The organism is Waltera sp. (assembly GCF_046969025.1).
In the GTDB taxonomy this organism is placed as follows: Bacteria; Bacillota; Clostridia; order Lachnospirales; family Lachnospiraceae; genus Acetatifactor; species Acetatifactor acetigignens.
Window position 1 is genome coordinate 29,113 of sequence record NZ_JBKVQF010000001.1, and the last position, 57,671, is coordinate 86,783.

A 57,671-nucleotide genomic window follows, 5' to 3' on the forward strand; every position below is an offset into this window, starting at 1 on the left:
GCTTATGATGTCCGGGGACAGCTTCTGGAAGAGCGGCGGAACGGCGCTTCTGTTTCGTATGCCTATGACAAAGCCGGAAACAGAATCCGGAAGACGGATGTACAGGGAGAAATCCGTTATCTTTATAATGAGAAGAACCAGCTAATTGCAGAGGAAAGCCCTGTCGATAGAAAACAGTTTTCTTATGACCGTCAGGGCGGTATAATAGAGGAGAAAAATGCAGCCGGGATCCGCCTGTTCTCCTATAACAGCCGCCACCAGCAGACAAGGGTGGAAACCGAAACCGGCAGCGTGCAGGAGAACCGCTATGACGCGGAAGGACTGCGCTTTGAACTGCTGGAAAACGGCAGGAGGACCAGCTTTGTATACCACAATGGAGAGCTTCTGCAGGAGGAGGGAAGAGAAGAGCAGGGCACCAGTTATCATCTCGGGGCAGGGATGGAAGCGTTCCGCAGAGGACAGGAACTGTCCTACTACCACAGGGACGAACAGCTCAGTACGGCACTTGTTACTGATGGACATAGAAATGTTCAGAACAGCTACCAGTATGATGCCTTTGGCATGTCTCTTGGAACCACAGAGAAGCTGAATAACCGCATCCGCTATACGGGACAACAGTATGATGATGTAACGGGACAGTATTATTTGCGGGCGAGGTATTACAATCCTGTTGCTGGACGTTTCATGCAGGAAGACGTCTATCAGGGAGATGGACTGAATCTGTATGCGTACTGCGGGAACAATCCAGTGGTGTATTATGACCCGAGTGGATATTATACTGCATTAGGGAATCTTTTTACAGATAGTGTAATAGAAACAAAGGGAAATTCGACAGACTTAAAGATTGCTATTTTAAAAATGATAACAGGTGATGCTGACATTTCAGATGCTACTGTTGGCTCTCATCAAGCCCAGCACCTAATCCCTAATGAATTTAGGAATAATATAGCAGTTAGTGTGTCAGGATATCAGGTAGATCACGCATTAAATGGAATACTTGATATAAATAGGAATAGTTCGACTCCGGGGGCATTAGATAATTTTTTAAGAAACTATAATGTGTCAGCGGAGAATATGGAATTCTATATCTCAAATAAAACTCAGCATGGTTGGGCACCTGGAACTAGTTTTTATCATGGAGCATATAACGAATATGTAGGATCAAGATTAGCCCAACTGGATGAGAAATATCAGTTGTCTTTGATGTTGGAAACAAAAACACTGCCAGAAATAAGGGAACAATTAAGGCTATCAGGTCAACTGGAAATGTTGCAAGCAGATATAACGGGATTGAATAATGAGTTGAGACGAGCAAATCAAGAGGGTATTGATCTATATCTTACCCATCCCAATAATACAAATATTATTGATTATACTGAAGGAGGTACGCTTTCGCATGAGGATGCTATGAAAAAGTATAGAGAAGAAAATTTCGGAGAAAAGGAAAATAAAGAGAGCCTTAAAAGTAATGGCTGTGGAAACGGAAAGAAGGTATAAGTATGCTGAAACATTTGGATTTGTCACAATTTACATTAAATGAAAAAATGTATATAGAAAATGCAAATATACAGAATTGTAAAATATCTGAAATTCAAAACAGAATTTGTGTCATTAGTAAGTGCAATTTTTATAACGTTGTATTTGAGAACTCTTTTTATGAAGTGTATGCCACATTTAAAGAATGTAAATTCATAAAATGTATGTTTCGAGATACTTTTGAAGGGGAAGATTTGGAGTTGTTAGTAAAGGATAATATATTTATAGATTGTGTATTTGAAAATATCAGTTATAGATCTTTTCAAGTACAGTCTAATGTTACATACTCTAAATTTGTAAATTGTAATTTTTCAAATATTAAAATGGAAGGAGATTTATCCTTTATTGGATTGGAATTTCAAGGTGGAAAAATAGACAATTTTAATTTCTATGGGAATCAAATTATGCAGAATATTTTTTTGGATTTACAGATAAAAGATATGAACTTAAATTGTGCTTTTATAGAGAATAGGATGGAAAGAATTGACTTTAAAGGGACAAAAATAAGTGGATATTGTAGGGATAATATCTTTATTGAGTGCGAACCCAATGGGATAATGCCTTGAACAGAGCGATGCAAGCTGCTAAAGAAAGAATTAAACAATATGATGTACTAAAGAAAGGCAGAGGATGCCACATTAGTCGGAGGTAGTAATCCTCAAGTACAAGCAGCTGGTATGATAGAAATTCGTGGAATAAAGTGGATTTTATAGCTTTAAGTAAATAACTGGGCAAATTATGGATATGGGACAGCGACGGAAGAGAGACCCTCTATACTTATGACCAGGAACACAATCCGGTCAGGACGATGGAAAAGATCAAAGAGGGCAAATGGAAAGAAACGGCCCGGAAGTATGATTTCAGGGGAAGATGCATTCTGGAGCGGGATGCCCTCGGAAACGAAAGCCTTAAGGAATATGAAGCCAACCGGGCATACCCCAGCCGTGTCATTACGCCGAAGGGGGAGGAGACCGCCTACGGCTACGATACCGTAGGCCGCAGACTGTCCATCAGCAATACTTACGGCACGGTGGAGCTGGCTTACAATTCCAGAAACTTTGTCACCAGCCGCATCGACGGGGAAGGCTACACCACCCGCAGATTCTATGACCGCATGGGCAATCTGACCACTTACTATCCACCCGTGCAGTGGGAAAAGAAAGAGAGCGGCTATGAGTACCGCCACGATTTTCTGGAACGTGTGGTAGATACCATATCTCCCCTGCAGGAACATCACCGTGTATTCCGTAACTTTGACGGGGACATCACCAGTCGGATCCATCCGGTCAGTTATGCCCTGAAAGGCGATGAGGGAGAAGGAACCCGCTATGAGTACGATTCTGACGGGAACTGCATCCGTATCCTTTATCCGGACGGAGGCGTGGAGCGGAGATTCTATGATGCGGACGGCAACATGATCAAACAGGTACAGCCGGAATCTTATGATGCAGATTCGGATGACGGCAATGGCTACCGCTATGCCTATGACGCCTGCGGCCGGATGACAGAAGTACAGGATCCCGGGGGGAACATCCTGCACACCTACGAGTACAACGGGCACGGACAGATCCTCCGGGAAGTGGACGGCGAAGGAAAGGAGGTCCTCTATACCTATAATGATCTGGGCTGGAAGATCCGGGAACAGATAAAAGTGCAGGAGACCGATCCTGCGCTGTACCGTGTCATCGCCTATACCTATGACAGTCAGGGCAATAAGGTGGAGGAGGCCTACGGACAACAGGAAGTAGAACGGGACGGAGAGCCGGATGGCTGGCACCGGATCCATTTTTCCTACGATAAAAACAATCATCTGAATGTAGTGAAAGATGACTTTGGGGCAAAAATGCGCTACGATTATGACTGTCTGGGAAATGTAACGCTGGAAGAGCGTGTCATTGCGGACGGTGTTCATAGTGTTATTCATTATGCCTACAATAAAAACGGGTGGCTTGTTCAGCGGACGGAGGAAATCCAGGGCAACGGCCCGGTACAGGCCGCCGTTACAAGATATGCCTACGATGCCAACGGCAACCTGACAAAGATCACCACCCCGAAGGGCTCCGAGATCCACAGAAGCTACGATGCGGACGACCGCCTGACCGGGGAGAGAGTCCTTGACAGAAAGAACGGTATCGACAGACGGGTGCAGTATGCCTATGATGCGGCCGGAAATGTGCTGAAACAGGCCATTCTGGGAACGGACGGGGAATGTCTGGAGAGCAGCACCCGGTATGACCTGAAAGACCGGGCGACCCACAGAACCAATCCGGCAGGAGGGGTGACCCGCTATCTCTATGACCGGAATGACAGGCTGCGGAAAGAGATCAGTCCCTACGGCTACGAGCCGGAAAACGATGACGGGGCAGGCGCAGCCTACACCTATGACAGCCGCGGCAACCGCCTCCGCACCACCAATGCATTAGGTGAAGTGGTACAGGAGCTTTCCTACAACCTGCGGAATCAGCCGGTCATCCAAAAGGATACGTTTGGAAACCGGACAGAGCTTTCCTACGAATTGGATGGAAAGATCAAGGATGTCCGGCGTTCGGGGAACCATCAGCGCACCCTCCAACAGTATGAGTATAATGCCAGGGGGCAGATCACGGGAGTTGTGGACGGCAACCGGAATCCCATTTCCTATGACGTGGACAGCTGGGGACGCATCACAGGCATTGGCTTTGCGGACGGGGTGAAGGAAGGCTATGAATACACCCCCGCCGGGCAGGTCAGCAGGACTATAGACGGTAACGGTAATGCGGTGCAGTACCGCTACAACAGTCTCGGCAAGGTCAGCGAGAGAATTGACCAGCTGGGCGATACAGAGACCTTCCGGTATGACGAGGAGGGCAACCTGTCCCTGCACATCGACCGGGATGGAAGACAGCTACAGCGTGCCTGCAACGTATTCGGTCAGCCTGTGTATGAGAAGGCGTCCGATGCGGAAGGAAAGCACACCAACATCAGCACCTGGCACTATGACAGTCTGGGCCGGGTGACCCGTGCCGTCTGTGACGGGAAGTCCTATGAATACATCTACGATGCATATGGTAATCTGAAAGAGAAGCGTTCCAACGGGAAACGCTTAGTTTCCTATACCCATGACAGGGCAGGGCAGATCACGGAGATCATGGATCCCGCAGGAGTCAGCACCCGGTATGAGTACGATATCTTAGGACGCAGAAGCCGTATTTACAACAATGACGGACTGGAAGTGCGCTACGGCTACGATGCTTTGAACCGCATCCGCCATATCCGTTATGGCAATGGTGTGGAGACCGCCTATACCTACGATGGTGACGGTAACATCCGCACACTGGAAACCAAGGCAGGAGAAAATGTCCTGCTCTCCTTTGCATACCGGTATGACGGCAACGGAAACCGCACGGCGAAGGCAGGTACACAGGCAGCTCTGGGCGGCATCACTTCCGAAATCACCGCAGGGAATAATGCGCTGGATCTCTCCTATGCTTATGATGTCCGGGGACAGCTTCTGGAAGAGCGGCGGAACGGCGCTTCTGTTTGCTATGCCTATGACAAAGCCGGGAACAGAATCCGGAAGACGGATGCACAGGGAGAAATCCGTTATCTTTATAATGAGAAGAACCAGCTGGTCGAAGAGGAAAGCCCTGCCGATAGAAAACAGTTTTCTTATGACCGTCAGGGCGGTATAATAGAAGAAAAAAATCTTGCCGGAATCCGTCGGTTCTCCTATAACAGCCGCCACCAGCAGACAAGGGTGGAAACTGAAACTGGCAACGTGCAGGAGAACCGCTATGACGCGGAAGGCCTGCGCTTTGAACTGCTGGAAAACGGCAGGAGAACCAGCTTTGTATACCACGATGGAGAGCTTCTGCAGGAGGAGGGAAGAGAAGAGCAGGGCATCAGTTATCATCTCGGAGCAGGGATGGAAGCGTTCCGCAGAGGACAGGAACTGTCCTACTACCACAGAGACGAGCAGTTAAGTACGGCACTTGTTACTGATGGACATAGAAATGTTCAGAACAGCTACCAGTATGATGCCTTTGGCGTACCCCTTGAGACCACAGAGCAGCTGAATAACCGCATCCGCTATACGGGTCAGCAGTATGACGAACTGACAGAGCAGTATTACCTGCGGGCGAGGTATTATAATCCGGTTGCCGGGCGTTTCATGCAGGAAGACGTCTATCAGGGGGATGGACTGAATCTGTATGCGTACTGCGGGAATAACCCGGTGGTGTATGATGATCCGAGTGGGTATGCAAGTACGTCAATAGGTAAAGCTTGTCCACCACAGGGGAAAATTAGTGAAAGTGTTGATGAGAGTGGTACATCTTCTGTAGCTAAACCTAATCATGGACAGGGATTCTCATCTAAAGGATACAATCCGAAACCAGGAGAAAGAACTCGAGATCAGCGGCAGAGAGGAACTGAACCGTATCATCGACAAGATCCGGGGGATCGACAGCGTTATTGATATTGAGAGAACCACAGGTTAAGCCGTGGATGCCGGGAGATATGGCTGATCCGGGCAGAAAACAGAAAGTGAGTGTATTATGAGCAATATCCGTATCGGACATATGCTGTTGGGAATCTACCAGACCAACTGTTATTTTGTATATAGGGAAGGCAGTGATCAGGCGCTGGTATTCGATCCGGCGGATCACGGAGAGAAAATAGAGGAGGCACTGGAACAGAACGGACTGCACACGGCGGCTGTTTTTCTGACTCATGGGCATTTTGATCATATCAGCGGCTGTGAGGAACTGAAGGCGGCAGCGGATGCCTATGCCGGGGAGCATGGAGAGAACCCCGTGAAAATTTATGCCGGGGAGGCGGAGAAAAAGTTTCTTCTGGATACGAAAAACAATCTGTCGAAAGCGATGGGGAGTCCGGTCACTGTGATTGCAGATGTGTATCTGAAGGATGGGGAAGAACTGGATCTGGACGGCATCCGGATTCAGGTTCTGGCGACTCCCGGCCATACCGCAGGCGGTGTCAGCTATTATTTCCCGGAGGGAGGCTTCCTGATCTGTGGAGATACCCTGTTCCAGGAATCCGTGGGAAGAACGGATTTTCCTACCGGCAGTATGAGTACACTGGTGCGTTCGGTGAAGGAGAAGCTGTTTACTCTGCCGGAGGAGACGGTAGTCTATCCGGGACATGGAGACAGCACTACCATCGGGCATGAGAAGAAGTATAATCCATTCTGCGTATAACCTTCGGAGCCATGCAAATATCGTCAGATATTCGTTGAATGCCGGCATGTTATTCCGGGAAGCTGCGTAGCAGCGGTTTTGCGAATGGGGTTCTGAACAGTTATGTGCCTGTGTTTTTACGGATGCAGGCGTAGGAAAGGTACAGGTAGTAACGTGAAAATAGTGAAATTATCCCATCCCAATTATGAATACGATGTGCATTCTCTGGTGAAGGCCTTTTATGCCGAGGAGCAGGTCACAGTCATCACCCCGGAGACAAAGCCGGAAAAGCTGGCAGAGCTGGAACCGCAGGTCAGTCTGGAAATCGAACTGGGCGAGACCGGAGCAAAGATCCGTGTGGGAGAAGAGGATTTTCTGTGGTATGCGGCATCTGAGACAATCGCAGATGGTTATAAAAATGGTTTGAAACGTTTCCTGTACCGGACTTTAAGTAAGGTGACAGGGCAGGAACTTCCCTGGGGAAATCTCACGGGAATCCGTCCCACGAAGATTGCCTACGGTATGCTGGATGAGGGCAGAAGCGATGCAGAGATCCTGGACTTCATGGAGCAGAGCCATTACGTCAGCGAAGAGAAGGCACTCTTGGGAATCGATATTGCGAAGAGAGAGCGGGATCTGTTAAAAGAGATTCATTATGAGGGCGGCTACAGCCTGTACATCGGGATTCCGTTCTGCCCTACAACCTGTCTCTATTGTTCCTTTACCTCTTATCCGATCGCTGCATTCCGCAGGCAGGTGGACGCTTATGTGGACGCTGTGATCAAAGAGATGGATTATGTGGCGGAGAATTTTAAGGACAAGGTACTGGATACGGTCTATATCGGCGGTGGTACGCCTACCACGCTGGAACCGGAGCAGCTGGACCGCTTGATCACGGCATTAAAGTCCAAGTTTGATTTTTCCACCGTGAAGGAATTCACTGTGGAGGCCGGCCGGGCCGACAGCATCACCCGAGAGAAGCTGGAGGTACTGTATCGTCATCGGGTCAGCCGCATCTCCGTGAATCCCCAGACCATGAAGCAGGAGACCCTGGATATTATCGGCAGAAAAGCCAGCGTGGAACAAGTGCTTACGGCATATAAGCTGGCGAGAGAGGTCGGCTTCGACAATATCAATATGGATCTGATCCTGGGACTGCCGGGAGAACTGGAGGCGGATGTACAGCGCACCATCGAAAAGATCGTGGAGCTGGCCCCGGACAGCCTGACCGTTCATTCCCTGGCCATCAAACGTGCATCCCGTCTGAACCAGTGGATCCAGGAGAACGGCGTCTCCATGCTCCACAACACAGACGAGACCATGAAGATCGCGGCAGCGGGAGCTGAAAAGCTTGGAATGAAGCCGTATTATCTCTACCGACAGAAGAATATGTCCGGTAATTTCGAGAACACCGGCTACGCCCGTCCCGGCAAATACGGCCTGTACAACATCCTCATCATGGAGGAGAAACAGACCATCGTGGCTCTGGGTGCCGGTAGCATCACCAAGCGTGTCTTCCCCGACGGACGGATCGAAAGATGCGATAATGTCAAGGATGTAGGGCTTTATATCGAGAAAATCGATGAGATGATTGAACGGAAGAAGGAACTGTTCGCAGAGTGATAGTAATTCTCTTTGTGAGCGTTGCATCGGGACAGTCAGTGGAAATCTTGTTTGTATTTAAATCGCCGTTTTGGACGAAAAAAATACAAAAATGTGGAATTTTACCGTTTGAAAAGTCTCCATTTTCGCTATATAAGCAAAATAAGTAAATTCCGTACAAAAATTTCTGATTTGGGAAATTTTTTGTATGGAATTTGTCGTTTTTATGCTATTTACACCAAAACAACCTTGACTTTACAGGTGCAGACCAAGCTCTCTCGCAAGAGAGAGCTTTTGGGCAGAGCTTTTGGGACCTCAATAGTTTTTTGAAATTCCCGTGTGAGGGGGAAAGTTGATTACAAACAGAATAAATTACAGCAGTGAAAGTGACGATACAAATGCAGGAAGAGCAGAAATGTTCTTCCTGTTTTTTAACAGAACTTCAGCAGCTGGCGGGGAAAGGAGACAGTATGGCAAAGTTCTTAAATTATGAGGACCGGCTGGAGATAGAAAGCGGACTAAAGGAGCATATGACTTTCACAGAGCTTGGAGAGAAACTGGGAAGGGACAGGACTACCATCACAAAGGAGATCAGGAACTATTCCATCGAACAGGACACCGGTTATGGAAGTTACCCGCATAATACCTGCAAGTACAGAAAAGCATGTAAGAGGAAAAAAGTATGTGGGACAAATGACTGCAGGCATCCACTGGTAGCTGTCTGTAAACAGTGTGAACTCATATGCAACCGTTACTGCGAGCATTATGAAGAAGAAATATGTACCCATCGCTTTAAACCGCCATATGTATGCAACGGATGCAGTGAAGTAAAGAAGTGTACGCTGACAAAAACTGTTTACGATGCTCTGGGAGCCCAGAGGCGGGCAACGGATAAGATATCGGAATCCCGAAGCGGGATCCTTGCTACGGAAGGGGAAATCGCCAGACTCAATGAAATCCTGGTGCCGTTGGTAAAACAGGGGCAGTCTATCCATCAGATCTACCTGACACATAAGGATGAACTGATGTGCAGTGAAAAGACCCTCTACAACTACGTGGATGGATGCCTGTTTGATATCAGGAACATAGACCTGCCAAGAAAGGTAAAGTACCGTCCGAGATATAAAAAACCGGAGCTGAAAGTAGACCGTGGATGCCGTGTGGGAAGGAATTATCATGATTACGAAGTATATATGGAACAGCATCCGGACACAGCAGTGGTGCAGATGGATTCCGTGATCGGCAGCAAGGGAGGGAAAGTCCTGCTGACGATATATTTTGTAAATGTGTCACTGATGCTGGGGTTCCTGCGGGAAGCGAACACCTCAAAGTCAGTGATAGATATTTATGATGAACTGTACCACCGGCTGGGAGGGCAGGATTTTAGGAAGCTGTTTCCGGTCATCCTGACGGATAACGGAAGTGAGTTTTCCAATCCGAAGTGTATAGAGAACGGACCGGATGGAAAAGGATTTCAAAGGACGAGGATCTATTACTGCAATCCAAGTGCGCCGTACCAGAAAGCAGAGATCGAGGTGGGACATGAATTTATACGCAGGATCCTGCCGAAAGGAAGAAGCTTTGATGAACTGACGCAGGCAGACGTAGAGCTGATGATGAACCATATCAATTCCTACCGGAGAAAGAAACTGAACGGAAAAAGTCCGTATGAAGCGTTCAGCTTTTATTATGGAGAAGACCTGGCGGAGAGGCTTAGATGCCACGAGGTTGCAGCCAAAGACATCAACCTCACCGCAAGACTTCTCAAAAAGTAACCAGAAGACAGAATAAAGCACAGACCGCTGGCTGAAATAGGAACAGCAGAAGACGTGAATTATGGCTTGCAAAATTTGTAAGCCAAAACTGACGTCCGGTTTTTGTGCAAAAAAATACTCTGCCATAAGGTGATTATATCATAAAAGCAAGGAAAAAAACGGGAAAGTCATTACAAAAGTGGAAAGTCGGGTACAAAATTTGAAGGTCGCTTTCAAAATGTGAAACTCGTTTACAAAACGGGAAACTCGGGTGACTATTGAGCAGAGCTTTTGGGATGCTATATACCCGCTGATTTTTTCGTTACACAAAAATCGCATTTCGTTACATAGGATTGAATTTCAAAGGAAAAGTGGCGATATAAAAAAGGAAATGTTTGAATGGAATAAGATCCGGGGGAGTAGAAGACGAATGCTGAAAATAGCAATATGTGACGATGAACAGCCCATAAGAGAATACCTGAAAAGGCTGGTAGAGAAATGTACGGAGGGGGAAATCCGACTGTTTGCCGACGGCGGAGAACTGTTGGCGGATCCGACGGCGTTTGACCTGATCCTGTTAGATATTTCCCTGAACCGGGAGCAGAATGCGGCGGAACCGGACGGTATGGAGACGGCCAGAAAGATCCGGGAAAGGTCGGATGCACTGATTATCTTCGTGACGGCCTTACGTGAATATGTGTTTGAAGGCTATGATGTGGGGGCGTTTCATTATCTTTTGAAGCCTATCGATGAGCAGAAGTTCACAGAAGTCATGGACAGGGCAATCTGCCAGATCCGGAGTAAAAAGAATGTTGAACCGCTGGTTATAAAAGTAGGCGGCAACTATGTCAGGATTCCTGTGGATGATATCCTCTATGCCGAGAACCAGGCCAGAAAAATTATGCTGCACACCAAGTCAAAGAAGGAGCCCTACTGTTTCTATGAAAAAATGGAAGTGCTGGAGCAGAAGCTGGGAGATCGCTTTTTCCGCTCCCATCGGGGATTTCTTGTGAATCTGCAGGAGGTCGCCCGGTATGACAACAGCAACATAGAATTGAAAAACGGTGAGAGCGTATTTTTAGCAAAACAGAAATACAATGACTTTGTCACCGCATACATGAAGTATCTGAGAAAAGTGTAAGCGGTGATGCTTCAGAAAGGAATCAGCGGGTGATGCTCAGCGGGTGATGGGCCTGCTGATTTTTTGATGTTTCGTTACATGAAAAGATCGGTTCGTTACAAGACATATTAAGGGTGAAAGAAAAGCGGCGATATAGAAGACAGAGAGAAAAAATTGCAGATCAAAGGAGGTCGCAAAATGAGGATCACAACCCAAATGCTGGCAAATTCCGCAGCAAAAAGCGGGATTCCCATTCAGAGAACGTCGCTCTTGGACATTATCAATAACAAGTCATCCCAGAACCTGCTGGGAACCATCGGGAAGAGCATGAACACCACAAGTACCGGTGCCACGGACATTCTGAGGAAAAATAATTATGCAAAGCTGGAGGATCTGTCGGAGAAGTTGAGCCAATCTGCGTCAAAGCTTGCAGGCAGCGATAAGGATTCCATCTACGACAAGGCAAAAGAGAGCGGAGACACCACGGACATCCTGAGTGATGTGAACAAAATGGTGGAAGCGTACAATGCTACCATGAAGCAGCTTAAGACCACCGGCGGAATCATGAATGAATTTTACCAGCAACAGTTAAAAAACATTCCAGCGGGCAGTAAAGAATCACTGGAAAGTATAGGAATCAGTCAGGCAAAGGACGGAAGCCTGATCGTGGACGAGAAAGTATTCCGGAATGCGGATGCGGATACCTTACAGAAGGTACTGGGAGGAGAGAATGGCATCGCCCCCAAAATAGGATTTCTCGGTGAGCACATCAATAAGAATGCTTCCGAAAATGTGGTCAGCGCATCCAACCGGTATGGTTCCAATGGGGCAACCTATATGGAAGCTTTTGAGGCTAACAAGTATAATTTCTTTGGGTAAGATTGTGTTGTAAAAAAGGCATTGTATTTCAAAAAAATTGAGATACAGTGCCTTTTTGCATATCTGAAATGGAGACCGAATTCTGGCATTAACATTTCTGCATCAATTCTAAAACATTTCTACAAAACTTCCGGGATACATAATATACAGGATAGGAAAATCGAAGTATAATAAATAAAAAAGTATAGGATACCTCGGAAAGGGATAACAAATGAGAATATTAGAAATTATATTGCCGGTACTTGTCATGCTGGTTCTCGGTATGGCATGCAGAAAATTAAAGTTACTTACCAAAAGCGGAATAGATAATATGAAACTGCTGGAAACCAATATCATGCTTCCGGTGGCAATCTTTCATGCACTGGCCACAGCGGATTACAGTGTGGAGACCTGGAAACTGGTGGGGATTATGTTCGTTATGCTGGTGGTATCTTTCGGAGTAGGATTTCTGTTGAAGCCGCTTATGAACGGAGAATACCGCAAGTACCTGCCGTTTATGGTCAGTGTATATGAGGGTGGCCTCATGGCGTATCCTTTGTATACCAGCCTGTGCGGGCAGGAAAATCTCTCACAGATCGCAGTACTGGATATTGCAGGACTTTTGTTTGGATTCAGCATCTATATGGGGATGCTGGGACAGGTGGAAAACGGAGAGAAGATCAATGCAAAGAAACTATGTATGAGTGCATTCCACACACCGGCATTTATTGCAAGTGTGCTTGGAATCCTGGCAGGACTGTCCAAGGTGGTGATTTGCCTGATCGACAGTCCCTTCGGCGGTGCATATCTGGCGGTGGAAGGGATCCTTACCACATCCGTGACAGCAATCATCCTGATCGTTGTGGGATATAGCATGGAACTGACAAAGGAACTGATCCGGCCATGCCTGAAGACAATCCTGATGAGAGTTCTGCTACAGACACTTATGGCAATTGGAGTGCTGTGGGCAGTGCATTTGTGGATAGGAGATAACATGCTGTTGAATCTTGCCATCATTTCCTATATGTCGGCGCCGGCCACTTTCAGCATGCAGACTTTTCTGAAAAAGGAAGAGGGCAGTGCCTATGTATCAACAACCAATTCTATGTACTGTATGGTGTCGATTCTGGTATATATCATTCTGGCAGCAGTGGTTTATTAGAAGTGTGAAAAAGGCAAGCAGGATAATTACATATATCCCTAAAAGCAGGATTTGAGAATATCTGCAAATTCTTCGATATAATATCCGGAATTATCTTTTTTCCAGAAGGCACAATATGTTTTTTTGACAGGAACCTGGTTCCTTACAAGCGGTATCCTACTGTCCGGTCTGGTTGATGACAAGAATGCAGGGGGTATTTTTTAAATCTTCGGTTTCCAGGGAACTTAATTTACTGAGTGGATTTTTGGAGGAAAGTTCAATATAAATTTTACTTTCTGCCAGCACTTCATTATTATACGCATCCGAAAAAGCTCTTCTCTGGTTGTTGATGGCAAGATCAACAGCGTCATTTTTCCATAGCATGATACAATTCTTCATGACTTCCCACCATAATTTTTACTTCTATGGTAGGATATTAATAACTTAATCTCTTGATAAATAAGTGGTCGTTTACTATAGTAAAAAGTAATCGGTCACTTATTTTATTCTGAGGAAAGGAAAAACATTTATGATAAAACCTAACCCCGATTCCTGTCATCTCCTGTTGGACAGCAGGCTTGCGAACGAGGAAGTACAGAAAAATCCATACACTTACAATAGCATCAGAGAAGTTCTGTCGGATGGAGCACTAAACGCAGCAACTGTGGAACACCCGGTGACGGTCTACATTGCTCCCGGCATCTATTGGCTGGAGGATCCGCAGTCGGAGGTGGTGATCGTAAGGGAGGATCCGAAGGATCTTTACCCTTACGGATGCAAGGTAAACTGCGCAAATCTGAAATTGGTGGGGCTGTCGGAGAACCCGGAGGATGTGGTGATTGCCGCCAACCGAGGGAACGACCATGGAGCGAAGGGGAATTATACTCTGTTCCATTTTTCCGGGGAACAATTGGAGATGGAAAACCTGACTCTGGGGAATTATTGCTGTGTGGATCTGGATTATGCATTGGATCCTGCGCAGTCTGTGAAAAAGAGGACAGAAGCCATTACGCAGGCACAGCTGGCGGATACGAATGCCGATAAGTTCCATGCGAAGAATTGCCGGTTTGTCAGTCGTCTGAACCTGTATCCCGTATGTGGCGCGGGCAGAAGCCTGTATGAACATTGTCGTTTTGAACAGACGGACGATGCTCTGAATGGAAATGCAGTGTACCTGGACTGTGAGTTTGATTTTTACAGCGGAATGCCGATCTATCAGGCTTCCGGTACGGGAGCGGTATTCTTAAACTGTACATTTCATTGTAAATATCCACAGGATGGGGAGACTCACGCACAGTATTTTACAAAAGTCGGAGGACAGATCGCACTGATCGACAGCAGCTTCGCAGGTCTGCCGGACACCAAAGTTGCGGTCTTGTGGACGAAATATCCTTCCGTAGCATTGAAGTGCTATCAGGCGAATGTGACATATCCGGAAGGCCGGTTTACGCCTCCGGAGGTTGCGGATTCCCATACGGTGGACATTGACGAAAAGATGCTGGCAGAGGCCTACTATATCCGTAAGGATGGAGAAACGGTCTACAATGTCTATAATCTGCTGGGCGGGAAAGACGACTGGGACCCGTTGGGGAACGGAGAAGTGATCCGCTTTGCCGGAAAAACAGATATTCCTACACAGCTTCTGCTGGAGTCAGAGGCTTTTGAACTGGAAGCAGGCGGATCTTCCATAAATATAAAGGGAAAATGCCTGACCTTTGATGGGCGTGAGAGGAAGTGTGAGATACATTTTAAAATAGAAGGAGACAGTGCAGACTCCATAGAAATACAGCGTGTGTCGGAGGGGAGCTGTCTGCTGCAACTGAAAGACAGTAATATAGACCATGAGACGGAAGTAGTACTCACGGCGCAGACCAAAGAGGGATTGCAGACCGGTGCGTATGTCAGAATTCATCCCCGGAAAGTGGCGGCACCAAGGCTTACGGGCAATCCGGTGATCTGTCTTGAAGGCAAAATGCTGCGGCTGTCTTATGATTTTACGGAAGCGGAGAATGACTGCTCGGATATTATCTGGTATCGAAGCAGAAACATTCGGGGAGAGGATAAAATCGTGACGGCGATCTCCCAACCGGATCAGCCGGAGAAAGTTTATGCCCTCACCGGAGATGATGTGGGATATTATTTTTTCGCACAGATAAGACCCAGAACGAATCGCAGCGAATACGGGGAAGCAGTGCAGTGCTTTTATGAAAAAGCTATTTCGCCGGAAGATGTGGAAACAGACAGGATCTGGACAGATTTTCATAACCTTCCTCTTTACAGCCATGCCGGAAACGAAAAAGGTGTATGGAATTTTGATGCGAAGCGCCCGGCGGATACCTGTGATTTTGAAAAGTGGGACCGGGAAAAGACGCAGGTCTCCTGGCACTACGGTGCAACAGGGGACGGCAGTAAGGGCGAAGGGCTCTATCAGGGAATGCAGGGGGCCAGGATCCGCTATACGCCGACCACGGCACCGGAGATGGGAACGGAAACCAAACGGAATATGGAAGTCTTGTTGGAAGCCGATCCGGCAAAGTCTGCCGGACAGGGTTTTGGCAGCGCCGGACAGTATCTGGATGTCTGCATCAAGACGGACACGGACACTCTGGACGGTTATGGACTTCGGATCATCCGTACGGCGGCCCATTCCGATGCGGTATCCATGTACCTGATACAGTATGTGCGTGGACAGGCGCAGTGCATTTCCCGCGAGGTCGTGACAAACTGCTTTGTAACGGGATGCAGAATTTGGGTGCGGTATGAGAACGGAATATTATCGGCAAAAGCATGGACGGTTACGGAACCTACGGTGGTACAGCAGGAAAGGGGCTATGCCCGGGGAGTGGAGCTTACGGCAGAAGTAGGCAGAAGAGAAAATGCCGAAAACACCGGACTACTGATCTGGCACACCGGATCGTTGGGAACGGAGAACTGGAGAAATACCACGATGTTACATGGCGTAAGCATTCTTTATTTTTAAAAATTTCAGACAAAATGTGGTGAGAAAACACAGGAGGAAGGGCGGTAGGATTACCGGAGCTGCTTTTCAGGCGCATTCGGATGTGGATACTGTAATGAAATATAAGGAGACTGCAATTAAAGCTGGAAAGATGTCTGGAAATTTTTCTGGAAAAAGTTAAAATTTCCCGTTTCAAAGTGTAAGTATTTGATGTAAAATTAACCCTAGGGAGTCCTCTTTCTTTTTGTTTAGTATGGTTTTGTTGTGGTGACTTAATTTTACATCAAAAAGGAATAGGATTCCTTATATTTTGGGCACTTTTTGAAAATTGTTTATAATAGTATCTGAAAAAACAGGCAGTTGTGGATAAAACTGCGGAAACTCAAGAATGTCGAAGTGTTGTGGATCCTGATAAAATATGCTATGATATTTTTCAATTAGATCAACTTGCGGATGTTTCATCATGACCGTACGGGGATGGGTAACAGCAGGAAAAAGTTTTTTCAGAAAACGAGGAGGGTGCTGAAATGAAGAAGAAAATGGGGTATTTGCAGGTGATTTTAATGATCGGCTGCATTCCGATGCTTGCAACGATGGTTGCTCTGACTGTATATGCATCGGGCAAAATGAAAGATGAACTGGTCGACAGTACCTATCTGCGGCTGAAAGCATGTGCTACATCAGTGGAGCAGTATTTCACATGGGATATCCGTGAGGATATTCTGGAAAAGGATGATATCAGTTATCAGTTTATAGATTCTTTGCAGGATGAGCATATTGAACAGACGCTTTTCATGGAGGATGAGAGATTTATTACTTCCATTGTGGATCAGGATGGGAACAGGGCAGAAGGAACCAAGGCTGATCCACAGATATGGGAGACGGTCAGAGCCGGTAACGATTATGAAGCTGATGGAGTAGAGATTCAGGGAGAAGAATATTATGTCTATTATATGCCGGTATGTTCCGATGACGGAGAGATTCTGGGAATGGCTTTTGCCGGAGAACGGGAGAGCATAGTTCAGGATGCAATATCCGACATGTTAAGAAGTCTGGTTCTGCGCTCAGTATGTCTGAATGTTCTTTTTATTGCTGTCATGGTTTATCTGTCATTCAAAATACGAAAACCATTACTGACGACCGCAGAATATATTGACCAAATTGCCAATGGTAATCTGTCAGGCAATCTTGAAGTGAAATCTGTGATCCGTGAAGTGACCACTCTGATCCGGGCATCTGTCAGCATGAGGGATAAATTGAACAGTATTGTCACCGAGGTGGATGGACATGCTGCACAATTGGATAGCAGCATGGAATTATTAAATACATTGGCATCTGCAAGCAGTAAGGGAACCAACCAGATCAGACAGGCCGTGGACGAGCTGGCTGCAACCGCTACATCACTGGCAGAGAATGTACAGACTGTTAATTCCAGAATGTTGGAGATGGGGGACAATGTTAATGCGATCCATTCGGAGACAGTAACATTGAATGAGAATTCCAATAAAATGGATCGTGCCAATCGTAATGCTTCAGAATCCATGAATCTGGTGCTGGAAAGCTCGCATACCTCTTCGGACATTATTACTGAGATGATCGTACAGGTAAAGGCAACCAATGAGGCCATTGCATCCATTAGTAAAGCAGTGGAACTGATTTCTGATATTACCGCACAGACGAATCTATTGTCATTGAATGCTTCCATTGAAGCAGCGAGGGCAGGACAGGCAGGCAAAGGCTTCGCTGTGGTCGCTACAGAGATCAAACAGCTCGCCGAACAGAGCAGCCAGAGTGCGGATACGATCAAGAAAATTGCTGATGATATTCTCGAAAAATCTAATAAATCTGTAGAGTTAACTGAACGGATGCGTGCACTGGCAGAAAAAGAGCAGGCAGACATCGGAGGTGCCAAGAATGGTTTTGATGCTCTGAGCCAGATTATTGAGGCTAATGTTACGACAGCTGGAATTATTGCGGAAAAAACGAAGAATCTGGAGGAATTGAAACAGACTATTATAAATAGTATAACAGAACTGAGTGCGATCAGTGAAGAGAATGCAGCCAGCAACGAGGAAGTAACGGCAAACGTATCTGATATCGCAGAAGCAGTTAACAAAATTTCGGACGATACAGGAACAATTAAAAAGGTATCCACGGATCTAAAAGAGTTGATGCAGTATTTTAAGTAGTTTGAGATATTTGGAGACATTCGTGGACGGGTGCTGCTTTATGTGCTATTATACAGAATGTCATCAGAAAACAGTAATTGTAGGAAGTAACAGGGATTATAATGAAAAAAAGAATGTTTATGGCACTGGCGGTCGCTCTCACCGGAGTCAGTATGGTGGTGGCAGCAGGAAACGGAGAACTGAAAATACAGAGTGAAACCTCGGTACAGAAAGTACATGCGGCAGAAATACATCAGATCGGTGTCGAGCCGATCCCGGCTACCGGACAGATTACCATAGAGGATCTGCTGGCGGTACAGGGTGGCGAGACGGAAGATCCCAGAGCACTGGAAGGGGTGTCGGATCCGGAGGATGTTCCGGTAGACGAAGCTTCTGTAGAGGATACGAACGCAGATGAGTATGCATCGTTAGCGATCGCCAATGTGACGAATTACGTCAATGTCCGGACAGAACCGAACACGGACAGTACCGTAGTGGGCAAAATCTATGACGGAGCGGTGGCACAGATCCTGGATGTGGCAGGAGAGGATCAGGACTGGTTCCGGATCATCTCCGGTAATGTGGAGGGCTATATCAAGGCAGAGTTTTTTATTTACGGAGATGCAGCAGCTGAGGTTGTAGACAATTATGTGACCAGATATGCTGTGGTTATCGCAGACCGTCTGAATGTGAGACAGGATCCTGCCACAGATGCAAAAAGAATTGGTTACATTGACAATGGAGAAAAGGTAAAAATTCTGGAGAATGACGGAGACTGGCTGAAGGTACAGTACACCGACAGCAAGGAAGGCTATGTCTCTGCGGAATATGTTACGATCTCGGAAGAATTTATCTATGCGAAGACCATTGAAGAGGAACAGGCAGAGATTGCAGCACAGAAAGCACTGCAGGAGAGAGAGCAAAGTACGGAGCAGGAGACACCGGAGGTGATCACGAACATCACACTTCCCACTACAACCTATACCTCAAATGCGGAACTCAGACAGGGAATCATTGAGTATGCCATGCAGTATCTGGGCAACCGGTATGTACACGGTGGTTCCAGCCTGTCGGGAGGAACGGACTGCTCGGGATTTACCTGCTTTATCTATGCGGAGTTCGGATATTCTATCAGCCGTACACCGGGAGGACAGTATTCCGGTGCCGGACGCAGTATCAGTTCTGAAGAACTTCAGCCAGGAGATATTGTATGTTATAGTTCCAATGGAGGGAAGAGCTGTACCCATGTAGGACTGTATATCGGTGACGGACAGATCATCCATTCCGCCAATTCACGGAAAGGTGTCATTATCAGTGCTGTGGACTACAGTCCCATCATCGGTATGCGAAACGTTATTGATTAATAGAATCGGTTTTGAAATTATGGAGCGCCTGATCTTTGGTGAGTATGAAATCACCGAGGATCTCGTCGCTCCATTTTTGCAGGTCTTCCAGATGAAGGACCACACCGGCATAATTGCGGATGCCGTGGGAGGCCGCCAGCTCTTCGGTATATTCTTCCAGCAGATAGACATTTTCAAACCGTACCGGTCCGGAGGTGTACTGACAGACCAGCGGGATCACACCGGTGGTCTTCCGCTCGATGGAGACACCGTCCTCTGCAACGTGAAAAGTCAGCCAGGCCATACCCTCTAACATGCTGAGAGCATTTTTCTGGGTGGACACATAATTGCCCAGCGAATAATAGCACAGAGACTCATTGCCGTTTTCTGCGGTGATCCATTCCACAGGCTCTACCACATGGGGATGGGTTCCGATAATGACATCGGCACCGGCTTCTGTCATCTCCAGTGCCCATTTTTCCTGATAGCTTGAGATTTTGGAGGAATACTCAGTCCCCCAGTGAGGACAGACGATGACGATGTCTGCCAGTTCTTTTGCCCGGGAGATATCCTCTAAGACCTGCGGGTTCAGCGTGGTGAAGTCCATCTGTCCGTTTTTCTCATTTACGGCACACAGAAGATTCAGATGCCCCAGCAGATTTAAGGGGAGTGTCTCGGTATTGGCACCGTAGGTATAATTTAAGATGGCGAAAGTGACATCATCGATGGTAAGTAACGGAATGTCATCTGCCTGTGAAGCGTCTTCGTGAATACCGGTTACCAGTACCTCCGGGTGCTTGTTTTTCCAGAAATCCGCACAGTACAACAGGCCGTCCAGCTTCTGATCCGCGGTATGATTGGATGCATGCAGAACCACGTTGAATCCGGCATCCGCAATCGCATCCCCAACTTCGGTAGGAGAATTAAAATAGGGAAAACCGGAAAATCCCCGGGAATTGCCGCCCATGACAGTTTCCTGATTGATGATCCGAATGTCTGCCGCGTTTAAGAAGGGTGAAATCCCCTGAAACAGCATGGAGAAATCATAAGTTCCGTCCTCCTGTTTTCCACTGGCCACGATTCCCAGATGCATCAGGTTGTCCCCGACAGCCATGAGCGTAATGTCATGCTCCGGGAAGGGAGTGGGGGTCGGCTCCGGAGTAGGGACGGGAACCGGTATGGCAGAAGGCGGTGCAGGGGTCTGTGGAACGACAACAACATCGCTGCCTGCAGCAGTTTCTTCCAGAAAGTAATAGCCGCCCATGCTCGCCAGTAACAGTAACGGAACGAGAACCAACAGCAGATAGAAACGTGAAATCGGTTTTTTCATATATTATTCTTTTGTTCTCCTTTATTATCTCTTACGGAATTCCGGTTACAAGGTCTGTTTACAATCAAAAGTAACAATAGTATTATAGCATTGATTTTATTTTTTCGCAAAAAGCAAAAACAAATTACTGTTTTCCTATTGACATAGTATGAAATAGGAGATATAATCCTACCCATAAGTTGATTCGATACTTAAATGAGACATCGAAGAGGAGGAAAAGGATTATGAAGAAGTTTGAGTGGAAGAGCGTTTTGGCACTGGCATTAACAGGAGCATTGGCACTGGGGCTGACCGCATGCGGCAGCAGCGATAACGGCGCAGCAACTACCGGCAGCAACGATGCTGGAAGCAAGGCTGTATACCGCACTCTGGATGAGATCAAGGAGAGCGGTACGATCAATATCGGTGTATTCTCCGATAAGAATCCGTTCGGTTATGTGGATGAGAACGGCGAGTATCAGGGATATGATGTATATTATGCAAGAAGACTCGGTGAGGATCTGGGTGTCGATGTGAACTTCGTATCTACCGAGGCGGCCAACCGTATCGAGTATCTGCAGACCGGTAAGGTAGACGTGATCCTGGCTAACTTCACCGTAACTCCCGAGAGAGCAGAGGAAGTTGATTTCGCTGCTCCTTATATGAATGTAGCACTTGGCGTAGTATCCAAGGATGACAATGTAATCACCACTCTGGATAACTGGAATGCAGATGATTCTATTATTGTGATCTCCGGAACCACCGCAGAGACCTATCTGATTGCTAATTATCCGGACATTCCTTTACAGAAGTTCGATTCCTATGCAACCGCTAAGGAAGCTTTTGAAAACGGTACTTCCGTAGCATGGGCAAACGACAACACTGAGGTCATCGCATTTGCTCTGCAGAATGAAGGCTATACCGTAGGTATTCCTTCCCTGGGCAGCGCTGATACCATCGCTCCCGCAGTATCTAAGGGCAATACTACTCTGCTTGACTGGATCAACGATGAGATCGCAAGCCTTGGTGAAGAGAACTTCTTCCATGCAGATTACGAGGCAACTCTGGCAGATACCTATGGTCTGGATTACGAGGACAGCCTGGTAGTAGAAGGCGGCAAGGTAACCGCACAATAAGTACGGATCGGAATAGAATGATAGAGAGGGGACTGCGGGGCACGTATGTTGCCGCCGCAGTCTTTTCTTGCATCTGGCTACTTCTTTTGTTATAATCTAAAAAGTTGTGTGTAACTATTCAGAGCCGTGTAAATCATGTCAATATGTACGTCGAATGCTTGCATTCGTAAGAACATTTGATATGATTTATATGGCGAAGTAACTACCATGAGCAAATAACATGCAGGCATGTTATTCAAGAAAGCCTCGCAGAGGCGGCTTTGCGAATGGAGTTCTGAATAGTTACGATTGTCGAAAAGCTTCCTGAAAGGAAAGAAATACATGAACTGGGAATTTATAGGAAAATATCTGCCTATGTATGAAAAGGCAGCGTTGCTCACCGTGAAGATCGGTGTCATCGGAATCCTGTTTGCAATTCTGCTGGGACTGGTATGTGCGGCGATACAATATTATAAAGTACCGGTGCTTCGGTGGATCGTAGCGGTCTACGTGGAACTGAGCCGTAATACACCGCTTCTGGTACAGCTGTTTTTTATTTATTACGGATTTCCGAAGATTGGGATCCGGATGTCAGCAGAGGTCTGCGGTGTGGTAGGACTGGCATTTTTAGGTGGCAGTTATATGGCGGAGGCATTCCGCAGCGGTCTGGAGGCCGTGGAACCGATCCAGAATGAAAGTGCCATCAGCCTGGGAATGAACTCCGGACAGGTACTAAGATATGTGATCCTGCCACAGGCCATGTCTACCAGTATCCCGGCATTTGTGGCGAATATTATTTTCCTGTTGAAGGAGACCAGTGTATTCAGTGCCATCAGTCTGATGGATCTGATGTTTACGGCAAAGGATCTGATCGGCCTGTATTATAAGACTACCGAGAGCCTTTTCCTTCTGGTGGTATTTTATCTGTTGATCCTGCTGCCGGTATCGATCGTGGGATCTCTGGTGGAGAGGAGGATGCGTTATGCCGGATTTGGGGATTGATGTATTATTCAAAGGCACGAACATGCTCCGTCTGCTGCAGGGATTATGGGTAGCCATGAAGATCAGTATCGTATCTATTCTGATCAGTATGCCGTTAGGTATTCTGGTGGGAGCGTTGATGACGGTGAAGAACCGGTTCGTCAAAGCTATCTTCCGGGTCTATCTGGAATTCATCCGTATCATGCCGCAGCTGGTGCTTTTATTTATCGTATATTTCGGATCTACCAGAGCACTGGGCTGGAATCTGTCCGGAGAGGTGGCATCCGTCATCGTCTTCGTCCTGTGGGGCACCGCAGAGATGGGAGATCTGGTGCGTGGAGCGCTGATCAGTATTCCGAAGCATCAGTACGAAAGCAGTGAAGCACTGGGATTCAGTAAAATACAGACGTATCTGTATATCATTATTCCGCAGACTGTGCGGAGACTGATTCCGCTGTCCATCAACCTGATCACCCGTATGATCAAGACCACCAGCCTGGTGCTCATGATCGGCGTGGTGGAAATGCTGAAGGTGGCACAGCAGATCATTGAGGCCAATCGTATGAGCAGTCCCAATGCTGCGTTCGGAGTATTCCTTGTGGTATTTGTTCTGTATTTCTTCGCCTGCTGGCCCTTCAGTGTTCTGGCCAGAGTGCTGGAGAAAAAGTGGAATTAGAAATGGAACCGGAGTCGGAATGAGAATGGAGTGAAAACATGGCAGAGACATTGTTGAAGATAGAAAATCTGACAAAAGAATATGAAGGCCAGAAGATCCTGGACGGCATCAATCTGGAAGTAAAACAGGGAGATGTTCTGGTAGTGGTAGGTCCCAGCGGCTGTGGTAAGAGTACGCTGCTTCGGTGTATTAATGCACTGGAACCTATTCAGGGCGGTACGATAAAGCTGCAGGGCATGGATATCCGCAAGGGCAGTAAAAATATCACCACCCTGCGTCAGAAGATCGGTATGGTATTCCAGAGCTATGAACTGTTCCCGCATCTGACGGTACTGGACAATATTACGCTGGCACCGGTCAAGGTACAGAAGCGCGATAAGGCAGAGGCACAGAAGGAGGCCATGGAGCTTCTGGCGCGCGTGGGACTGGCAGATAAGGCAAAGAGTTATCCCAGACAGTTGTCCGGTGGACAGAAGCAGCGTGTAGCCATCGTCCGGGCATTGTGCATGCATCCGGAGATCCTGCTGTTCGATGAAGTGACCGCGGCACTGGATCCGGAGATGGTAAGAGAAGTGCTGGATGTTATGCTGGATCTGGCAAAACAGGGCAAGACCATGCTCATTGTCACCCATGAGATGCAGTTTGCAAAGGCGGTAGCGGACAAAGTTATTTTCATCGACCAGGGTAAGATCGTGGAGGAGGCCGCTCCCGATAAATTTTTCGAACATCCGGAGACAGAGAGAGCAAAACAGTTCCTGAATGTATTCACCTTCGAACATGTGGAACATCATACAAAACAGGCATAGGGATCGCATAAATACAGGAAAAAGATAATGAAGAGAGTTTTCATTATCTTTTTTTTGTGCTATACTCATTATGGATTTTTGCGTTTTATTTCAAATGATTTACAATATGTGACCAAAGGAGAATGGGAAAGGTGAAGAAAAAACCTTATATCAGATATGTGATTCTGGGGATTCTGGCTACATTGATGGTGGGTTGTATCATCCGTATTGCCATGCCCAACCGGGAATGGAACTATACCGGAAGCTATACTTTTGCGGAAGGGGAATCTTATACAGAAGAGCCGGTATTTGAGCATATTTCGCTGGGGACAGGAGTATACCGGGTGGAGCTGTCCTACGAATGCACCGGGGATGCCATCGCGGTCTGCAATGTGAAAGACGGCACTGTGTATCAGGGAGGCCTGTTGTGCAACGGCGAGCATCTGTACAGTGCACTGGGGTATACTTCCTATGATTTCTGGCTTTATGAGCCCACAGAAGAACTGACGGTGACAATCGATTATTCCGGACAGGAAAAGCTGACCACCGGGAATCTGCGGATCGTGGAGACGAATCTTCTGTGGACAAGATATCTTGTGATCCTTGCGGCAGCAGCACTGTTGGTTCTTGCGACCATGTGGCTGGAGCGTCGGGAGGCGGTAAAAGGCAGAAATGAGCAGAGACGTCAGATCCTGTTTGGAATCGGTGTGATCGCCTTTTTTGCCTCCATCCCCTATTTTTATGACGGCATGGTGTCCGGAGCGGATCTGACCTATCATTTGCACCGTATTGAAGGTGTAAAGGATGGACTTCTGACCGGACAGTTCCCGGTACGGCTGGAACCCAGATGGGTATTTGACCACGGATACGCCAATGGTATTTTCTATTGTAATCTGTTATTGTATTTTCCGGCACTTCTGCGCATGGCAGGCTTTACGATGACAGAAAGCTATGCTTTCTATTGCATAGGACTTAATATTGCTACGGCAGCGATAGCCTGGTACTGCTTTAGCGGAATATTCAAAGACCGGATCATAGGTCTGGTCTGCAGCGCATTGTATACTTTATCCATATTTAGATTTTTTAAACTGGTAATGGTAGGAGCTGTAGGAGAGGGAAGCGCCTATACGTTTCTGCCGCTGGTGGTATACGGAATTTATCTTGTCTTTGAAAAAGATGTGGAAGACAGAGAGTTTCATAAAAGCTGGATCATTTTGGGACTGGGATATGCCGGATTGATCCAGACCCATGTACTGACCTGTGAGATTACGGCATTGTTCACAGTGCTGTTCTGTCTGATTTATATCCGCAGAGTATTTGCATGGCAAAGATTTCGGCAGCTTGCGAGTGGAGCATTTTTTGCGCTGGGATTAAGCTTGTGGTATCTGGTACCGTTTGTTGACTATTATTTGACACAGGATGTCAGGATACGCCATGCATCGGCGAGAACTATCCAGGACAGAGGAACCATTTTTGCGCAAATATTACAGCAGTTCTGGTTCAGCAGAATTCCGAAATCCATGGAAGGCAAGGCAGGGGATTTACTGAATCCTATTGGGGTAGGATTGTTTCTGGTAATAGGAATGATGATTTTCTGGCTGCTGTTATTTTTGGGAGATTTGCAAAAACAAAAAGAGGCTGAGAAGAGCTTTGCGATAAAGGCAGCAGGATTCGGATGCCTTGCATTATGGATGTCCACAAATTCCTTTCCCTGGGATAACATTCAGAAAATTTCCGGCATTGCAGCGACACTGGTGAGCAGTCTGCAGTTCCCCAATCGTTTTCTGGGATGGGGTACGGTTCTGTTGGTGACGGTAACGGGATATGTGATTCGATATTTTCAGAACAACCGGAAAATCTTCTATCAGATGAGTCTGATCACGGCAGTAGTGTCTTTGTCTGCATCCTATCTGTTTATGATGGATTCGGGAGTACAGGAGAGGGACGTTACATTATATAATCAGGAAAGTATGGGATTTGGTTACATCTCCGGAGAAGAGTATCTGATCTATGGAACGGACAGCACAAAGCTGACTTTTGCAAGACCGGAAGCCAATGAGAATATTCAGATCGCAGACTATGAAAAGAGAGGTTTAAATATAAGCTTTTTCTGCAGGAATGATTCGGCCCGGGAGGAAATAGTAACACTTCCGGTTCTCATGTATAAGGGATATGCAGCCAGGGATGACAAAGGAGAAGTATTGGAGATCACAGACGACGGTGGACATATTTTGCAAGTGTGCATTCCTGGTGGATATGCCGGAACAGTCAGTGTGCGATTCGTGGAACCGTGGTATTGGAGAACGGCGGAACTGGTTACTTTGATCACAGTAGCGGGTATTGTGTTTTTCGGGATTCGGAAGAGGAGACAGAGATGAAAAAGAAATGGATTTTATTAGCGGAAGGGCTTCTCTTAGCGGTTCTGTTCGTGCTGTCTTTTGGGGGATCGGATATTGTATTCGAGGCAGATCATCAGCAATTGTATCGGGTGGAAGAAACAGGGGGGATCGTCAGCAAAGATTTTGCATTGAACCCGGGAGTATATCGCATCATAGTAGAGTCGGATATTGCAAATGGCGGAATCGGAAGCGGAATGGAGATCAGTCTGGAAGCGGAGGAGTCCACTTTTCGTGCGATCAGGGGCAACCGGGCAACTTTGTCTGCAGATACAGAGCATAAAAGGATTACCTATTATGTGGCAGATACGGTTGATGCAGCACATCTGCAGATACAGCCATTTTCGGAGGGAGGAAATGTTTCCTATGAGTTGAAAGTAGAGAAGACAACCGCCGGAAGAAGGATCCTTTTTGTAATAGTGCTGGTTCTTTTTGCCTGTCTGGATGGAATTGCGATATTCCGCAGAAAAGTATTGTGTAAAGAAGTGAGCGGACAGAAAAAATGGATCAACTGTGCAATGGTGGGAATCTGGATGATAGCCTGTATCCCCTTGCTGGTGGATTATCTTGTTCTGGGGACTGACAGTGTACAGTGCCTGAAAGAAACAGAGTATATGCTTGAGGGAGAATGGGGAAGGATTCCGGCAGCCCATTTACTATATTTATGGATTCCGGCAGGAATGCGGTGGATTGGATTTCCGGTCGCAACATCATATAAGATCATGATAGCATTTTTATCCGGAGCTGCACTTGCATTGCTTTATTTCCTGTTTTCCAAATGGGGAAAGGATGCGCGACTGGTGTTGGCGGCAGCAGCTTTTGGTATATGGAATCCTCTGGCGGTGAAGACTTTATATGTAATGGGAAATCCCGGAAAGTTTGTTGCCTGTGTGTTGGGATATGCAGTACTGGGCAGTGTGGTATGGATACTTCTTCAAAAAAGAAAAAGCCAGAACAAAATTTCCCCTTGGATCGTGTTTGCGGTACTGTTAATACTTGTTTTACAGGTGGTATATTATGAAAATACCATTATACTGCAATCGGATGTTCAGTACTGGTACAATGAAGAACCTTTCATGACAGGAGAATAACAGATGGAAAGTACTTTTATCATATTGACCCAGATTATTACCTTTGGAACCGCATGGAGTATGTTCCATTGCGTTTTAAAGAGAAAAAAGAAAGACTGGTTTTCACTGGTGGGGGCATTGGGGTATCTGTTGCTACCTTATCATGTATATGTGGTAACGGAAAGTGTGGATCGGTCACAGATTCTGATATGGATGGTGGTGCCGATCCTGACAGCGTCTCTGATAAAAATGTCGGATACGGAGAAAATGTTCTGGAAGACAGGCTACGGATTGACCGCAGTACTGGCCCTGGGGATTATCGGAAGACTGGATGGCGTAGCCGCGTTGACGCTTTTGTTCCTGATCTGCGTGGGTGGTATCTGCCGGAGACAATGGCAATATCCGGTGATCGGAATTCTGGGAGTTGCCATGGCATACCCAACCTATATGACGTGGAAACACTGGCTGTTCGACGGGGCCTTTGCGGAGAGCGGATTGGAATATACCAGCATCATGGAGCAGGGATACAGTATCGGCGGTCTGTTCAGTACTTATTTTTATAGGAACGGACACCCCGGAATGGGAATTCTGTTGCTTGGCTGTCTGTTGTTTTTGCTCTATCAAAGCTTTGTAAAAGGAAAAAAGATATGCGCCAAAAATGATCATATCTGGCTGGGAGCGGCGGCATTGCTCACTGTAATGTCTCTGCGGTATTTCCCGTGGGATTTTGTACAGAGAATGGGAAGCTGGGCACTGGGGCTGGTAACGCTGATCGGGACTCCGGCGGTGTTTTTCGGTTACGCCCAGATACTGTTGTGTGTGTGGAGCATTGAAAAATGCGGTGCAGTTTTACAGTTGACAGACAGAACAGCAAGGATGCGGGAAGGCACTGTCAAAAAGAATGGAGGAAAGTAGCATGGAAAGTAGGGAAGAAAAAGAATCCCAGGGAAAAATATTGTGGAAAATATTCCTGTCCACACTGTATCTGAGTGCATTCACGTTCGGGGGCGGTTATGTCATCGTTACGCTGATGAAGAAGAAATTCGTGGATGAATACCATTGGATCGGAGAAGACGAAATGCTGGATCTGGTGGCCATCGCCCAGTCTTCGCCCGGCGCAATCGCAGTCAACGGAGCCATCGTGGTGGGGTACAAGCTGGCCGGGATCCCGGGGGCACTGGTGGCAATCCTTGGAACGATCCTGCCGCCCTTTGTGATTATAGCGGCAATATCTGTCTGCTACAATGTGTTCCGCAGTAACTTCTTCGTGGCGCAGATGCTGTCTGGGATGCAGGCAGGAGTGGGAGCGGTGATCGCTTCCGTGACGTATGATATGGGTGCACCTATCGTAAAAGAAAAAGATCCTATGTCACTTGTCATTATGCTGGGAGCTTTTTTGGCAGCATGTATTCTGGAGATCAATGTGGTCTACATTGTGATCGTCTGCGGACTGATTGGTTTGGTCCGGACACTTCTTTCCAAAAGGAGGTCTGGAAAATGATCTATCTGCAATTATTTTTAAGTTTTCTGCAAATAGGAATGTTCAGCTTCGGCGGCGGTTATGCGGCCATGCCTCTGATCCAGGGACAAGTAGTCACGACTCACGGATGGCTGACCATGTCGGAATTCACGGATCTGATCACGATATCACAGATAACACCGGGCCCCATTGCAGTGAATTCCGCCACCTTCGTGGGACTGAAGATTGCCGGGATTCCCGGAGCTGTGGTGGCAACGGTCGGGTGTATTCTGCCGTCCTGCATTATTGTGACGATCCTGGCAAGACTATACCTGAAGTATCGTAATCTGGATCTGTTGCAGGGAGTATTAAAGTCTCTGCGTCCGGCAGTGGTGGCCATGATCGCATCAGCAGGGATCCTGATCCTGAAAAATGCGTTCTGGGGAAGCGGAGGGACGATTTCCCTGACGGGTACGGAGTGGAGCATGGTGGTGATCTTCGGAATCTGTGTGTTGCTGCTTCGGAAAACGAAACTGAATCCCATCTGGGTCATGGTACTGGCGGGTGTCATGAAGGTGGGAATCTCCGCAATGACAAATGTTTTGTAATGTAATAGGAAAATGAGGAAAGCGGATCTGCTTTTTGCGGATCCGTTTTTTTCTGCTCTAAAAATCGAAAAACTAATAGCCTCAAAATGTCCGCAGGGAAAATACACTTGTCTCTATATGAGAAATACTATATAATAGCACATAGTGTGTACAATGAAGTACATGTATACATCAGAAAAAAGGGAAAGAAGAGTGTAAGTATGAAAAAACTATTTGAAAAGTGGAACAGCATCAGCCTGATCCTGCGTATCGTATGTGGTCTGGTCATTGGTGTGATCCTGGGACTGGTCGTGCCGCAGGCAACCGGTATTGCCATTCTGGGAGATGTTTTTGTAGGTGCCCTGAAGGCCATTGCGCCTTTGTTGGTATTCTTCCTGCTGATCAGTGCCTTGTGTCATGCAGGGAAGAGCCATGGCGGCATCATTAAGACCGTTATTATTATGTACATGTTCAGTACCTTTCTGGCAGCGCTGGTAGCCGTGATCGCCAGCCGGTTATTCCCCGTGACACTGACACTGGCAGACGCAGCCACCGATATGGCAGCGCCGGACGGTATCGTGGAAGTACTGAAGACTCTGTTAATGAATATGGTAGCCAATCCGGTATCCTCTCTGTTAAATGCCAACTATATTGGTGTTCTGACCTGGGGTGTGATCATCGGTGTCGGTATGAGAGCAGCCAATGATACCACCAAGAAAGTACTGGATGACATTTCCAACGGTCTGTCCCAGGTAGTCAGCTGGATCATCAGTATGGCTCCCTTCGGAATCTTAGGTCTGGTATTCAGCTCCATTTCTTCCAACGGACTGGAGATATTCTCCGAATACGGAAAACTTCTGTTAGTACTGGTAGGTTCCATGCTGTTTATCTACTTTGTGACCAACCCGATCATCGTGTTCTGGTGTATCCGCAAGAACCCGTACCCGCTGATCTTCAAGTGCCTGAAGAAGAGTGCCATTACTGCGTTCTTCACCAGAAGCTCCGCAGCCAATATTCCTGTGAATATGAAGGCCTGTGAAGAGTGGGGAATGGATAAGGATACCTATTCCGTAACCATCCCGCTGGGAGCTACCATTAACATGGACGGTGCAGCCATCACCATTACCGTAATGACACTGGCAGCGGCAAATACTCTGGGGATTCACGTAGACTTCTTAAGCGGTATCGTGCTGAGTATTCTGGCAACCCTGGCAGCCTGCGGTGCATCCGGCGTGGCAGGAGGATCCCTGTTACTGATCCCTATGGCATGTTCGTTGTTTGGAATCTCCAACGACATTGCCATGCAGATCGTAGGTGTCGGCTTCATCATCGGTGTCATCCAGGATTCTGTGGAGACCGCACTGAATTCTTCCTCCGACCTGTTACTGTCCGCATCCGCAGAGTTCAGACAGTGGAGACTGGAAGGCAAAGAGATCAAATATTAAAAAATAGTCTGAAAATCATAACAGGCAGTCAGAAAGCTGTTATCCGATCGTGGGTAGCAGCTTTTCTGCAACTAAAAACTTTGGCGATTTGACGCGGTGATTTCTTGACATATTGTATGAGAAAAAGTACAATTAAGACAAAAGTACTCTACGGTACGCAAAACAAAATAAGGATAAAAGGGATGGTGCACTATGGGGAAAACGATCAAAAGGTAAATTACGATGCAGACGGTGATCTCACTGGTTCTGGCGATCCTGCTCTGTGAACTGCTCAGTGTGAGCACTTTACAGAACAATATGACGACACAGGCCAGAAATTTCGTGGAGGCACAGGCCGGAACCAATGCCAATGTAGTGAATGAATGGCTGGTAGAAGAGGGAAACATTGTGCACACGATCCGCAACGGTGTGGCATTTATGAACACGAAGGATACAGATCAGATCATGGATTATCTGGAAGTGAATCTGGCGAAGGATTATAAAAACGATGCCGGATATTATGCGGAAGTCAGCAGCAGTCTGGGGCAGAATGCTTCCGGTGTCAGCGAGTCCATTCATACTATCAATGGCATATTAGGTGACATCAACAGAGCGCAGGCGGAACTGGCGGATGCGGTGGCCGGAGTGAATAAGAACCTTCAGGAGATCACCTATTCCAGTGAAAATATGTCTACAGAGACCAAGGGCGTATTACAGAGCATCGGCAAACTTCAGCAGAATATGCGGCAGTTCCGTGTCTGAGTAAGTTTGGAGGGAAATTATGTGGCAGCCACAGGAAGACAATACGTATAATGATCTGCGGGAAAACTCCATCAGACAATGGCTGGAGGATATGAGCAGACATGAAGATGTAGCGGTCCGCGGAGGCGTGAAAGTCACCGTGGAATATCTGGAGGATCTGAAGAAGCAGATCCGTCAGTTAGAGGAAAAATGTGCATTGAAAGATGCCTATTTGAAGAAGATGAAAGAGAAGGCGGGACAGTGAGAGATCACTGTCCTGTTTTTCTATAGAAAAATGCTTGAATTTCTGGCAGAAGCGGGGCCCGGGAGGGTTGACAGTTATCGGGAAAAAAAGTATCATATAAAAGATATTGAGCTAAAATTGCGGGAAAGGCAATTTGCAGATATAAAATATACGAGCGGAAGGGTAGAAAACCATGGCACTTAGCAAGAAGCCCACAACGGGCATGAAAGATATCCTGCCGGAGGAGATGCAGATCCGCGATTATGTGATCAGCGTCATCAAGGATACCTACGGCAAATTCGGTTTTACTTCCATTGAGACTCCTTGTGTAGAAAATATTGCGAACTTAAGCAGTAAGCAGGGCGGTGACAATGAGAAGCTGATCTTCAAAATCTTAAAGCGCGGTGAGAAACTGAATGTAGCAGCTGCGACCACCGAGGAAGAGGTAGTCGACAGTGGGCTGCGTTATGACCTGACGGTACCGCTGGTACGTTATTATTCCAATAATGCGGCATCCCTGCCTTCTCCTTTTAAGGCATTGCAGATGGGCAATGTATGGAGAGCGGACAGACCTCAGAGAGGAAGATATCGTCAGTTTATGCAGTGTGATATCGATATCCTCGGTGAGCCGTCTAACTTAGCAGAGATCGAATTGATCCTTGCAACGACCACCACATTGGGTAAGCTGGGATTCAAGAATTTCCAGATCCGTATCAATGAGCGCCGTATCCTCAAGGCAATGGCTGCTTATAGCGGATTCCCCGAAGAGTCCTATGACAGCGTATTTATCACTCTGGACAAGATGGACAAGATCGGAATGGTAGGTGTAGAAGAGGAACTTTTAGAGAATGGCTTTGATCAGGCATGTGTGGATAAGTATCTGAATCTGTTTCTGGATCTGGGAAATGCAGAGGACGGTGTGGCTTATCTGGCAGATACACTGGAAGGATTCCTGGAGCCGGAGATCGCCCAGAGCCTCAGAGAGATCATGGACAGCGTCAAAGCCACCAAGGCTTCTGATTTCGAGATTGTCTTCGATGCCACTCTGGTAAGAGGTATGTCCTATTACACCGGAACTATTTTTGAGATCGCCATGCCGGAATTCGGCGGCAGCTGCGGCGGTGGTGGACGTTATGACAAGATGGTAGGCAAGTTCACCGGTAATGATGTACCCGCCTGTGGATTCTCCATCGGTTTCGAGCGTATCATCATGCTGCTCATGGAGAGAGGATTCAAAGTTCCTACGAGACCGAAGCAGGTAGCATACCTGATCGAAAAGGGCGTCAGTGGTGAAAGACTGTGTGAGGTGATCGCACAGGCCCAGGAAGCCCGTAAGGACGGTACGCAGGTACTGGTAGCCCGCATGAACAAGAATAAGAAATTCCAGAAAGAACAGCTGAACAAGGAAGGCTACGAAGAATTCGTGGAATTCTATAAAGAAGAATTAAAGAGATAAAAAGCAACAGACGAAGGAGCAAAAGCAATGATTCAGTCCAGAACCCATAATTGTAATGAACTTCGGATCGGCAACGTTGGCGAGAGAGTCACACTGGTCGGCTGGTTCGAGAACATGAGAAAAGTCAGCAAGAATCTCGGATTTGTCATTTTGCGTGATTTCTACGGAACCACTCAGCTGGTAGTAGAGACCGAAGAGATGATGAACGTGATGGATGGCATCAACAAGGAGTCCACCATCTCCGTGGAAGGTGTGGTAAGAGAGCGTTCCAGCAAGAATGCCAATCTGCCTACCGGAGAGATCGAAGTTGTGCCCGACAAGATCGAGATTTTAGGTAAGTGTATCTACAATGCACTTCCTTTTGAAATCAATCAGTCCAAGGATGCAGACGAGAATGCCCGTCTGAAATACCGTTATCTGGATCTGAGAAATCCGAACATGAAGAAGAATATCGTGATGAGAAGTCAGATCGTGGCAGAGCTGCGTCAGAGAATGTATGCTCTGAACTTCATGGAGATCACCACCCCTATTCTGACCTGTTCTTCCCCGGAAGGTGCGAGAGATTATCTGGTTCCTGCCAGAAATCATCCCGGCAAGTTCTACGCTTTGCCCCAGGCACCCCAGCAGTTCAAGCAGATCCTGATGGCTTCCGGTTTTGACCGTTATTTCCAGATCGCTCCCTGCTTCCGTGATGAGGATGCGAGAGCAGACCGTTCTCCCGGAGAGTTTTATCAGCTGGATATGGAGATGGCCTTCGCTTCTCAGGAAGATGTATTCTCCATCGTAGAGCAGGTACTTCCTCCCGTATTTGAAAAGTACGGTATTTATAAAAATGCTTCCAAGGCTCCGTTTGTACGGATTCCTTATCTGGAGGCTATGGACAAGTATGGTTCCGACAAGCCGGATCTGCGTATCGATCTGGTACTGACCGATGCCACCGAGGTAATGCAGGGCTGTGGCTTTGCTGCTTTCGAAGGTCAGACGGTAAAGGCCATCGTGGTGGATGGCTTCACCGCTACCCGTAAGCAGATCGATGCTATCTGCGCAGAGGTAGAAGTACAGACCGCACGCAAGGGATTCTGGTTCCGTGTAGACGAGAACGGAGAGTTCGTAGGCGGTATCTCCAAGTTCTTGCAGGATCGCAAGGAAGAAGTCATCAAGGCTCTCGGCCTTAAGAACGGTGACTTTGTAGGGCTTGCCGCAGGCAAGAAGCTGGAAGCGCAGAAGACAGCAGGTGTATACAGAAAGCTGCTGGGTGCAGCCAGCGAGAAACATATGAAGAAGGATTGCTACGAGTTCTGCTGGATTGTGGATTTCCCGATGTATGAGATCGGTGAAGAGTCCGGCGAACTGGAATTCTGTCATAATCCGTTCTCCATGCCCCAGGGCGGTATGGATGCGCTGAACAATCAGGATCCTCTGGAGATTCTGGCATACCAGTACGATCTGGTCTGCAACGGCGTAGAGCTGTCCTCCGGCGCAGTGAGAAACCATGATCCTGAGATTATGATCAAGGCATTTGAGCTGGTAGGTTTGGGTGAAGCCGACGTGAAGGCTAAGTTCCCTGCCATGTACAATGCATTCTGTTACGGAGCACCTCCTCATGCAGGAATCGCTCCCGGCGTAGACCGTATGATCATGTTGATCTGTGGTGAGGAAAGCATCCGTGAGATCATTCCTTTCCCCATGAACAAGAATGCCATGGACATTATGATGGGAGCACCGGGCACGGTAGAGCAGAAGCAGTTGGATGAACTGCATCTGGCCATCACCGCCAAGCCGGAAGAATAATAATGAGGCTGTCGCACGATTTCTGTGTGACAGCCTTTATGTTGGGTATATATGGCAATTTGTCAGGAGAAGAATATGGCTGTAGGAATTTATGTATTGCATCTGCACCCAGGTGAGGAAGAAATCAGGCGGACATTCCTGCGGGAAGCTGCAGAATGTGTGGATCCGGTGCGGTGTAAGAAGGTACAACGGCTGAAAAGCACCGGAGCAAAGGCAGCCAGTCTCGGCGCGGGAATGCTGTTGCAGAAGATGGCTCTGGATCTGATAGACGGTACGGAGAATACCGGAATCCTGTTTCTGGAAGAGGATGAGCTGCTTGCGGTGTTACAGGAGCGGATGCACCGGGACAAGGCGGGGGCGTTATCCTTATCCTACGAATATGGAGAACTGGGGAAGCCACAGATCGTGAATATCCCGAAAAAATTCAATCTGTCTCATTCCGGAGACTATGTGGTCTGCGCGGTAGGAGACGGAGAAGTGGGAGCGGACATTCAGAAATGGGTTCCCTATAAGGAACGGACGGCAGAGCGTTTTTTTGCGCCAACGGAATGGAAACTGCTGCAGGAACTGCCTGCGTCACAGCGCACGGAACTGTTTTACCGATTGTGGAGCAGAAAAGAAGCCTACGGCAAATACACCGGCCAGGGGATCGGCAGTGCAGTGGGAGAAGATTTCTCCGACGAACAGAACTGGCAGGAAAAGCAGATATGTTTCTGGGAACGGGTTCTGGAGGATAGCTATTCGCTGGCGGTCTGTTACGGAACAGCAGAAGCGTAAAAAGAAAGGAACGGGAAAGCTGTAAAGGGATAGGAAGCATGAAAAGCGGATGCGCATTACATGGAAAGCGCGAAGAAATGAGGACTTTATGAAAAGATTAATGATGTATCTGAAAGATTATAAGAAAGAGTCCATACTGGCACCACTGTTCAAACTGCTGGAAGCATTTTTCGAACTGATGGTTCCTCTGGTAATGGCAAATATTATTGACTATGGTATTTCCAACCGGAATATGGGTTATATCGGGAAAATGGGACTGCTCCTGTTACTCCTTGGTGTAGTGGGACTGGCATCGTCCATTACTGCACAGTTTTTCGCAGCCAAGGCGGCAGTGGGGGTATCCACCAAACTGCGGCAGGCATTGTTTGACCATATTGAGGATTTGAGCTTTACGGATATTGATAAGGCGGGAACCTCCACCATGATCACCCGTATGACCAGTGATGTGAACCAAGTGCAGTCCGGTATCAATATGACCTTACGTCTGTTCTTACGTTCCCCGATCATTGTCTTTGGTGCCATGATCATGGCATTCACCATTGATGTGAAATGTGCCCTGATCTTTGTAGTGGCGATTCCTTTGTTGTCCATTGTGGTATTCGGTATTATTTTATCCACAATCCCTATGTACAAAAAGGTGCAGTCCAGGCTGGATCAGGTATTGGGCATCACCAGAGAGAATCTGACCGGTGTCCGTGTCATTCGTGCATTCCATCAGGAAGCGAAGGAAGAAGAGCGATTCCGGGAGAACAATGAGGCATTGTCCGCCATGCAGATCTTCGTAGGTAAGATCAGTGCCTGCATGAATCCTGTGACCTATATCATTGTAAACGGAGCCATCATTGCTCTGATCTATACCGGCGCAGTACAGGTCAATATCGGTAACTTAAGCCAGGGTGAGGTAGTAGCGATCATCAACTATATGAACCAGATCCTGGTAGAGCTGGTGAAGCTGGCGAACCTGATCGTAACCATGACCAAGGCGCTGGCCTGCGCAGATCGTGTGGCTTCCGTATTTGAAATCGGTGCAGATGCTGCATATATGGGAGCGCAGAATCAGAAACTAGCGGATAAGGTAGATAAGAGCGCACCTTTCTTAGACTTCAAACATGTATCCCTGACTTATCAGGGAGCCGGTGCACCTACTTTGCAGGATATGAACTTCACCGTAAACCGTGGCGATACCGTAGGTATCATCGGAGGTACCGGTTCCGGTAAGACCTCTCTGGTGAACCTGATTCCCGGCTTCTACCCGGCAACAGAGGGCGAGATCCTGCTGGAAGGCAGAGATATCAAGACCATGAGTGATGAGGAGCTGCGTGGGCGTATCGGTGTCGTACCTCAGAAGGCGGTTCTGTTCAAGGGAACGATCCGCAGTAATCTCCAGTGGGGCAAACCGGATGCTACAGAAGAGGAAATGTGGAAAGCACTGGAACTGGCACAGGCATCGGAAGTGGTAGAGGGCAAGGACGGTAAGCTGGATGCCACTGTGGCACAGAACGGTAAGAACTTCTCCGGTGGACAGAGACAGCGTCTGACCATTGCGAGAGCCCTGGTCAGAGAGCCTGAGATCCTGATCCTGGATGACAGTGCCTCCGCACTGGATTATGCCACCGACGCAAAACTGCGTGCGGCACTGCGTACCCTGGAAGATAAGACCACGACCTTTATCGTATCCCAGCGAGCTTCCACTATCCGCCATGCGGACAAGATCATCGTACTGGATGACGGTGAGATCGCAGGTGTGGGAACCCATGATGAATTGTTGAAGGATTGTACGGTATATCAGGAGATTTATTATTCCCAGTATCCTGAGCAGAGAGGAGGTGTTCGGTAATGCAGAAGACAAATAATAAAGCAACCATGAAGCGTGTGCTGAAATATATCCGGAAATATACACCGGCACTGGTACTCTCCCTGCTGTTAGCAGGCCTGACCGTGTTACTGACCTTATATATCCCTATCCTCACCGGTAATGCGGTGGATCTGATCATCGGCAAGGGACAGGTAGATATGCCGGGTATTTTTTCTATTATGAAAAAAATTGCCATCGCAATGATCATCACAGCAGTCGGCCAGTGGGTCATGAACACCTGCAACAACTATATTACCTATCATGTGATCCGGGATATCCGTACGGATGCTTTTGCAAAGCTGGAGATCCTGCCCTTAAAATATCTGGATGCCCATGCTTACGGTGATATCGTGAGCCGTGTTATTGCGGACGTGGATACTTTCGCAGACGGTCTGCTGATGGGATTTACCCAGCTGTTCACCGGTGTACTGACGATCCTGTGTACGCTGGGCTTCATGTTGGTGACCAATGTGCCCATCACATTGGTAGTAGTATGTATCACTCCGGTATCCTTCCTGGTGGCAAAATTCATTGCAACCAAGACCTACTCCATGTTCAAGGAGCAGTCCGAGACCAGAGGCGAGCAGACCTCCCTGATTGAGGAAATGATCGACAACCAGAAAATTGTAAATACCTTTTCCAGAGGAGAAGCGGTGAAGAGCAAGTTTGGAGAGATCAACGGCAGATTGCAGAAATGCTCGCTGAAAGCTATCTTTTTCTCCTCCATTACGAACCCGGCGACCCGTTTCGTTAACAGTCTGGTATATGCCGGTGTCGGTGTGTTCGGTGCGCTCGTAGCGATCAAGGGCGGTATCAGCGTAGGCCGTCTGTCCTGCTTTTTAAGCTATGCGAACCAGTACACCAAGCCCTTCAACGAGATCTCCGGCGTGGTAACAGAATTGCAGAATGCTTTTGTCTGTGCCGGACGTATCTTCGATCTGATCGACGAGGAGCCTCAGGTGCCCGATGCTGCGGATGCAAGAGTATTGGAAGATGCCCAGGGTAATGTGGATCTGAAGAATGTATACTTCCAGTATGTGCCGGAGAAGAAGCTGATCCAGAACTTTAACCTGAAAGTTACCCCCGGTCAGAGAGTTGCCATCGTAGGCCCTACCGGATGCGGTAAGACCACCGTGATCAACTTGTTGATGCGTTTTTACGATGTGAACTCCGGGTCCATTCAGGTGGATGGTACCGACATCCGGGATATCACCAGAGGAAGTCTCCGTACCAATTACGGTATGGTGCTGCAGGAGACCTGGTTACGTTCCGGCACTATCCGTGACAACATCTGCATGGGTAAACCGGACGCTACCGAGGAAGAGATCATCGCAGCAGCCAAGGCATCCCATGCCCATAGCTTTATCAAGCGACTGCCCCAAGGGTATGACACCGTGATCACCGAAGACGGCGGCAGCCTGTCCCAGGGACAGAAACAGCTTCTGTGTATCACCAGAGTCATGCTGTGCCTGCCTCCCATGCTGATCCTCGATGAGGCAACCTCCTCCATCGATACCCGTACCGAGATCAAGATCCAGAACGCATTCGCCAAAATGATGGAAGGCCGCACCAGCTTCATCGTAGCCCACAGACTTTCCACCATCCAGAGCGCTGATGTCATCCTGGTAATGAAAGACGGAAACATCATCGAACAGGGCAACCATGAGACCCTGCTGGCAAAGGGCGGTTTCTACGCGAATCTGTACAATAGCCAGTTTGCCGTGTAACGAGACATGCAAAGGCAAGGAAAGAACCGGTTTGGTAGCTTGCTAACCAAACCGGTTCTTTTTTTGCCTTTATACGGCGACAGCCGTCATCCGCCGAAAGCCCGCCAGGGCTTTTGGCGGATGCTGGCATGGCTCGTTACACTTTCCACGGTAGCGGCACGCTCTTTGCCCTTGCCATTCTCTCTCAAAAAAGACAGAAAATATATAGAAAAATGTCGAAAATTGTAAAAATACACCAACACAGTAAAAATATTGAAAATAAACTAAAATATTTAAAGAAATGTGTTGACAAATATACATCCCTGTAGTATATTAAACTTAACAAAAGAGAAACGGAACAACCCAACAAAGAAGGTTGGGAGAGAAGTACAAAAGAATCTATAGAAAGAGAGGTACAGTCCACCTAACAATTAAAGTCCTACCACAATCTTCCATGATGTACAACTGAATAGAACTACCAAAGAGAACCAATTTACATAGAGAACATCAAGTACACAGAAGAAAAAGTAATGAACAACAGAAGATAAAAATTATCTCACATTACAGTACATCCGTACAAAAGAAAAGTGGAAAGAGAACAAAAGACAAAATGGAAGATAAAGCAAACAAATGAAAGAGAGGACAGGCCATTGGAGCTTGCAGTCTGAGAGGGCGTACTGATTGAAAGAATGATCGGTACGCTCTCTTAATGTTGTATAACTATTCAGAGCCAAGTAAAAAATCAAGATGGTCGTCAAATGCTTGCATTTGTAAGTCCATATTGGATTTTTTATTTTGCGAATGAGGTTCTGAATAGTTGTACAATTTTCCAGTGGAAAAACCTACCGATATCATGTACAATAGAAGAATAGTACAGATAGAGGAGTTATGAAAATGGACACAAACGAACAGAATCAGCAGGACAAAAGAGAACTCAGACATAAGAGAAGACAGAGAAATCAGATCATTGCATATACGGCCGTAGGTATTATGATCCTGTTGCTGGCGGTGGGAATTGCTTTTGCTGTAAGCAAGATTACCAGCATGAGTCGTAATCAGGAAGAACAGCAGAACAAGGTGGATGAGATCCTTTCGGATGAGGAGACAATCCAGGCACCGACGGAAAGCCAGGAGACAGTGGTGGAACTCACGGATGAGCAGAAGCTGGATACCATTATTAATGAGGCAATCATCCAGAACATGCCTCTGGAAGATAAGGTAGCCGGATTATTCATTACGACGCCGGAATCGATCACCGGTGTGTCTGCGGCAGTACAGGCGGGAGACGGTACCAAGGATGTGTTATCCCAATACCCGGTAGGTGGAATCGTATACGCTGCGAAAAACATCCAGTCTGCAGATCAGCTGAAGCAGATGATCGATAATACCAAATTATATACCAGCTATCCCCTGTTTATTGCCATTGACGGAGAGGGAAGCGATACAGATGCGGTAGCTGCGGCAGGCCTTGGTACTAAAGTGGACACACCCCAGAGCATCGGGGCTACCGGAGATACCAACAATGCGTACCTAGCGGGAACCACGGTGGGAACTTATCTGGCAGAGCTGGGCTTTAATCTTGATTTCGCACCTTCTGCAGATCTCAGTGTAGTGGATGGAAATGCGGCAGGCAGCAGTTCTTACGGATCGGAAGCGGACAATGTGGCATCCTTTGTAGGATATATGCAGGCAGGATTACAGGAGCAGAAGGTGACCGCATGTATCGGACAGTTCCCTGGTATCGGCAGCAGTACCCAGAGCACGAAGGACGGCATGGCATCTACAGACAGAAGTGCGGAAGATTTCAGAGCCAATGAATTTGTGGTTTTCCAGACTTGTATCGACAATGGCATGACCAAAATGATCCGCATCAGTAATATGGCGTCATCTTCCCTGACCGGAGACAATACCCCCTGCACGTTCTCCAGCGCGGTGGTAACGGATATTTTAAGAAATGAACTGAATTTCCGCGGTGTGATCGTGTCCGGAGCCATGAATGAGGCTGCAATCTCCAATTACTATGGAGCAGATGAAGCTGCGGTACTGGCACTTCGCGCAGGCTGTGATATGATCTATGCACCGGAAAATTTTGAGACGGCATACAACGGAGTATTGGAGGCTGTACAGAACGGCACCATTTCCGAGGAACGCATCAATGATTCCCTGCGGAGAATCTACCGTATCAAATATGCGGATAAACTGGAACAGTAAAGAAGATAGAAGACGATTGCATGTGAGTGCAGTCGTCTTTTTTCTTGTAAAAAATTGCCGTTCATGTTATCTTAGCAATAAGAGCAATATTTCTCTTACAAATTCTCATATCGTTGACTAGCGATCTATAGTCGTTTTCCCAGAGACGTGAATGGAAGAAAGAAACATGAAGTTAAAATGAAGGTGGTGAAAAGAGTGAAGTGTATAGCATAGGAAAAATAAATCAAAAAATATATAAATGTATAACAGAGGATATTATTACCGAAGAGGTTATTATCATAGACAATCAGATTCAACATATTAAGGACAGATATCCAGAGGCATATAATAAAGTATTGAAAAATATACAGGAGGCAATAAGTACCCCGGGTTATATTATTAGGGATAAGCATGCATATACGGGACTGATTATTAAAAGAATACAAACGGAAGAAGGATTTTTATAGATTGTATTAAGATTATGTACTTCGGGGGATGAACATGGATATAAAAATTCTGTGATTTCATGCTGGAAAATTAGTGAGAGAAGATTGCAGAATTACTTGCGAAATAAATATAGAGTAAAGTTTTTGTCAGTTGAATAAAAGAAAAAAAGAGAGTACCAACATCTCTGTTATAATGGATTTGACGAGAATCTAAAATACAGACGATGGAGGCACTCTCATGAAAAACATTATAGCATATTCAATGGAAAAGCTGTACAAAGATTTGGAAGAAGCAGATGAACTTTTTCTCTCATCCGGGATGAAGGACATGGAATTGTACGAGAAGCAGCTTGCGGAGGCTGCAAGAAAGGCTGTAGCAGAGCACATGGCAGCCCTTTACAGCGACATGGATCGTATGCTGTGTGAGGATATTTCCAGAGCTGAAAAATATACCATCCAGAGGCATGATGAACGCCAGCTGCTGACTACAGTGGGACCGGTTTGCTTTACCCACACGCTGTTCCGAAGCTGTAAGGATGGAACCTGCCATTATCTTCTGGATGAATGGATGGAACTGGATGCCCATGAAAGACTGAGCAGCCGTGCGGAAGCTGAGGTGCTGGCCGAAGCGGTAAAGACCAGCTATGCCAGTGCTGCCAGGGTACTGGGAGAAGATTCGTTGATCAGCAAGACTGCCGTCATGGATAAGGTACACGGAATCCAGACAGAACTGCCCTTCCCGAAGCCGGAGAAGAAAAAGTGTGTGGAATACCTTTATGTTGAGGCAGACGAGGATCACATTCACAAGCAGGAGAAAAACGGAACAGAGAAGAAGGGCAGCATGATCGGGAAGCTGTTGTATCTGTATGAAGGACAGGAAAAGAAAGACGGGCGGAAGGAACTGAAGAATGTCTTCTACCTGGGAGGTCTTTGCAGCGGAGGAGAAGCAAACAGACATCTGTTTGAACGGATGCAGGAATACATCGACACGAACTACGAGAGCCGGTATCTGAATGCGGTGTATATCAGTGGAGATGGAGGAGCATGGATCAAAGCAGGGGCGGAATATATTGAAAAGGGAGTTCCGGTACTGGATAAGTTCCACATGATGAAATATATCAACAAGGCGGCCAACCAGATGCTGGATGAGGCAGGGGAAGCCAAAGGACGGCTGTGGAAGGCCCTGTATAAGGGCAAGAAGAAAAAGTTTGTAAAGACTATAAAAGCTATCCGGAAATGTGCGCCGAACGAAAAAGCAGTGAATGACTGTGAGGAATACCTGCTGAACAACTGGGATAGCGCAGTGAGAAGAATGCAGGATAAGAATGTCTATGGATGCAGTGCAGAAGGTCATGTGAGTCATATGTATTCCGACCGGATGAGTTCCCGTCCGATGGGTTGGAGCGAAGCCGGAGCGGATGCGATGTGTCAGCTGAGATGCTATGTGAAGGATTACGGAGAAGAAAAGATCCTGGAACTGGTAAAGTACCGGCGGAGCCATAAGCAGGAAGAAGCAACGGGAACCGAGGAGATATCAGTGCGTCCAAACAGGGGATACATGAGGAGTCTGTTACTCCACAGTCATGACAATGACAGGGTATACATCGAAAAGCTGCAGGCAACCATCCCGAGTATAGACATCCGGAAAAAGCTTGCAATCCGGGAGCGTCTGGGAGGTATTTGACAAAACACTGTGGGAGAAGTAGACTATGAGAAAACGATCTGGGCAAGTTCATAGCAGGGAATCTTCTGCGACTCTCCAACTGACAGTAAGTTTACTCTATCCGAAATAAAGAAATTCTTTACAGTAGGAAATAAACAGGGTATAATCTATATACAATAAGAGAGGAACTATCCGAGGTGGTAAATTTCGTTGCAACCACGCACCCTATGGGTCAAAAGAGATGCAGGAGAGGCGACGCCTGCCGGATGGTTTCTTGCTTATGTTATTGAGTCACCATTTTGTGGTGGCTTTTTTAGTTTTAACCACATTCGTTGTAGAACCAGCTGTCTACAATTTCATGCAGACACAAAAAGAGCGGAAACCCTGTAAAATCAAGGCTTCCGCTACAAATAAAAAGAGCGCGGACCGGAGCGGAGCGTAGACATCGAACTTTCGAGCCCTGCCAGGGCTCGAAAAAAAGAACGATACCGATTTGGTATCGTTCTTTTTTCAAGCGCGAGACGGGGATCGAACCCGCGACCCCCTCCTTGGCAAGGAGGTGCTCCACCGCTGAGCCACTCGCGCATATCTTACGGACAAGTTATAATATACTATAGGGCTCCGGAAATGTCAATAAAAAAAGTGTGCATCTTTTTTGTAAATTGCATATACAATTAACGCAGCAGTATTCTACGCAGCCATCCGGTGAATTTCCGCTCTATCAGGATCCAGCACAGATAAGCCAGAACAATGCTTATTACAACGCTTACGATCAGTCCGACAACAGATAATACGGATAGGGTGGAAAAGTCAAATACCACACGGTCCAGAAACATAACCGGATAGTAGTGTACCAGATACAGGGAATAGCTGATATTTCCCAACTGCACAAAAAAGCGGGGCATGGAAAGCCGCAGGCCTGCGAGAAAAGCAAGGATTAACAATAGCAGAGCAGGGAGCCCCCACTGGGGAAGCCTGAGGAACCCAATCACATTGATCCGGGGCGTAAAGTAAGCAAGCAGACAAAAGATTACCGGGATACATACCGCGGATACGAGGCTTACTGTCCGCGAAACCGGATGAAGGGTATGCCTGCGATACAAATACCGCAGCAGATAGTAAGCCAGAATTCCGAAGAGAAATTCCAACATGACAGGATCTCCGTAAAAAATGAGGAAAGGAGAAAGTACATTACCTATCGGAGACTGCCAGGATGAGATCGCCGGAGCAAATATCTGTACCATTCCCACCAGAATCACCAGAAATGCGCTGCAGATCAGACCGCGGTATTTCATGCTGATGTGAAAGGCAATGAAAAACAGCAGATAGAACAGCATTTCACAGTTAATGGTCCAGCCGATCCGTACCAAAGGCTGGATCGCTCCGCTGCCGATATCAAAAGGAATAAACAGCAGACTTTTGACCAGATAGGAAAAATCGTGTCTGGTCTGTTGGAACATGGAAGGAAACAACAACAGCGACAGATAGGTGCCCAGTGTCATCAGGTAGTAAAGCGGAAGAATCCGGACCAGGCGTTTGCGGAAGAAATATTTGGTACTTTTTTCCGTGGTAAACATGATCATGAATCCGCTGATACAAAAAAAGATGTCCACACCGAAAGCTCCGAAGTTCAGAAAACGGACATGCTGAAATACCACAAAAAGAGCAGCCAGACCGCGTAAAGCCTGGATGCTGTCAAAATGCAGTTCATGAAACTCTTTATTAACTGTTATATTTTCCATAGAAATAACCATGCCTTTTTGTACTAGCTTACGAAATATAACTCCATTTTAACATTTTTGCGGGAGATTGGGAAACATTTTATTCAGGAAAAAAACTTGCGTACTGCGATATAAAATAATACAATAATAAGTAAAATAGATTATGCCCACCGGGCTGGGCATAGGAACCGGCGAACCGTGATTTGCGGAATTGACATAGAATAACAGGACGGTATGGATATAGATATGAGCGCAACGAGACAGCAAATGTTAGAGACAGCAGAACGCCTGAATCAGCAGATGACAGACGGAATTCCTTTTACCTGGGAGACTCTGGAGCAGGCACTTACCTCTGTGACAGAACAGGATGATAAGGGAATCCACGGATGGATCTGCTATTTTGCTGCCTTTTATCAACTGACAACAGGGAATCAGGAGGGCTGCCTGCATTATCTGGATGAGAGCGTCAGGTGTCTTCTGGGAACGGATCTGGAGCATCATGTAGCCAGAGTGTACAATATGATCGGTATTGTGGCACATATGCAGAACAACCTGTCGCTGGCCATGGAACAGTACGATAAAGCATTGGATTATACGGAAAAATACGATGATAAGATGGTGCACAGCATTGTACTGAGCAATATGTCGGATGCGTATTATCTCATAGGAGCTTATGAAAGAGCTGTGCAGTGCCATGCGGAATGTATCCGCGAATTTGAACAGGCGGATGACAACAGTACATACAGCAGGATCAATTTCCGGAAAATGCTGGCAGAGTACGGATGCTGCCTGCTGCATCTGCATATGGATGACGAGGCGGAAAAGGTACTGTGTAAACTGGAAGAGACCGGGCAGAGCGAGGAGGTCATACGTGAGACAAGGCTGGGTGTCAATGTATTTCTGGCTCATCTGGCGGAGCGAAACGGAGACCGGAAGAAGGCAGAAGAGCATGTACGTACAGCGGTAATGGCATTAGAGGATATGACACAGGTCTCTTCCGAATACGACAGTATTCAGAATCTGCTGCAATATGTGGAAAAGATAGGCAAACCGGAACAGATAGAGGAAGTATTGAACTGTCTGGAACCAAAGGCTGCCATTGAACAGAACAAGAGTCTGCTATTGCAGCTTTTGTCTCTGCGGATGCGTTATTGCAGTTCCAGGATGACTCCGGAAGAATTCAAACAGAGCGCGGATACCTTTTTCCATCTAAAGGACAGCTGGGAACTGACAGAAAACAGTCAGGTCATGTATATGATGGAACTCAGAAAACGATTACAGACAGCAGAAGAGGAGCAGAAGGAACAGGAACGCAAGAGAAACCGGCTGTTGTATCAGGCGGATCATGACGAACTGACCGGACTCTATAATAAGAGAAGCCTGAATCGTTATCTGGAGGATGTGTTTGAAGACTGTCTTCTGAATGAGAAGGAACTGGGCATTCTGTTCCTGGATATTGACCATTTCAAACAGTTGAATGATCGCTATGGACATGGAAGGGGAGATGAAGGAATCTGCGCGGTAGCGGATACTCTGAAAAAATGTTTTCCGGAGGACTATGTGGCGCGTTACGGCGGAGATGAATTCCTGGTGGTCATGACGGGACGTGACAGGGAGTATGCAGAGGAACATGCAAGACAGCTATGTATGGGCATCCGGGAATGTGAGATTCCCAATGAAGACTCTTCTGTGGAACCCTGGCTTACGATTTCCGTGGGTGGTGTCTGTGCTATTCCGAAGGAACCAAACCGAGTGTGGGATTTCCTGTCGGCTGCGGACAAAACACTTTATGACCAGAAAAATGAGCAAAAAGGAAAAGTACGCTTCTATGTGGGAGAAGGACAATACCTATAGCTCTGCAACCAAAATAAAAGGAACACAACAATGGATAACAAGCAATATTCCACCCGCGAATTGTTTCGCAGGTTTGCACCTTATTTTAAAAAATACCGTTTTACCTTGTGGATGGATCTGTTCTGTGCAGCACTGACCACGGTCTGTGAACTGGTGTTGCCGTTAATTATGCGCTACATTACCAATGAAGGGCTGCGGGATCTTGCGTCCCTGTCGGTGAAGACCATACTTTCACTGGGAGTTCTGTATTTCGGACTTCGTATCGTGGATTGCATCGCCAGTTACTATATGTCCGATATGGGACACGTCATGGGCGCGAAGATCGAGACGGACATGCGCAGAGATGCATACAACCATTTGCAGAAGCTGTCCAATACTTATTATAATAATACCAAAGTCGGTCAGATCATGGGGCGGATCACCAATGATCTGTTTGATGTGACGGAATTCGCCCATCATTGCCCAGAAGAATTTTTCATCGCCGGAATCAAGACCGTAATCTCTTTTATCATTCTGGCAAATATCAATCTGCCGCTGACATTGATGATCTTTCTGTGCGTGCCGCTGATGTGCGGTGTGTGCATGATCCTGAATTTCCGGATGCGAAGTGCCTTTCGCAAGCAGCGTAACCAGATCGGAGAGCTGAACGCCCGGATCGAGGACAGTCTGCTGGGCCATAAGGTGGTCAAGGCATTTACCAATGAAGAGGTGGAAAATGTCAAGTTTGAGAAAGATAACGGCACTTTTCTGGATATTAAGAAGCTGACCTACCGTTACATGGCGGCATTCAATACCACAGTGAAGCTGTTTGACGGATTGATGTATCTGGTGGTATTGGTGGCAGGCGGTATTTTTATGGTAAACGGACGGATTGCCGCTGGTGACCTGGTGGCATATATGCTGTATGTATCCACCCTGATCGCAACAATCCGGCGTATCATCGAATTTGCCGAACAGTTCCAGCGGGGCATGACCGGTATCGAGCGCTTTTTACAGATCGTGGATGCGGATATCGAGATCTTCGATGAGCCAGATGCCATAGAACTGAAGGACCCGAAGGGAGAAATCTCTTTTGAAAAAGTAAGCTTTGAATATCCGGATGACCATAACAAGGTATTTACCGATCTGAACCTGCAGATCCACGCGGGAGAAAAGGTGGCCATCGTCGGTCCTTCCGGTGGTGGTAAGACAACGCTGTGCAATCTGATCCCGAGATTTTATGATGTCTCAGAAGGCAGGATCCTGTTGGACGGCCAGGACATTAAGCATTTTACGTTAAAGAGTCTGCGGGGCAATATCGGTATCGTACAGCAGGATGTGTATCTTTTCTCCGGTACGATCTATGAAAATATCGCTTATGGACGTCCCGGGGCTTCGAAAGAAGATGTGATCAATGCGGCAAAGCGTGCCGGGGCTCATGAATTCATCATGGGACTGAAGGACGGTTATGATACTTATGTGGGAGAACGGGGTGTAAAGCTGTCCGGCGGACAGAAACAGCGGATCAGTATTGCCAGAGTATTTCTGAAAAATCCACCCATCATCATTCTGGATGAGGCCACTTCCGCACTGGACAATGAGAGTGAGTTTGCCGTGGCAAAATCTCTGGGAGAATTGTCGGAGGGGCGTACTACTCTGACTATCGCCCACAGACTTTCCAGTATCCGCAATTCCGACAGGATCCTGGTGCTGACGGATGACGGCATTGTGGAGGAAGGCAATCACGACCAGCTCATGGAACAAAAAGGGATCTATTATCAGTTCTACGAAACAGCCAATGCTTTAAAATAAACTAACAAAACGGGAGGTAAATCTATGAAACTTGTGTTTGTGGGGGCAGACCATGAAGTAACAGGAAGCTGCCATTATCTTGAGGTAGCCGGAAAGCATATTCTGGTGGATTATGGTATGGAGCAGGGCATCAATGTATTTGAGAATGTTCCGCTGCCGGTGGCGGAATCCATGATCGATTATGTCTTTCTGACGCATGCCCATGTGGATCATTCGGGACTTCTGCCACTTCTATATGCCAGAGGATTCAGAGGCCAGATCTATGCCACGGATGCCACGGCGGATCTGTGCAGCATCATGCTACGTGACTGTGCGCATATCCAGAGTGCTGAGGCAGAGTGGAAGAACCGCAAGGCAAAACGTTCTGCCAACAATGCAGTGGTGGAACCGTTGTATACCATGGAGGATGCGGACGGCGTGATCCGCAGACTGGTTCCCTGTCATTACAATACGATCGTAGAAGTGTGCGAGGGCGTGAAGATCCGTTTCACGGATATCGGACATCTGCTGGGGTCTGCCAGCATCGAAGTCTGGCTGACAGAGGACGGCAATACGAAGAAGATCGTATTTTCCGGCGATATCGGCAACAAGCATCAGCCGCTGTTGAAGGATCCCACACCCACAAAAGAAGCGGATTATGTGGTCATGGAGTCTACCTACGGTGACAGGATGCATCCCAAGGACAAACTAGACTATGTGGCGGAATTGACAAAGGTACTGCAGGAGACACTGGATCGTGGCGGTAATGTGGTGATTCCTTCCTTTGCGGTGGGCCGTACTCAGGAGATCCTGTATTTCCTGCGGAAAATCAAGGTGGGACGTCTGGTCAAAGGACATGAGGATTTCCCGGTGTATGTGGACAGTCCCATGGCGGTGGAGGCCACCGGTATATTTCAGGAGAATCGTTATGAGTGCTTTGATGACGAGGCTATGGAATATGTGAAAGAGGGCATCAACCCCATTGCATTTTCGGGATTGAAGCTGTCCATCACCAGTGAGGAATCCAAGGCCATCAATTTTGACGAGACCCCCAAGGTCATCATTTCCGCTTCCGGTATGTGTGATGCGGGACGTATCCGCCATCATCTGAAGCATAACCTGTGGAGAGAAGAATGTACGATTCTCTTCGTGGGTTACCAGTCCGTGGGAACCCTGGGCAGAGCGCTGGTAGAGGGTGCCGATGAGGTAAAGCTTTTCGGTGAGACCATTCAGGTGCGGGCACAGATCCGGAAACTGGCGGGATTAAGCGGCCATGCGGACAAAGAAGGACTGATCGAGTGGATCCAGGCCTTTGAAGAGAAGCCGAAAAAGGTGTTTGTGGTACACGGTGAAGACAGTGCCTGCACTGCATTCACCGAATGCCTGAAGATCGAGTATGGGCAGAGGGCTTACGCACCTTATAGTGGCACGGAGTTCGACCTGATCAGCAATAAATTTACCTATGAGGCTGCACCGGTTGCCGTGAAGAAAAAGACGAAGCCTGTCACCGGAGTCTTCGAGAGGCTGTTGGCTTCTGCAAGACGTCTGCTGGCGCTGGTTACCAAGAGCGAGGGTGTCATGACCAATAAGGACATGGCCAAGTTCGCCGACCAGATCAATTCCCTGTGTGACAAATGGGAAATATAAGTGCATCCATAGGAAGTATTTCTGACTGCTTGCAGGCAGGAAATACTTCCTATGAGAGGCATAAACAACCCTGAGTATGCAGGAAGAGAGTCCGGAATACGAAGGGGTGTACGATTTCGAGAGTGCGAAGCACGGAGAAATCGGTTATATAACATAATAAGATTCTCCATCAGCTTCTGCGTGACTGCTTGCAGTCAAGGCTTTTGGCTGATGAGAGAATCAAACTGATATGAGTAAGCAAGGCGGTAGCCTGGAATACGAATATCAGAGCGATTTCGAGAGTGCGAAGCACGGAGAAATCGGTTATATATTAGAAGATAGAATAAGGAGACACCATGAGTTTAGCGGATCATATTTTTATCGATATGTGTAATGACATTCTGACCAACGGTACCAGCACGGAGGGCGAGAAAGTGCGTCCCCATTGGCCGGACGGCACCCCTGCCTACACTATTAAGAAATTCGGAGTAGTGAACCGGTACGACCTGTCGAAGGAGTTCCCGATCCTGACCTTGCGCCGGACAGCAATAAAATCAGCCACGGATGAGATGCTGTGGATCTGGCAGCGCAAGTCCAACAACATTCATGACTTAAAAAGCCATGTCTGGGATGAATGGGCGGATGCGGATGGTTCCATCGGTAAGGCCTACGGTTACCAGATGGGTGTGAAACATCAGTATAAAGAGGGCATGATGGATCAGGTGGATCGTGTGATCTACGATCTGAAGAACAATCCCTTCAGCCGCCGCATCATGACCAATATTTACGTGCATCAGGACTTGCATGAGATGAATCTGTATCCCTGTGCCTACAGCATGACCTTTAATGTGACTCAGAAAAAGGGAGAGGACAGGCTGACCCTGAATGCCATTCTGAATCAGCGTTCCCAGGACGTGCTGGCAGCCAACAACTGGAATGTGGTACAGTATGCGGTGTTGGTGCATATGCTGGCACAGGTCTGCGATATGAACGTGGGTGAGCTGGTGCATGTCATTGCGGATGCCCATATCTATGACCGACATGTGGATGCCATTAAGGAACTGATAAGCAGAGAGCCTTTCCCGGCACCGAAGTTCTGGCTGAACCCGGAGATTAAGGATTTTTACCAGTTTACACCGGATGACGTGAAGCTGGAGGGTTACCAGACAGGGGAGCAGATCAGGGATATTCCGATTGCAATCTGACATGAGTAAGTAGGGCGGTAGCCCGGAATACGAATATCAGTACGGTTTCGTGAGTGCGAAGCACGGAGAAACCGGTTATTATCATAGAAACAAACAGAAACGAGGTACACCATGAATTTAATTGTAGCAGTAGACAACAACTGGGCCATCGGCAGCAAGAACGAACTGCTGATCCGCATCCCCAACGATCACAAGCATTTCCGCGAAGAGACGACAGGTAAGGTAGTGGTTCTGGGACGCAAGACTTTGGAGACTTTCCCACAGGGCATGCCTTTAAAGAACCGCATCAACATTATTTTGTCCAAAGATCCGAATTATCAGGTCAAGGATGCGATCGTGGTACACTCTATTGAAGAATTGCTGGAAGAACTGAAGAAATATGACGAAGAGAATATCTATATCATCGGCGGAGAGAGTATTTACCGCCAGATGCTGCCTTACTGTGACGTGGCCCATGTGACGAAGATCGATCATGCCTACGAGGCGGATGCCTATTTCCCGGATCTGGACAGTGATCCCGAGTGGGAGATCACCGCGGACAGCGATGAGCAGGTCTATTTTGACATTACTTACCAGTTCTTGAAATATGAGCGGAAAAAGTCTTAAATGCAATGACAGATATGTAGTGATTTTAATCTGAAAAAACTGTGAAAAGAAGAAAAACGACACATTTTCACTGAAAAAGTCACTGGAAAGCATAAATGTGTATATTGACTTTTATTACAAATGGTATAATAATGAAAATCAATAAATTCTGTTAAGAGAAATCAACAGGCAGAGTGGTAAACCGAGGAAAGAAGGAATACAAAAATGGAAAAGAAGAACATTGACTGGGGTAACATCGGTTTCGGTTATATCCCTACGGATTACAGATATGTGTCCAATTACAAGGACGGCAAATGGGATGACGGTCAGCTGACCCAGGATCCCAACATCGTATTAAATGAGTGTGCAGGTGTATTGCAGTATGCACAGACCGTATTCGAGGGCCTGAAGGCCTACACCACAGAAGACGGACATATCGTAACCTTCCGTCCTGACTTAAACGGTGAACGTCTGGAGTCTTCCGCAGCAAGACTGGAGATGCCCATTTTCCCCAAGGAGCGTTTCGTGGAAGCTGTTACCGAGACGGTTAAGGCCAACGATGCTTTCGTACCTCCTTACGGCAGCGGTGCAACTCTGTACATCCGTCCTTATATGTTCGGCAGCAACCCTGTCATCGGTGTAAAGCCTGCGGATGAGTATCAGTTCCGTATTCTGTGCACCCCTGTAGGACCTTATTTCAAGGGCGGCGTTAAGCCTCTGACCATCCGTGTCACCGACTTTGACCGTGCGGCACCTCACGGAACCGGTCACATCAAGGCTGGCCTGAACTATGCTATGAGCTTACATGCAATCGTATCCGCTCACAAGGAAGGCTACGATGAGAATATGTATCTGGATGCTGCTACCCGTACCAAGGTAGAGGAGACCGGCGGTGCGAACTTCCTGTTCGTTACCAAGGACAACAAGGTCGTAACTCCCAAGTCCGACAGTATCCTTCCGTCCATCACCCGTCGTTCTCTGGTATATGTTGCCAAGGAATACCTGGGACTGGAAGTAGAAGAGAGAGAAGTATACCTGGATGAAGTAAAAGACTTCGCAGAGGCTGGTCTGTGCGGTACCGCAGCAGTGATCTCCCCTGTAGGCAAGATCGTTGACCACGGCAAAGAAATCTGCCTGCCCAGCGGCATGACCGAGATGGGACCTGTCACCAAGAAACTGTATGAGACTCTGACCGGTATCCAGATGGGCAGGATCGAAGCTCCTAAGGGCTGGATCCATGTAATCGAGTAATCTGGTATCAAAATTGAATAATATTAAAAATGCGTGTGGAGAATATCCGCACGCATTTTTTGTCTGTAGAATTCTTAGATTTTTCTGAACTTCCAAGAAATCGTGGCACAGAAGAAAAAAATAGGGTATAATCAGAATTTAGAGACTTTGAGAAAGTAGGAAATGTTATGTTTTTTAAAAATAGATGTCATATCACCGCGGTATTGGTGGCGGGAGTGCTGGGAATAAGTATGGTGACGGGACTGACCGCCTGCGGCAGCAGTGACGGCACAAAAGTGGTATTTACCACAGGATTTGGGAAAAATGAGGTATTTCGGATCGGGGACGAGTCCTGCTCTAAGGCGGAGATCATGATCTACCTGACCACGACCCAGAATCAATATGAGAATGTCTACGGGACGGAGATCTGGAATACTTCCCTGAACGGAGTGACTCTGGAGGATAATGTCAAGGAGACAGTGCTGGCAAGAATTGCTCAGATCAAGACCATGTACCTGCTGGCAAAAGAGAAAGAGGTCACGTTGGATGAAGCCGAGGAGGCAAAGGTCGTCCAGGCGGCACAGGAGTATTATTCTTCCTTAAATGATACGGAGATCGAGGCTATGGGTGCCACGGAGGAGATTGTGGAGAATCTGTATCGGGAATATGCCATGGCAGACAAGGTCTATCAGTTGATTATACAGGACATCAATCCGGAGATCAGTGATGACGAGGCCCGCAAAATTACGGTGCAGCAGATCTTTTTTGCAACAGCATCCACGGATATGGACGGAAACCTGAAGCCTTATTCGGAAAGCTCCATTCAGAGTGCCTATGAGAAAGCCTGCGAGGTAAGAGACCTGGCGGTGGACGGAGAACACGATTTCACGGAACTGGCATCCAAATACAGCGACGATTCCGAGATCACCTATTCCTTTGGCAAAGGAGAAGCGGAGAGCGCTTATGAGGAAGCGGCTTTCAATTTGGCAACAGACGAGGTGAGCCAGGTTGTGAAATGTGAACGAGGCTATTACATTATCAAATGCATCAATACGCTGGATCGGGAAGAGACGGACGCTAATAAATTAAAGATTGTAGAAGAGCGGAAACGGGAAGTCTTCGGGCAGGAGTATGACAGCTTTGTGAATACACTGGTGCGTCAGCTCAATGACAAGCTGTGGGACGAGATCACGCTGATCATGGACGAACAGGTGACTACGGACAACTTTTTTGATGTGTATGCAAAGTACTTTCCGGAGGAGTAATTTCTGGTTTTTTACACGCTTTATTAAAATTTTAGAATTACGGAAATATTGATAAATACTGGATTTTTGACTGATTGTTAGCACTCATTTATAATGAGTGCTAAATTTGTCTTGACTTTTCAATTTTACAGTCCTACACTTAGAATCAGTTAGGAAACAGTCAGCCATGGCTGTGCAATTTTAGAAAAGGATGTGGTAATAATGGCAGCAAAAAACGGTAGTTTGTCAATTAACAGTGAAAACATATTTCCGATCATTAAAAAGTGGTTGTATTCCGATCACGATATTTTTTACAGAGAGTTGATCTCTAACGGCTGCGATGCCGTGACCAAGCTGAAAAAGTTGGACATGATGGGAGAATATGCCCTGCCTGAAGGCTATAAGGGACGTGTGGATGTCATCGTGGATCCTGAAAAGAAGACACTGACCTTCAAGGATAACGGTCTGGGCATGACTGACGACGAAGTGGAAGAGTACATCAACCAGATTGCATTTTCCGGCGCAACGGATTTCATTGAGAAATATAAGGACAAGAGCAATTCCGACCAGATCATCGGTCATTTTGGACTGGGCTTCTATTCTGCATTCATGGTAGCGGATGAAGTACACATTGATACCTTGTCCTACAAGGACGGCGCCAAGGCAGTGCACTGGGAGTGCGACGGCGGCACCGAGTTCTCCATGGAAGACGGAGACAAGACGGATGTCGGTACGACCATTACCCTGTTTTTAAATGAAGATTGTCTGGAGTTCTGTAATGAGTACAAGGCTCGTGAGGTCGTGAAGAAGTATTGTTCCTTCATGCCTACCGAGATCTATCTGTCCAAGGCGAACACCAAGGAGACCCAGATCATCAAGGAAGAGGAAAAGCTTCCCGATGATGAAGTCCTGGAAGAGATCGAGCCGGAGAAGAAGGAAGCGGCAGAAGGTGAAAATGCTGAAGCTGCTGAGGGAACAGAAGAGCCTAAGAAGCTGAAGATCAGAAAGCGTCCTGAATTGATCAACGAGACACAGCCTCTGTGGACCAAGCATCCCAATGAGTGCACGAAGGAAGAGTATCTGGACTTCTACCGCAAGGTATTTCAGGATTACAAGGAGCCTCTGTTCTGGATCCACCTGAATATGGATTATCCTTTTAATCTGAAAGGTATCCTGTACTTCCCGAAGATCAACATGGAGTATGAGTCCATCGAAGGTACCATCAAGCTGTACAACAATCAGGTATTTATCGCAGATAACATCAAGGAAGTCATTCCTGAGTTCCTGCTGCTGTTAAAGGGTGTCATCGACTGCCCGGATCTGCCTCTGAACGTATCCAGAAGTGCATTGCAGAATGATGGATTTGTCAAGAAGATCGCCGAGTACATTACCAAGAAGGTAGCGGACAAGCTGGCCGGTATGTGCAAGACGGATAAGGAAGAGTATGACAAATACTGGGATGACATCAGTCCCTTCATCAAGTTTGGCTGCCTGAAGGATGACAAGTTCTGTGAGAAGATGAACGATTATATCCTCTTCAAGAATCTGGACGGCAAATATCTGACTCTGCCCGAGTGTCTGGAGATCAAGCCTCAGGACGAGGAAGAGAATAAGGAAAATGCTGTAGATGAGAACGGCAACAAGGTAGAAGCTGAGGTCGTAGGGGATAAATCTGAAGATGAGGCTTCTGAGGAGAATGCCGGGGAAGAGAAGAAGGAAAAGATCATTTACTATGTAACGGATGAACAGCAGCAGAGCCAGTACATCAATATGTTCAAGGCTGCTAAGATGGATGCTGTGATCCTGACCCATAATATCGATCAGCCCTTCATCTCCCAGTTGGAGCAGAAGAATGAGGGAATCAAGTTCCAGCGTATCGATGCGGATGTGACCGATGCCCTGAAGTCCAAGACTTCCAAGAAGGCTGAAAAAGAGATGGAAGAGCAGGCAGAGAGCATCAGCAAGCTGATGAAGAAGGCTCTGAAGAACGACAAGATCACTGTCAAGGTAGAGAAGCTGAAGAACAAGAAGATCTCTTCCATGATCACGCTGTCCGAAGAGAGCAGACGTATGCAGGATATGATGAAGATGTACTCCATGCCCGGCA

42 protein-coding genes, 1 tRNA gene and 1 pseudogene (1 of these 44 running past the window's edge) are annotated in these 57,671 nt (G+C 47.2%); 40 read left to right on the plus strand and 4 right to left on the minus strand.

Features of this window, described 5'->3' with window-relative positions; genetic code table 11:
* The 9 genes from ACLTOH_RS00165 to ACLTOH_RS00205 all read left to right on the plus strand — a co-directional run.
* Positions 1-1,497, plus strand: a 1,497-nt coding sequence (locus tag ACLTOH_RS00165; protein WP_412223066.1) for an RHS repeat domain-containing protein, incomplete at its 5' end; no start/stop codon positions are given.
* 2 nt (positions 1,498-1,499) lie between these two features.
* Positions 1,500-2,102 carry a pentapeptide repeat-containing protein gene (locus ACLTOH_RS00170; RefSeq protein WP_227064884.1) on the plus strand — a complete coding sequence of 201 codons (603 nt, stop codon included), beginning with the start codon at positions 1,500-1,502 and terminating at the stop codon, positions 2,100-2,102.
* Between the two features lie 242 nt (positions 2,103-2,344).
* A complete protein-coding gene (locus ACLTOH_RS00175; protein ID WP_412223067.1) occupies positions 2,345-5,992 on the plus strand; it encodes an RHS repeat-associated core domain-containing protein in 3,648 nt (1,215 codons plus the stop codon).
* A gap of 79 nt (positions 5,993-6,071) precedes the next feature.
* Positions 6,072-6,734, plus strand: a complete 663-nt coding sequence (locus ACLTOH_RS00180; RefSeq protein WP_249325437.1) for an MBL fold metallo-hydrolase — start codon at positions 6,072-6,074, stop codon at positions 6,732-6,734.
* Positions 6,735-6,887: 153 nt separating this feature from the next.
* Positions 6,888-8,336 (plus strand): coproporphyrinogen dehydrogenase HemZ, encoded by a 1,449-nt coding sequence (gene hemZ, locus ACLTOH_RS00185; RefSeq protein WP_412223069.1) that lies wholly within the window; start codon positions 6,888-6,890, stop codon positions 8,334-8,336.
* 449 nt (positions 8,337-8,785) lie between these two features.
* Positions 8,786-10,090: an IS30 family transposase gene (locus tag ACLTOH_RS00190; RefSeq protein WP_069432380.1), complete on the plus strand. Its 1,305-nt coding sequence runs from the start codon at positions 8,786-8,788 to the stop codon at positions 10,088-10,090.
* Between the two features lie 409 nt (positions 10,091-10,499).
* Positions 10,500-11,210 (plus strand): LytR/AlgR family response regulator transcription factor, encoded by a 711-nt coding sequence (locus tag ACLTOH_RS00195; RefSeq protein ID WP_412222502.1) that lies wholly within the window; start codon positions 10,500-10,502, stop codon positions 11,208-11,210.
* Positions 11,211-11,387: 177 nt separating this feature from the next.
* Entirely contained in the window at positions 11,388-12,068 is a 681-nt protein-coding gene (locus ACLTOH_RS00200) for a hypothetical protein (RefSeq protein ID WP_148445787.1), read from the plus strand.
* A gap of 211 nt (positions 12,069-12,279) precedes the next feature.
* Positions 12,280-13,209: an AEC family transporter gene (locus tag ACLTOH_RS00205; protein WP_227733698.1), complete on the plus strand. Its 930-nt coding sequence runs from the start codon at positions 12,280-12,282 to the stop codon at positions 13,207-13,209.
* A 156-nt stretch (positions 13,210-13,365) separates the two neighbouring features.
* Here the strand turns inward: ACLTOH_RS00205 and ACLTOH_RS00210 are convergent, their stop codons facing one another.
* A complete protein-coding gene (locus ACLTOH_RS00210; RefSeq protein ID WP_022313561.1) occupies positions 13,366-13,587 on the minus strand; it encodes a hypothetical protein in 222 nt (73 codons plus the stop codon).
* Positions 13,588-13,717: 130 nt separating this feature from the next.
* Between ACLTOH_RS00210 and ACLTOH_RS00215 the strand changes: the two genes are divergently transcribed.
* The 3 genes from ACLTOH_RS00215 (at position 13,718) to ACLTOH_RS00225 (ending at position 19,679) form a co-directional block, all read left to right on the plus strand.
* A complete protein-coding gene (locus ACLTOH_RS00215) occupies positions 13,718-16,168 on the plus strand; it encodes a hypothetical protein (RefSeq protein ID WP_412223070.1) in 2,451 nt (816 codons plus the stop codon).
* 506 nt (positions 16,169-16,674) lie between these two features.
* Complete coding sequence (locus ACLTOH_RS00220; RefSeq protein WP_412223071.1) at positions 16,675-18,336, plus strand: methyl-accepting chemotaxis protein; 1,662 nt, start codon at positions 16,675-16,677, stop codon at positions 18,334-18,336.
* 101 nt (positions 18,337-18,437) lie between these two features.
* Positions 18,438-19,679, plus strand: a complete 1,242-nt coding sequence (locus ACLTOH_RS00225) for an SH3 domain-containing protein (protein ID WP_412223072.1) — start codon at positions 18,438-18,440, stop codon at positions 19,677-19,679.
* Here the strand turns inward: ACLTOH_RS00225 and ACLTOH_RS00230 are convergent.
* Positions 19,669-20,988 (minus strand): CapA family protein, encoded by a 1,320-nt coding sequence (locus ACLTOH_RS00230; protein ID WP_412123430.1) that lies wholly within the window; start codon positions 20,986-20,988, stop codon positions 19,669-19,671. The genes ACLTOH_RS00225 and ACLTOH_RS00230 overlap by 11 nt on opposite strands.
* A gap of 224 nt (positions 20,989-21,212) precedes the next feature.
* Between ACLTOH_RS00230 and ACLTOH_RS00235 the strand changes: the two genes are divergently transcribed.
* The 20 genes from ACLTOH_RS00235 to ACLTOH_RS00330 all read left to right on the plus strand — a co-directional run bounded on the left by ACLTOH_RS00235 (position 21,213) and on the right by ACLTOH_RS00330 (position 44,350).
* Positions 21,213-22,103 (plus strand): transporter substrate-binding domain-containing protein, encoded by an 891-nt coding sequence (locus ACLTOH_RS00235; protein WP_337413071.1) that lies wholly within the window; start codon positions 21,213-21,215, stop codon positions 22,101-22,103.
* A gap of 321 nt (positions 22,104-22,424) precedes the next feature.
* A complete protein-coding gene (locus ACLTOH_RS00240; RefSeq protein WP_118502638.1) occupies positions 22,425-23,084 on the plus strand; it encodes an amino acid ABC transporter permease in 660 nt (219 codons plus the stop codon).
* Positions 23,065-23,739: an amino acid ABC transporter permease gene (locus ACLTOH_RS00245; protein ID WP_022313276.1), complete on the plus strand. Its 675-nt coding sequence runs from the start codon at positions 23,065-23,067 to the stop codon at positions 23,737-23,739. Before ACLTOH_RS00240 ends, ACLTOH_RS00245 begins: the two co-directional genes overlap by 20 nt.
* Before the next feature lie 38 nt (positions 23,740-23,777).
* Positions 23,778-24,545, plus strand: a complete 768-nt coding sequence (locus ACLTOH_RS00250; protein WP_022313277.1) for an amino acid ABC transporter ATP-binding protein — start codon at positions 23,778-23,780, stop codon at positions 24,543-24,545.
* A 131-nt stretch (positions 24,546-24,676) separates the two neighbouring features.
* Positions 24,677-26,902: a hypothetical protein gene (locus ACLTOH_RS00255; protein WP_337770190.1), complete on the plus strand. Its 2,226-nt coding sequence runs from the start codon at positions 24,677-24,679 to the stop codon at positions 26,900-26,902.
* Positions 26,899-28,011 carry a hypothetical protein gene (locus ACLTOH_RS00260; protein WP_337631251.1) on the plus strand — a complete coding sequence of 371 codons (1,113 nt, stop codon included), beginning with the start codon at positions 26,899-26,901 and terminating at the stop codon, positions 28,009-28,011. Before ACLTOH_RS00255 ends, ACLTOH_RS00260 begins: the two co-directional genes overlap by 4 nt.
* Positions 28,012-28,014: 3 nt before the next feature.
* Entirely contained in the window at positions 28,015-28,905 is an 891-nt protein-coding gene (locus ACLTOH_RS00265) for a hypothetical protein (RefSeq protein WP_412223073.1), read from the plus strand.
* 1 nt (position 28,906) lies between these two features.
* Positions 28,907-29,491: a chromate transporter gene (locus ACLTOH_RS00270; RefSeq protein ID WP_118537345.1), complete on the plus strand. Its 585-nt coding sequence runs from the start codon at positions 28,907-28,909 to the stop codon at positions 29,489-29,491.
* On the plus strand, positions 29,488-30,057 hold the full coding sequence (locus tag ACLTOH_RS00275; protein ID WP_262593400.1) for a chromate transporter: 570 nt from the start codon (positions 29,488-29,490) through the stop codon (positions 30,055-30,057). The genes ACLTOH_RS00270 and ACLTOH_RS00275 overlap by 4 nt, the downstream gene beginning before the upstream one ends.
* Positions 30,058-30,257: 200 nt before the next feature.
* Complete coding sequence (gene sstT / locus ACLTOH_RS00280) at positions 30,258-31,481, plus strand: serine/threonine transporter SstT (RefSeq protein WP_118502689.1); 1,224 nt, start codon at positions 30,258-30,260, stop codon at positions 31,479-31,481.
* A 222-nt stretch (positions 31,482-31,703) separates the two neighbouring features.
* Positions 31,704-32,222, plus strand: a complete 519-nt coding sequence (locus ACLTOH_RS00285; protein ID WP_022313284.1) for a hypothetical protein — start codon at positions 31,704-31,706, stop codon at positions 32,220-32,222.
* A gap of 19 nt (positions 32,223-32,241) precedes the next feature.
* Positions 32,242-32,466, plus strand: coding sequence for a hypothetical protein (locus tag ACLTOH_RS00290; protein ID WP_337535765.1), 225 nt, complete (start codon positions 32,242-32,244; stop codon positions 32,464-32,466).
* 172 nt (positions 32,467-32,638) lie between these two features.
* Positions 32,639-33,901: a histidine--tRNA ligase gene (hisS, locus tag ACLTOH_RS00295; protein ID WP_337762941.1), complete on the plus strand. Its 1,263-nt coding sequence runs from the start codon at positions 32,639-32,641 to the stop codon at positions 33,899-33,901.
* A gap of 27 nt (positions 33,902-33,928) precedes the next feature.
* Positions 33,929-35,692: an aspartate--tRNA ligase gene (aspS, locus tag ACLTOH_RS00300; RefSeq protein WP_022313287.1), complete on the plus strand. Its 1,764-nt coding sequence runs from the start codon at positions 33,929-33,931 to the stop codon at positions 35,690-35,692.
* A gap of 75 nt (positions 35,693-35,767) precedes the next feature.
* Positions 35,768-36,469 (plus strand): 4'-phosphopantetheinyl transferase family protein, encoded by a 702-nt coding sequence (locus ACLTOH_RS00305; RefSeq protein ID WP_412223075.1) that lies wholly within the window; start codon positions 35,768-35,770, stop codon positions 36,467-36,469.
* Between the two features lie 88 nt (positions 36,470-36,557).
* Positions 36,558-38,306: an ABC transporter ATP-binding protein gene (locus ACLTOH_RS00310; RefSeq protein ID WP_227733712.1), complete on the plus strand. Its 1,749-nt coding sequence runs from the start codon at positions 36,558-36,560 to the stop codon at positions 38,304-38,306.
* A complete protein-coding gene (locus ACLTOH_RS00315) occupies positions 38,306-40,051 on the plus strand; it encodes an ABC transporter ATP-binding protein (protein ID WP_412223076.1) in 1,746 nt (581 codons plus the stop codon). The genes ACLTOH_RS00310 and ACLTOH_RS00315 overlap by 1 nt, the downstream gene beginning before the upstream one ends.
* Before the next feature lie 867 nt (positions 40,052-40,918).
* On the plus strand, positions 40,919-42,241 hold the full coding sequence (locus tag ACLTOH_RS00320) for a glycoside hydrolase family 3 N-terminal domain-containing protein (RefSeq protein ID WP_412223077.1): 1,323 nt from the start codon (positions 40,919-40,921) through the stop codon (positions 42,239-42,241).
* 200 nt (positions 42,242-42,441) lie between these two features.
* Positions 42,442-42,687 carry a hypothetical protein gene (locus tag ACLTOH_RS00325; RefSeq protein ID WP_262593393.1) on the plus strand — a complete coding sequence of 82 codons (246 nt, stop codon included), beginning with the start codon at positions 42,442-42,444 and terminating at the stop codon, positions 42,685-42,687.
* Between the two features lie 217 nt (positions 42,688-42,904).
* A complete protein-coding gene (locus ACLTOH_RS00330; RefSeq protein WP_412223078.1) occupies positions 42,905-44,350 on the plus strand; it encodes an ISLre2 family transposase in 1,446 nt (481 codons plus the stop codon).
* 492 nt (positions 44,351-44,842) lie between these two features.
* Here the strand turns inward: ACLTOH_RS00330 and ACLTOH_RS00335 are convergent.
* Both ACLTOH_RS00335 and ACLTOH_RS00340 read right to left on the minus strand, forming a co-directional pair.
* Positions 44,843-44,914, minus strand: a tRNA-Gly gene (locus ACLTOH_RS00335).
* Between the two features lie 89 nt (positions 44,915-45,003).
* Entirely contained in the window at positions 45,004-46,071 is a 1,068-nt protein-coding gene (locus ACLTOH_RS00340) for an acyltransferase family protein (protein WP_022312935.1), read from the minus strand.
* 213 nt (positions 46,072-46,284) lie between these two features.
* Here ACLTOH_RS00340 and ACLTOH_RS00345 point away from each other — a divergent pair, with 213 nt between their 5' ends.
* From ACLTOH_RS00345 to htpG, 8 genes and pseudogenes are all read left to right on the plus strand, one after another.
* Positions 46,285-47,904 (plus strand): diguanylate cyclase, encoded by a 1,620-nt coding sequence (locus ACLTOH_RS00345; RefSeq protein ID WP_227063994.1) that lies wholly within the window; start codon positions 46,285-46,287, stop codon positions 47,902-47,904.
* Between the two features lie 30 nt (positions 47,905-47,934).
* Positions 47,935-49,695 (plus strand): ABC transporter ATP-binding protein, encoded by a 1,761-nt coding sequence (locus ACLTOH_RS00350; RefSeq protein WP_117569088.1) that lies wholly within the window; start codon positions 47,935-47,937, stop codon positions 49,693-49,695.
* Between the two features lie 24 nt (positions 49,696-49,719).
* Positions 49,720-51,321, plus strand: coding sequence for an MBL fold metallo-hydrolase RNA specificity domain-containing protein (locus ACLTOH_RS00355; RefSeq protein WP_227063996.1), 1,602 nt, complete (start codon positions 49,720-49,722; stop codon positions 51,319-51,321).
* A 335-nt stretch (positions 51,322-51,656) separates the two neighbouring features.
* Positions 51,657-52,505, plus strand: a complete 849-nt coding sequence (thyA, locus tag ACLTOH_RS00360; RefSeq protein WP_337544722.1) for a thymidylate synthase — start codon at positions 51,657-51,659, stop codon at positions 52,503-52,505.
* A gap of 111 nt (positions 52,506-52,616) precedes the next feature.
* The gene (locus ACLTOH_RS00365) at positions 52,617-53,111 is read left to right on the plus strand and encodes a dihydrofolate reductase (RefSeq protein ID WP_154496360.1); all 495 of its coding nucleotides are present in this window, start codon (positions 52,617-52,619) and stop codon (positions 53,109-53,111) included.
* Between the two features lie 198 nt (positions 53,112-53,309).
* Positions 53,310-54,341, plus strand: a pseudogene (locus ACLTOH_RS00370) (branched-chain amino acid aminotransferase); the annotation flags it as partial.
* Positions 54,342-54,508: 167 nt separating this feature from the next.
* Complete coding sequence (locus tag ACLTOH_RS00375; protein ID WP_118502607.1) at positions 54,509-55,585, plus strand: peptidylprolyl isomerase; 1,077 nt, start codon at positions 54,509-54,511, stop codon at positions 55,583-55,585.
* 201 nt (positions 55,586-55,786) lie between these two features.
* Positions 55,787-57,671, plus strand: the 5' portion of a protein-coding gene (gene htpG / locus ACLTOH_RS00380) for a molecular chaperone HtpG (RefSeq protein ID WP_227063999.1). 221 nt of this gene lie beyond the right edge of the window; 1,885 of the gene's 2,106 nt are visible here — the first part of the coding sequence; the start codon lies at positions 55,787-55,789; its stop codon lies beyond the right edge, outside the window.

Coding starts and splice junctions, on each gene's coding strand:
- ACLTOH_RS00270 (WP_118537345.1), top strand. CDS start 28,907: ATGGAAAGTAGGGAAGAAAAAGAATCCCAGGGAAAAATATTGTGGAAA.
- ACLTOH_RS00180 (WP_249325437.1), top strand. CDS start 6,072: ATGAGCAATATCCGTATCGGACATATGCTGTTGGGAATCTACCAGACC.
- ACLTOH_RS00355 (WP_227063996.1), top strand. CDS start 49,720: ATGAAACTTGTGTTTGTGGGGGCAGACCATGAAGTAACAGGAAGCTGC.
- ACLTOH_RS00175 (WP_412223067.1), top strand. CDS start 2,345: ATGGAAAAGATCAAAGAGGGCAAATGGAAAGAAACGGCCCGGAAGTAT.
- ACLTOH_RS00230 (WP_412123430.1), bottom strand. CDS start 20,988: ATGAAAAAACCGATTTCACGTTTCTATCTGCTGTTGGTTCTCGTTCCG.
- ACLTOH_RS00365 (WP_154496360.1), top strand. CDS start 52,617: ATGAATTTAATTGTAGCAGTAGACAACAACTGGGCCATCGGCAGCAAG.
- ACLTOH_RS00240 (WP_118502638.1), top strand. CDS start 22,425: ATGAACTGGGAATTTATAGGAAAATATCTGCCTATGTATGAAAAGGCA.
- ACLTOH_RS00260 (WP_337631251.1), top strand. CDS start 26,899: ATGAAAAAGAAATGGATTTTATTAGCGGAAGGGCTTCTCTTAGCGGTT.
- ACLTOH_RS00265 (WP_412223073.1), top strand. CDS start 28,015: ATGGAAAGTACTTTTATCATATTGACCCAGATTATTACCTTTGGAACC.
- aspS (WP_022313287.1), top strand. CDS start 33,929: ATGATTCAGTCCAGAACCCATAATTGTAATGAACTTCGGATCGGCAAC.
- hisS (WP_337762941.1), top strand. CDS start 32,639: ATGGCACTTAGCAAGAAGCCCACAACGGGCATGAAAGATATCCTGCCG.
- ACLTOH_RS00170 (WP_227064884.1), top strand. CDS start 1,500: ATGCTGAAACATTTGGATTTGTCACAATTTACATTAAATGAAAAAATG.
- ACLTOH_RS00315 (WP_412223076.1), top strand. CDS start 38,306: ATGCAGAAGACAAATAATAAAGCAACCATGAAGCGTGTGCTGAAATAT.
- ACLTOH_RS00250 (WP_022313277.1), top strand. CDS start 23,778: ATGGCAGAGACATTGTTGAAGATAGAAAATCTGACAAAAGAATATGAA.
- ACLTOH_RS00225 (WP_412223072.1), top strand. CDS start 18,438: ATGAAAAAAAGAATGTTTATGGCACTGGCGGTCGCTCTCACCGGAGTC.
- sstT (WP_118502689.1), top strand. CDS start 30,258: ATGAAAAAACTATTTGAAAAGTGGAACAGCATCAGCCTGATCCTGCGT.
- ACLTOH_RS00210 (WP_022313561.1), bottom strand. CDS start 13,587: ATGAAGAATTGTATCATGCTATGGAAAAATGACGCTGTTGATCTTGCC.
- ACLTOH_RS00195 (WP_412222502.1), top strand. CDS start 10,500: ATGCTGAAAATAGCAATATGTGACGATGAACAGCCCATAAGAGAATAC.
- ACLTOH_RS00205 (WP_227733698.1), top strand. CDS start 12,280: ATGAGAATATTAGAAATTATATTGCCGGTACTTGTCATGCTGGTTCTC.
- ACLTOH_RS00305 (WP_412223075.1), top strand. CDS start 35,768: ATGGCTGTAGGAATTTATGTATTGCATCTGCACCCAGGTGAGGAAGAA.
- ACLTOH_RS00275 (WP_262593400.1), top strand. CDS start 29,488: ATGATCTATCTGCAATTATTTTTAAGTTTTCTGCAAATAGGAATGTTC.
- ACLTOH_RS00190 (WP_069432380.1), top strand. CDS start 8,786: ATGGCAAAGTTCTTAAATTATGAGGACCGGCTGGAGATAGAAAGCGGA.
- ACLTOH_RS00320 (WP_412223077.1), top strand. CDS start 40,919: ATGAAAATGGACACAAACGAACAGAATCAGCAGGACAAAAGAGAACTC.
- ACLTOH_RS00350 (WP_117569088.1), top strand. CDS start 47,935: ATGGATAACAAGCAATATTCCACCCGCGAATTGTTTCGCAGGTTTGCA.
- ACLTOH_RS00290 (WP_337535765.1), top strand. CDS start 32,242: ATGTGGCAGCCACAGGAAGACAATACGTATAATGATCTGCGGGAAAAC.
- ACLTOH_RS00285 (WP_022313284.1), top strand. CDS start 31,704: ATGCAGACGGTGATCTCACTGGTTCTGGCGATCCTGCTCTGTGAACTG.
- ACLTOH_RS00345 (WP_227063994.1), top strand. CDS start 46,285: ATGGATATAGATATGAGCGCAACGAGACAGCAAATGTTAGAGACAGCA.
- thyA (WP_337544722.1), top strand. CDS start 51,657: ATGAGTTTAGCGGATCATATTTTTATCGATATGTGTAATGACATTCTG.
- ACLTOH_RS00220 (WP_412223071.1), top strand. CDS start 16,675: ATGAAGAAGAAAATGGGGTATTTGCAGGTGATTTTAATGATCGGCTGC.
- ACLTOH_RS00235 (WP_337413071.1), top strand. CDS start 21,213: ATGAAGAAGTTTGAGTGGAAGAGCGTTTTGGCACTGGCATTAACAGGA.
- ACLTOH_RS00200 (WP_148445787.1), top strand. CDS start 11,388: ATGAGGATCACAACCCAAATGCTGGCAAATTCCGCAGCAAAAAGCGGG.
- ACLTOH_RS00245 (WP_022313276.1), top strand. CDS start 23,065: ATGCCGGATTTGGGGATTGATGTATTATTCAAAGGCACGAACATGCTC.
- ACLTOH_RS00375 (WP_118502607.1), top strand. CDS start 54,509: ATGTTTTTTAAAAATAGATGTCATATCACCGCGGTATTGGTGGCGGGA.
- ACLTOH_RS00340 (WP_022312935.1), bottom strand. CDS start 46,071: ATGGAAAATATAACAGTTAATAAAGAGTTTCATGAACTGCATTTTGAC.
- ACLTOH_RS00215 (WP_412223070.1), top strand. CDS start 13,718: ATGATAAAACCTAACCCCGATTCCTGTCATCTCCTGTTGGACAGCAGG.
- ACLTOH_RS00310 (WP_227733712.1), top strand. CDS start 36,558: ATGAAAAGATTAATGATGTATCTGAAAGATTATAAGAAAGAGTCCATA.
- ACLTOH_RS00330 (WP_412223078.1), top strand. CDS start 42,905: ATGAAAAACATTATAGCATATTCAATGGAAAAGCTGTACAAAGATTTG.